The organism is Pontibacillus marinus BH030004 = DSM 16465 (genome assembly GCF_000425225.1).
GTDB lineage: Bacteria > Bacillota > Bacilli > Bacillales > BH030062 > Pontibacillus > Pontibacillus marinus.
This window is the reverse complement of sequence record NZ_KE384335.1, coordinates 11,865-68,744: the sequence shown is the minus strand read 5'-3', so window position 1 is coordinate 68,744 and position 56,880 is coordinate 11,865. Positions and strand designations below refer to the sequence as shown.

The 56,880-nt window shown below is 38.3% G+C and carries 64 protein-coding genes (1 of these 64 cut by a window edge); 19 read left to right on the top strand and 45 right to left on the bottom strand.

Annotation, left to right across the window (positions count from 1 at the left end; genetic code table 11):
* On the top strand, positions 1 to 116 hold the 3' end of the coding sequence (locus H514_RS0120675) for a cupin domain-containing protein (RefSeq protein ID WP_027448678.1). 391 nt of this gene lie to the left of the window's left edge; the window shows 116 of its 507 coding nt (coding positions 392–507); its start codon lies beyond the left edge, outside the window; it ends in the stop codon at positions 114 to 116.
* A gap of 74 nt (positions 117 to 190) precedes the next feature.
* Here the strand turns inward: H514_RS0120675 and H514_RS23645 are convergent, their stop codons facing one another.
* Entirely contained in the window at positions 191 to 1,210 is a 1,020-nt protein-coding gene (locus H514_RS23645) for a class I SAM-dependent methyltransferase (protein WP_036841944.1), read from the bottom strand.
* A gap of 184 nt (positions 1,211 to 1,394) precedes the next feature.
* On the opposite strand from H514_RS23645, the gene H514_RS0120665 reads away from it, so the two are divergent.
* Complete coding sequence (locus tag H514_RS0120665; RefSeq protein ID WP_027448677.1) at positions 1,395 to 1,946, top strand: GNAT family N-acetyltransferase; 552 nt, start codon at positions 1,395 to 1,397, stop codon at positions 1,944 to 1,946.
* Between the two features lie 28 nt (positions 1,947 to 1,974).
* On the opposite strand, the gene mbcS is transcribed toward H514_RS0120665, so the two are convergent.
* Positions 1,975 to 3,558 (bottom strand): acyl-CoA synthetase MbcS, encoded by a 1,584-nt coding sequence (gene mbcS, locus H514_RS0120660; protein WP_027448676.1) that lies wholly within the window; start codon positions 3,556 to 3,558, stop codon positions 1,975 to 1,977.
* Between the two features lie 135 nt (positions 3,559 to 3,693).
* Positions 3,694 to 4,329, bottom strand: coding sequence for a YczE/YyaS/YitT family protein (locus tag H514_RS0120655; protein ID WP_027448675.1), 636 nt, complete (start codon positions 4,327 to 4,329; stop codon positions 3,694 to 3,696).
* 310 nt (positions 4,330 to 4,639) lie between these two features.
* Here H514_RS0120655 and H514_RS0120650 point away from each other — a divergent pair, with 310 nt between their 5' ends.
* Entirely contained in the window at positions 4,640 to 4,930 is a 291-nt protein-coding gene (locus tag H514_RS0120650) for a hypothetical protein (RefSeq protein ID WP_154657431.1), read from the top strand.
* 66 nt (positions 4,931 to 4,996) lie between these two features.
* On the opposite strand, the gene H514_RS0120645 is transcribed toward H514_RS0120650, so the two are convergent.
* From H514_RS0120645 to H514_RS0120610, 8 genes are all read right to left on the bottom strand, one after another.
* The gene (locus H514_RS0120645; RefSeq protein WP_027448673.1) at positions 4,997 to 5,680 is read right to left on the bottom strand and encodes a GntR family transcriptional regulator; all 684 of its coding nucleotides are present in this window, start codon (positions 5,678 to 5,680) and stop codon (positions 4,997 to 4,999) included.
* A gap of 76 nt (positions 5,681 to 5,756) precedes the next feature.
* A complete protein-coding gene (locus tag H514_RS0120640) occupies positions 5,757 to 6,605 on the bottom strand; it encodes a YitT family protein (RefSeq protein ID WP_027448672.1) in 849 nt (282 codons plus the stop codon).
* A 291-nt stretch (positions 6,606 to 6,896) separates the two neighbouring features.
* Positions 6,897 to 7,418, bottom strand: coding sequence for a hypothetical protein (locus H514_RS0120635; RefSeq protein ID WP_027448671.1), 522 nt, complete (start codon positions 7,416 to 7,418; stop codon positions 6,897 to 6,899).
* Between the two features lies 1 nt (position 7,419).
* The gene (locus tag H514_RS0120630) at positions 7,420 to 7,869 is read right to left on the bottom strand and encodes a VanZ family protein (protein WP_154657430.1); all 450 of its coding nucleotides are present in this window, start codon (positions 7,867 to 7,869) and stop codon (positions 7,420 to 7,422) included.
* Positions 7,870 to 7,872: 3 nt separating this feature from the next.
* Positions 7,873 to 8,064 (bottom strand): hypothetical protein, encoded by a 192-nt coding sequence (locus H514_RS0120625; RefSeq protein WP_027448669.1) that lies wholly within the window; start codon positions 8,062 to 8,064, stop codon positions 7,873 to 7,875.
* Between the two features lie 79 nt (positions 8,065 to 8,143).
* Positions 8,144 to 8,749 (bottom strand): TetR family transcriptional regulator, encoded by a 606-nt coding sequence (locus H514_RS0120620; protein WP_231566560.1) that lies wholly within the window; start codon positions 8,747 to 8,749, stop codon positions 8,144 to 8,146.
* Entirely contained in the window at positions 8,706 to 9,995 is a 1,290-nt protein-coding gene (locus tag H514_RS0120615) for an MFS transporter (RefSeq protein WP_027448667.1), read from the bottom strand. The genes H514_RS0120620 and H514_RS0120615 overlap by 44 nt, the downstream gene beginning before the upstream one ends.
* A 164-nt stretch (positions 9,996 to 10,159) precedes the next feature.
* A complete protein-coding gene (locus H514_RS0120610; RefSeq protein WP_027448666.1) occupies positions 10,160 to 10,603 on the bottom strand; it encodes an SRPBCC family protein in 444 nt (147 codons plus the stop codon).
* Positions 10,604 to 10,810: 207 nt separating this feature from the next.
* Here H514_RS0120610 and H514_RS24120 point away from each other — a divergent pair, with 207 nt between their 5' ends.
* Positions 10,811 to 12,445 carry an Ig-like domain-containing protein gene (locus tag H514_RS24120; protein WP_027448665.1) on the top strand — a complete coding sequence of 545 codons (1,635 nt, stop codon included), beginning with the start codon at positions 10,811 to 10,813 and terminating at the stop codon, positions 12,443 to 12,445.
* A 55-nt stretch (positions 12,446 to 12,500) separates the two neighbouring features.
* Here H514_RS24120 and H514_RS0120600 read toward each other — a convergent pair whose 3' ends face one another.
* The 8 genes from H514_RS0120600 to H514_RS25035 form a co-directional block, all read right to left on the bottom strand.
* The gene (locus H514_RS0120600; protein WP_027448664.1) at positions 12,501 to 13,370 is read right to left on the bottom strand and encodes a DNA-3-methyladenine glycosylase family protein; all 870 of its coding nucleotides are present in this window, start codon (positions 13,368 to 13,370) and stop codon (positions 12,501 to 12,503) included.
* A gap of 23 nt (positions 13,371 to 13,393) precedes the next feature.
* Complete coding sequence (locus H514_RS0120595) at positions 13,394 to 14,176, bottom strand: nucleotidyltransferase domain-containing protein (RefSeq protein WP_051255259.1); 783 nt, start codon at positions 14,174 to 14,176, stop codon at positions 13,394 to 13,396.
* Positions 14,177 to 14,291: 115 nt separating this feature from the next.
* Complete coding sequence (gene pdaA, locus H514_RS0120590) at positions 14,292 to 15,092, bottom strand: delta-lactam-biosynthetic de-N-acetylase (protein WP_154657429.1); 801 nt, start codon at positions 15,090 to 15,092, stop codon at positions 14,292 to 14,294.
* A gap of 283 nt (positions 15,093 to 15,375) precedes the next feature.
* The gene (locus tag H514_RS0120585; protein WP_027448661.1) at positions 15,376 to 16,710 is read right to left on the bottom strand and encodes a Na+/H+ antiporter family protein; all 1,335 of its coding nucleotides are present in this window, start codon (positions 16,708 to 16,710) and stop codon (positions 15,376 to 15,378) included.
* 148 nt (positions 16,711 to 16,858) lie between these two features.
* Positions 16,859 to 17,029: a hypothetical protein gene (locus H514_RS24795; protein ID WP_154657428.1), complete on the bottom strand. Its 171-nt coding sequence runs from the start codon at positions 17,027 to 17,029 to the stop codon at positions 16,859 to 16,861.
* A gap of 60 nt (positions 17,030 to 17,089) precedes the next feature.
* Positions 17,090 to 17,245, bottom strand: a complete 156-nt coding sequence (locus H514_RS24790; RefSeq protein ID WP_154657427.1) for a hypothetical protein — start codon at positions 17,243 to 17,245, stop codon at positions 17,090 to 17,092.
* Between the two features lie 2 nt (positions 17,246 to 17,247).
* Positions 17,248 to 18,312 carry an AimR family lysis-lysogeny pheromone receptor gene (locus H514_RS0120570; RefSeq protein WP_027448660.1) on the bottom strand — a complete coding sequence of 355 codons (1,065 nt, stop codon included), beginning with the start codon at positions 18,310 to 18,312 and terminating at the stop codon, positions 17,248 to 17,250.
* Positions 18,313 to 18,717: 405 nt separating this feature from the next.
* Positions 18,718 to 18,867 (bottom strand): SE1561 family protein, encoded by a 150-nt coding sequence (locus tag H514_RS25035; RefSeq protein WP_169449784.1) that lies wholly within the window; start codon positions 18,865 to 18,867, stop codon positions 18,718 to 18,720.
* A 166-nt stretch (positions 18,868 to 19,033) separates the two neighbouring features.
* Between H514_RS25035 and H514_RS0120560 the strand changes: the two genes are divergently transcribed.
* Positions 19,034 to 19,915 (top strand): mechanosensitive ion channel family protein, encoded by an 882-nt coding sequence (locus H514_RS0120560; RefSeq protein WP_036841949.1) that lies wholly within the window; start codon positions 19,034 to 19,036, stop codon positions 19,913 to 19,915.
* 9 nt (positions 19,916 to 19,924) lie between these two features.
* Here H514_RS0120560 and H514_RS0120555 read toward each other — a convergent pair whose 3' ends face one another.
* The 3 genes from H514_RS0120555 to H514_RS0120545 all read right to left on the bottom strand — a co-directional run bounded on the left by H514_RS0120555 (position 19,925) and on the right by H514_RS0120545 (position 22,033).
* The gene (locus H514_RS0120555) at positions 19,925 to 20,728 is read right to left on the bottom strand and encodes a YfkD family protein (protein WP_027448658.1); all 804 of its coding nucleotides are present in this window, start codon (positions 20,726 to 20,728) and stop codon (positions 19,925 to 19,927) included.
* Positions 20,729 to 20,837: 109 nt separating this feature from the next.
* Positions 20,838 to 21,461: a YczE/YyaS/YitT family protein gene (locus tag H514_RS0120550; RefSeq protein WP_027448657.1), complete on the bottom strand. Its 624-nt coding sequence runs from the start codon at positions 21,459 to 21,461 to the stop codon at positions 20,838 to 20,840.
* Positions 21,462 to 21,631: 170 nt separating this feature from the next.
* The gene (locus H514_RS0120545; protein WP_036841951.1) at positions 21,632 to 22,033 is read right to left on the bottom strand and encodes an OsmC family protein; all 402 of its coding nucleotides are present in this window, start codon (positions 22,031 to 22,033) and stop codon (positions 21,632 to 21,634) included.
* Positions 22,034 to 22,262: 229 nt separating this feature from the next.
* Between H514_RS0120545 and H514_RS0120540 the strand changes: the two genes are divergently transcribed.
* Positions 22,263 to 23,432, top strand: coding sequence for an MFS transporter (locus H514_RS0120540; protein ID WP_027448655.1), 1,170 nt, complete (start codon positions 22,263 to 22,265; stop codon positions 23,430 to 23,432).
* On the opposite strand, the gene H514_RS0120535 is transcribed toward H514_RS0120540, so the two are convergent.
* On the bottom strand, positions 23,429 to 24,313 hold the full coding sequence (locus H514_RS0120535) for a serine hydrolase (RefSeq protein ID WP_027448654.1): 885 nt from the start codon (positions 24,311 to 24,313) through the stop codon (positions 23,429 to 23,431). The genes H514_RS0120540 and H514_RS0120535 overlap by 4 nt on opposite strands.
* Positions 24,314 to 24,516: 203 nt before the next feature.
* Here H514_RS0120535 and H514_RS0120530 point away from each other — a divergent pair, with 203 nt between their 5' ends.
* Entirely contained in the window at positions 24,517 to 25,437 is a 921-nt protein-coding gene (locus tag H514_RS0120530; RefSeq protein ID WP_027448653.1) for a S8 family peptidase, read from the top strand.
* A gap of 42 nt (positions 25,438 to 25,479) precedes the next feature.
* On the opposite strand, the gene H514_RS0120525 is transcribed toward H514_RS0120530, so the two are convergent.
* Together H514_RS0120525 and H514_RS0120520 are read right to left on the bottom strand one after the other, a co-directional pair.
* Positions 25,480 to 26,190 (bottom strand): amino acid ABC transporter permease, encoded by a 711-nt coding sequence (locus H514_RS0120525; protein ID WP_027448652.1) that lies wholly within the window; start codon positions 26,188 to 26,190, stop codon positions 25,480 to 25,482.
* A 254-nt stretch (positions 26,191 to 26,444) separates the two neighbouring features.
* Entirely contained in the window at positions 26,445 to 27,317 is an 873-nt protein-coding gene (locus H514_RS0120520) for a transporter substrate-binding domain-containing protein (RefSeq protein ID WP_027448651.1), read from the bottom strand.
* A 286-nt stretch (positions 27,318 to 27,603) separates the two neighbouring features.
* On the opposite strand from H514_RS0120520, the gene H514_RS0120515 reads away from it, so the two are divergent.
* A complete protein-coding gene (locus H514_RS0120515; protein ID WP_027448650.1) occupies positions 27,604 to 29,535 on the top strand; it encodes a heavy metal translocating P-type ATPase in 1,932 nt (643 codons plus the stop codon).
* A gap of 138 nt (positions 29,536 to 29,673) precedes the next feature.
* Complete coding sequence (locus tag H514_RS24115) at positions 29,674 to 30,474, top strand: CPBP family intramembrane glutamic endopeptidase (RefSeq protein WP_051255258.1); 801 nt, start codon at positions 29,674 to 29,676, stop codon at positions 30,472 to 30,474.
* A 242-nt stretch (positions 30,475 to 30,716) separates the two neighbouring features.
* Here H514_RS24115 and H514_RS0120500 read toward each other — a convergent pair whose 3' ends face one another.
* Genes H514_RS0120500 through H514_RS0120490 form a run of 3 tightly spaced genes read right to left on the bottom strand, consistent with a single transcriptional unit; the run spans position 30,717 to position 32,364 of the window.
* A complete protein-coding gene (locus H514_RS0120500) occupies positions 30,717 to 31,529 on the bottom strand; it encodes a YihY/virulence factor BrkB family protein (protein ID WP_027448649.1) in 813 nt (270 codons plus the stop codon).
* Between the two features lie 21 nt (positions 31,530 to 31,550).
* Positions 31,551 to 31,877 (bottom strand): hypothetical protein, encoded by a 327-nt coding sequence (locus H514_RS23630; protein WP_036841954.1) that lies wholly within the window; start codon positions 31,875 to 31,877, stop codon positions 31,551 to 31,553.
* Between the two features lie 13 nt (positions 31,878 to 31,890).
* Positions 31,891 to 32,364, bottom strand: coding sequence for a low molecular weight protein-tyrosine-phosphatase (locus H514_RS0120490; protein WP_027448648.1), 474 nt, complete (start codon positions 32,362 to 32,364; stop codon positions 31,891 to 31,893).
* A 292-nt stretch (positions 32,365 to 32,656) separates the two neighbouring features.
* Between H514_RS0120490 and H514_RS0120485 the strand changes: the two genes are divergently transcribed.
* The 4 genes from H514_RS0120485 (at position 32,657) to H514_RS0120465 (ending at position 36,030) form a co-directional block, all read left to right on the top strand.
* Positions 32,657 to 33,496: an amino acid ABC transporter substrate-binding protein gene (locus H514_RS0120485; RefSeq protein WP_027448647.1), complete on the top strand. Its 840-nt coding sequence runs from the start codon at positions 32,657 to 32,659 to the stop codon at positions 33,494 to 33,496.
* The gene (locus tag H514_RS0120480; protein WP_036841956.1) at positions 33,480 to 34,187 is read left to right on the top strand and encodes an amino acid ABC transporter permease; all 708 of its coding nucleotides are present in this window, start codon (positions 33,480 to 33,482) and stop codon (positions 34,185 to 34,187) included. The genes H514_RS0120485 and H514_RS0120480 overlap by 17 nt, the downstream gene beginning before the upstream one ends.
* A gap of 11 nt (positions 34,188 to 34,198) precedes the next feature.
* Positions 34,199 to 34,936 (top strand): amino acid ABC transporter ATP-binding protein, encoded by a 738-nt coding sequence (locus H514_RS0120475; RefSeq protein WP_027448645.1) that lies wholly within the window; start codon positions 34,199 to 34,201, stop codon positions 34,934 to 34,936.
* A gap of 587 nt (positions 34,937 to 35,523) precedes the next feature.
* Positions 35,524 to 36,030: a hypothetical protein gene (locus H514_RS0120465; RefSeq protein ID WP_027448643.1), complete on the top strand. Its 507-nt coding sequence runs from the start codon at positions 35,524 to 35,526 to the stop codon at positions 36,028 to 36,030.
* A 13-nt stretch (positions 36,031 to 36,043) separates the two neighbouring features.
* On the opposite strand, the gene H514_RS23625 is transcribed toward H514_RS0120465, so the two are convergent.
* The 7 genes from H514_RS23625 to H514_RS0120430 all read right to left on the bottom strand — a co-directional run bounded on the left by H514_RS23625 (position 36,044) and on the right by H514_RS0120430 (position 43,392).
* Positions 36,044 to 36,967: a hypothetical protein gene (locus H514_RS23625; RefSeq protein ID WP_051255257.1), complete on the bottom strand. Its 924-nt coding sequence runs from the start codon at positions 36,965 to 36,967 to the stop codon at positions 36,044 to 36,046.
* The gene (locus H514_RS0120455; protein ID WP_027448642.1) at positions 36,964 to 38,064 is read right to left on the bottom strand and encodes a DUF6677 family protein; all 1,101 of its coding nucleotides are present in this window, start codon (positions 38,062 to 38,064) and stop codon (positions 36,964 to 36,966) included. Before H514_RS0120455 ends, H514_RS23625 begins: the two co-directional genes overlap by 4 nt.
* A complete protein-coding gene (locus H514_RS0120450; RefSeq protein ID WP_027448641.1) occupies positions 38,057 to 38,509 on the bottom strand; it encodes a zf-HC2 domain-containing protein in 453 nt (150 codons plus the stop codon). The genes H514_RS0120455 and H514_RS0120450 overlap by 8 nt, the downstream gene beginning before the upstream one ends.
* Positions 38,509 to 39,027, bottom strand: coding sequence for an RNA polymerase sigma factor (locus tag H514_RS0120445; protein WP_267879779.1), 519 nt, complete (start codon positions 39,025 to 39,027; stop codon positions 38,509 to 38,511). Before H514_RS0120445 ends, H514_RS0120450 begins: the two co-directional genes overlap by 1 nt.
* Positions 39,028 to 39,199: 172 nt before the next feature.
* Positions 39,200 to 39,868, bottom strand: coding sequence for an SOS response-associated peptidase (locus tag H514_RS0120440; protein WP_027448639.1), 669 nt, complete (start codon positions 39,866 to 39,868; stop codon positions 39,200 to 39,202).
* Between the two features lie 38 nt (positions 39,869 to 39,906).
* Positions 39,907 to 40,689: a lysophospholipid acyltransferase family protein gene (locus H514_RS23620; RefSeq protein ID WP_051255255.1), complete on the bottom strand. Its 783-nt coding sequence runs from the start codon at positions 40,687 to 40,689 to the stop codon at positions 39,907 to 39,909.
* A gap of 834 nt (positions 40,690 to 41,523) precedes the next feature.
* Complete coding sequence (locus H514_RS0120430) at positions 41,524 to 43,392, bottom strand: CAP domain-containing protein (protein ID WP_027448638.1); 1,869 nt, start codon at positions 43,390 to 43,392, stop codon at positions 41,524 to 41,526.
* Between the two features lie 185 nt (positions 43,393 to 43,577).
* Between H514_RS0120430 and H514_RS0120425 the strand changes: the two genes are divergently transcribed.
* Positions 43,578 to 44,435, top strand: coding sequence for an HAD family hydrolase (locus H514_RS0120425; protein WP_027448637.1), 858 nt, complete (start codon positions 43,578 to 43,580; stop codon positions 44,433 to 44,435).
* A 51-nt stretch (positions 44,436 to 44,486) separates the two neighbouring features.
* Here the strand turns inward: H514_RS0120425 and H514_RS0120420 are convergent, their stop codons facing one another.
* Positions 44,487 to 44,678, bottom strand: coding sequence for a hypothetical protein (locus tag H514_RS0120420; RefSeq protein WP_027448636.1), 192 nt, complete (start codon positions 44,676 to 44,678; stop codon positions 44,487 to 44,489).
* Between the two features lie 111 nt (positions 44,679 to 44,789).
* Between H514_RS0120420 and H514_RS0120415 the strand changes: the two genes are divergently transcribed.
* Positions 44,790 to 45,119, top strand: coding sequence for a hypothetical protein (locus tag H514_RS0120415; protein ID WP_036849504.1), 330 nt, complete (start codon positions 44,790 to 44,792; stop codon positions 45,117 to 45,119).
* Positions 45,120 to 45,156: 37 nt separating this feature from the next.
* Here the strand turns inward: H514_RS0120415 and H514_RS0120410 are convergent, their stop codons facing one another.
* The 4 genes from H514_RS0120410 to H514_RS0120395 all read right to left on the bottom strand — a co-directional run bounded on the left by H514_RS0120410 (position 45,157) and on the right by H514_RS0120395 (position 48,100).
* Positions 45,157 to 45,810, bottom strand: a complete 654-nt coding sequence (locus H514_RS0120410) for a TetR/AcrR family transcriptional regulator (RefSeq protein WP_027448634.1) — start codon at positions 45,808 to 45,810, stop codon at positions 45,157 to 45,159.
* 30 nt (positions 45,811 to 45,840) lie between these two features.
* A complete protein-coding gene (locus tag H514_RS0120405; RefSeq protein ID WP_027448633.1) occupies positions 45,841 to 46,866 on the bottom strand; it encodes an ABC transporter permease in 1,026 nt (341 codons plus the stop codon).
* On the bottom strand, positions 46,863 to 47,582 hold the full coding sequence (locus H514_RS0120400) for an ABC transporter ATP-binding protein (protein WP_027448632.1): 720 nt from the start codon (positions 47,580 to 47,582) through the stop codon (positions 46,863 to 46,865). The genes H514_RS0120405 and H514_RS0120400 overlap by 4 nt, the downstream gene beginning before the upstream one ends.
* 143 nt (positions 47,583 to 47,725) lie before the next feature.
* A complete protein-coding gene (locus H514_RS0120395; RefSeq protein ID WP_027448631.1) occupies positions 47,726 to 48,100 on the bottom strand; it encodes a DnaJ family domain-containing protein in 375 nt (124 codons plus the stop codon).
* A gap of 153 nt (positions 48,101 to 48,253) precedes the next feature.
* Between H514_RS0120395 and glsA the strand changes: the two genes are divergently transcribed.
* On the top strand, positions 48,254 to 49,222 hold the full coding sequence (gene glsA / locus H514_RS0120390) for a glutaminase A (RefSeq protein WP_027448630.1): 969 nt from the start codon (positions 48,254 to 48,256) through the stop codon (positions 49,220 to 49,222).
* Between the two features lie 18 nt (positions 49,223 to 49,240).
* On the opposite strand, the gene H514_RS0120385 is transcribed toward glsA, so the two are convergent.
* The 5 genes from H514_RS0120385 to H514_RS24485 form a co-directional block, all read right to left on the bottom strand.
* Positions 49,241 to 49,744: a PTS sugar transporter subunit IIA gene (locus H514_RS0120385; RefSeq protein ID WP_027448629.1), complete on the bottom strand. Its 504-nt coding sequence runs from the start codon at positions 49,742 to 49,744 to the stop codon at positions 49,241 to 49,243.
* A 401-nt stretch (positions 49,745 to 50,145) separates the two neighbouring features.
* A complete protein-coding gene (locus H514_RS0120375) occupies positions 50,146 to 50,907 on the bottom strand; it encodes a CAP domain-containing protein (protein ID WP_027448628.1) in 762 nt (253 codons plus the stop codon).
* Between the two features lie 292 nt (positions 50,908 to 51,199).
* The gene (locus H514_RS0120370) at positions 51,200 to 51,853 is read right to left on the bottom strand and encodes an MOSC domain-containing protein (RefSeq protein WP_027448627.1); all 654 of its coding nucleotides are present in this window, start codon (positions 51,851 to 51,853) and stop codon (positions 51,200 to 51,202) included.
* A 33-nt stretch (positions 51,854 to 51,886) separates the two neighbouring features.
* Positions 51,887 to 52,636, bottom strand: coding sequence for a YkgJ family cysteine cluster protein (locus H514_RS0120365; RefSeq protein WP_036841959.1), 750 nt, complete (start codon positions 52,634 to 52,636; stop codon positions 51,887 to 51,889).
* A gap of 122 nt (positions 52,637 to 52,758) precedes the next feature.
* Positions 52,759 to 52,890 carry a YflJ family protein gene (locus H514_RS24485; RefSeq protein ID WP_081673104.1) on the bottom strand — a complete coding sequence of 44 codons (132 nt, stop codon included), beginning with the start codon at positions 52,888 to 52,890 and terminating at the stop codon, positions 52,759 to 52,761.
* A gap of 287 nt (positions 52,891 to 53,177) precedes the next feature.
* On the opposite strand from H514_RS24485, the gene mreBH reads away from it, so the two are divergent.
* The 3 genes from mreBH to nhaC all read left to right on the top strand — a co-directional run bounded on the left by mreBH (position 53,178) and on the right by nhaC (position 56,651).
* Positions 53,178 to 54,185 carry a rod-share determining protein MreBH gene (gene mreBH, locus H514_RS0120355; protein WP_027448625.1) on the top strand — a complete coding sequence of 336 codons (1,008 nt, stop codon included), beginning with the start codon at positions 53,178 to 53,180 and terminating at the stop codon, positions 54,183 to 54,185.
* 105 nt (positions 54,186 to 54,290) lie between these two features.
* Entirely contained in the window at positions 54,291 to 55,124 is an 834-nt protein-coding gene (locus H514_RS0120350; RefSeq protein WP_027448624.1) for a VanW family protein, read from the top strand.
* Between the two features lie 120 nt (positions 55,125 to 55,244).
* On the top strand, positions 55,245 to 56,651 hold the full coding sequence (gene nhaC / locus H514_RS0120345) for a Na+/H+ antiporter NhaC (RefSeq protein ID WP_027448623.1): 1,407 nt from the start codon (positions 55,245 to 55,247) through the stop codon (positions 56,649 to 56,651).
* Positions 56,652 to 56,880 lie beyond the last annotated feature (229 nt).

Genomic DNA, 56,880 nt, shown 5'->3' with positions numbered 1-56,880 from the left:
GAAATCCATCTGAGCGACCTGAAGTATTACACAATATCCGAGCAGTTCCACTCCCCACCACTGATCCTGTATTTGGTGAGGAAGGAAAATTACTTGATTTGTGGGCAATTAGATAAGAGATAGTCCTAAACTTGCGTTAGGGCTATTTTTTATGGATTAGGAATGAAAAGAAGCCTAATCTCAAATGAGGTTAGGCTTCTGGATTTCTAATCGTATATTCAACTTGTGGGGATAACCAGAAAGCATACCAGCCACCTTCTTTAACTATAGGATCCCAAGCAGTTAAGGAGAGGCCAGCAGATGTCGCCATATCATGTATTTCTACTTCACTTGGAAGGGGATGAAGGTTAGAGTGAGCTGTAAAGAAGCTATTGAATGCCGAAGAAAAAGCCTGACCTTCCTCCGCTTCATCAATTGGTGTAATAACTGATATCATACCTTCCCCTTCTAATAAAGCAGATAAATGGTTTAATAGATCAAGACGTTCTGACTGTTCAAGGTAATGAAATAGATTATGGAGAAGAATCAAATCAGCCTTATCACCGTCAGGTTCCCAAGATGATGCATCCCCAACGATAAATTGAATATTTTCATAGTCTGCTGATTCTTCTTTAGCACGTTGGATTACACGTTCATTTACATCTACCCCTACCATTTGAATGTTTGGAAATGCTTCAGCAAGCTTACGAAGATAACCTCCATGGCCACACCCCAGGTCTATAATTCTCGAAACATTTTTCTCTCTAACCATCTTTTTTATTCGGCGAATCGAAAATTGTTCTAATAGAGTCGAGGTTTCAGCAACCACTCCTCCAAATTTCTCGTGATTAAACTGTGCACGATCTCCTGATTTCATATATTGAGGATAGGATAATAGAGTTGGAATGTGAAGCTCCATCATTTCTTTCAAAAGAGCTCCAATCCCATTTTGTCCTTCTTCTAAAAATTCTCCACAGTGTTTTTTTGATGTACGATACCTACCACCCGTTCGTTTACGTAAATGGTTAATGGACGAACCTACATCAACCCAACGTTGAAGCAAGTCTTCTTTTACACCTAGTTCTTTAGAGACTTCCATAACCGTTTTAGGTTTTTCAAAGCTCTTAAATAACCCTAATTCATCACCTACATATGCATGCCAGGTTTGTAGGAATGCCTCGTTGTTTTTCATCCAATTCCTTGCACGCCATGCTTTTTGTAAATCTTTCATGCCATCACTCCTCTTTGTACTGTGCCTCCGATAAGAGCTATATTCTCTTTTATGTAGTATTTTAAGACTATTCCACCCCTTCATTCGCACGAAACTTATGCATGTTTTAGGTAGTACAAAAATCTGTACCATATTTCCATTTATTTTGATAAAATACGAAATAATCACAAAAGGGGGAGATGGGATGTTTGTACATAAGTTAGATGATGAAACCTACTTAAAATTAGTTGATTATAATGATGCTGAAGATTTATTTCAGTTAGTTGATCGAAATCGTGACTACTTACGTGCTTGGATGCCTTGGATTGATATGACACAAAAAGTAGAGGATACAAAATCATTTATTGAGAGCGTCATGAAGAAGTACGCAAATAATGATGGGTTCGATGCTGTGATTTACCATAAAGGAGAGGTCGCGGGAACAATTGGGTTACATCAGTTAAACCAATCTCATAAATTCACTAGTATTGGCTATTGGATCGGAGAAGAGTTTCAAGGAAAAGGAATTGTTACACGTGCCGTAAACGCCCTCTTAGAATATGTGTTTGACACTTTAGAATTTCATCGCGTCGAGATTAGATGTGCAACTGAAAATGTAAAAAGCCAAGCAATCCCTGAACGACTAGGTTTTACAAAAGAAGGAATCATACGAGATTGTGAATGGCTTTATGACCATTATGTAAGTCATGTTGTGTATGGCATGTTAAAGAATGAGTGGGATGAAAAGGTGCAGTAAAAAAAGACGGCCAAGAGCCGTCTTTTTCTTATACATCCCCATATTCTTTTTCTCTTTTACGCAATTCAACTCTTCGAATTTTCCCTGATGTTGTCTTTGGTAATTCTTCAAGGAATTCAATCTTTCTAGGGTATTTATAAGGAGCCGTTAAATCTTTTACATGATCTTGTAATTCTTGTTTAAGTTCTGGATCTTCTCCATTAACACCTGGTTTTAAAACGATGAAAGCCTTAACTACACTTCCACGAACTTCATCGGGACTGGCTACAACGGCACACTCTTGAACAGATGGGTGTTTGACTAACGCATCTTCTACTTCAAAAGGACCAATTGTATAACCAGAACTTATAATGATGTCATCACTTCTGCCCTCAAACCAGAAATACCCGTCTTTATCTTTACTTGCCTGATCTCCCGTTACATAATAATTGCCGCGATAAGACATGTTTGTACGTTCCGGATCTTTATAATAATGTTTAAATAATGCCGGTGTATCCAAATGCACCGCAATATCTCCAACTTCACCTTCTCCTACAGGTGAACCTTCTTCATCAATAATCTCTACTCGATTACCTGGTGTTGGTTTACCCATGGAGCCTGGTTTCACGTCCATTCCTTTCATAACACCAACTAATAGTGTATTCTCTGTCTGACCATATCCATCTCGGACCGTTATATCAAAGTATTTTTTGAACGTGTCGATCACTTCACGGTTTAATGGTTCACCTGCAGAAACAGCACTATGAAGCTGTGAAAGGTCATATTTGTCCAGATCATCTTCTTTAGCCATAAGGCGATACTCCGTTGGTGTACAGCACAATACATTGACTTGATGATTCTGTAACAAGGTTAAATATTTTTTTGCATCAAATTTTCCGTGGTAGATAAACCCTGTAGCTCCAGACCCAAGTACAGATAAGAATGGACTCCAGATCCATTTTTGCCAACCAGGACCTGCTGTTGCCCACACGGTATCCCCTTCTTCAATAGCTAGCCAGTTTTTCGCTGCTGTACGCAAATGAGCATATCCCCATCCATGTGTATGAACAACACCTTTTGGATTCCCAGTTGTACCGGATGTATAAGAGAGAAACGCCATATCCTCACGTGTTGTTGAGGCAAGTTCCATTTCTGCATCTTCTTGATCCATTAGATAATCAAGGTTTAACCAGCCGCGCTCATCATGACCAACTACGAACTTTTTCATTTCATCCAAATGTTCAATACTACTAAATTGCTCAACAAACGGATAATAGCTTACCACGGCTTTTACCTCACCGTGGTTGATACGGTATTGTAAATCTTTTGTTCGTAGCATTTCAGAGCTTGGAATCACGACTAGTCCAGCTTTCAAAGCCCCAAGGTACACTTCATATGCCTCAATAACGCGTGGCACCATCACTAAAACCTTGTCGCCTTTCTCTAGACCTTGCGACAAGAAAGCGTTGCCAATTTTATTGGCGCGTTTTAGAAGCTTTCGATATGTAATTTCTCGGGAGTTTCCTGCATCATCCTCCCAATAAAGCGCCATATGATTCGGATCATTAGCATATCGTTCTACTTCACTTACTAGATTGTAATGCTGTGGAGCAATTAAGTCTTCTCGTTTCATCCCAACACCTCTCCTTTATGAAATCCTTATAATGTAATGGCTAGCTTATGGATAGTATATCAATTTTTCTAAAAAGTTTGAATTATTTTCCCATACAAAAAGCTGACTCTTAAGATCGAGTCAGCTTTTAAAAGTTTATATGATTTCTGTTTCATCCTGATACTGAGGATGAAATTGATAATACATTGGATAAACTCGAGTGTAGCAAAATTGAATTGCTGGCCCAAGGAATAAAATCCCTGCAAGCGTCCCAATTCCGACAGGTCCCCCGATCAAAAATGCTACGGATGCAACAATTGCTGCTACAACTGTTTGGCCCATTCTTAGACTTAGGTTAAAACGATGACTCACAGCTAAGAACAGTTGATCGACAGGCGCACGTGGGAATTGAGGTAAAATATAAACAGCTACGCCTAAACCAACAATCAATACGCCAGAAAGCAATGTGAACAATTGTAATAAGAATGGCGCATTCGCTAAGCTTATATTGGCAAATACAATTTCTAGCCAAAAGTCTAAAATAAGACTTTCCAGTATCACTGGAATGACAGCTCTTATTTCAGGAGCCTGTTTGACTAGCCACCCATTCACGAAAATAAACAGAAACTGAAATACTCCATACCAAAAACCAACCGTATAGCCGAATTTATCAGAGAGCCCTACGAAAAAAGATGTCCAAAAGCCAGCACCGAGCATAGCATTAATGATCAAAGCTACTCCGAAAAAGTTCGTTACCATACCAAGAAGGTAAACCGTAACTCTATACATCATTACGATCTCCTCCTTTCTCCATGAAGAGTGAAGTATTGAGGGAGACAAAGTGTTTCTCTCAAAATTCCTGAAAACATTCTATCTCCCACTAAAGGTGCCGTCAATATGTATGTTTGAATCGTTATAATCCATTTTTTTGAAATGTGTCAGTGACGGTATTTAGAGATATTTGGAGTATATAAAAATATTTTTTAGCATTTTATCGTTATTTTCGATTTATTCCATTAAATAAGATTTATTGATTGTATATAACTATATTTAAATCAATTGGATGGCAGTATTGTTGAATAATAGCTGAGGGATGGTGTCGTTGGCAATGAGCAGCGGGCTAAGTCTCTCGAGAGGGGGGACTGATTTTTCTCTGGTTGGTGCTGCTTTCGCTCGGGTCGGCGCTGCTTTCACTCGGGTTGGTGCTCTTTTCGCTCGGGTCGACGCTCTTTTCGCTCGGTTCCGCGCTGCTTTCGCTCGGGTCGACGCTCCTTTCCCTCGGGTCGGCGCTCCTTTCCCTCGGGTCAACGCTCTTTTCGCTCGGGTCGGCGCTCCTTTCCCTCGGGTTCGCGCTCGATTCCCGCATGATCTCGTTTCCAAGTCTTCCAGATAAAGCCATAATAAAATAATCGACAACATAAAAAGCCTGATCACTTTCCAACAATTAAGCTGGAAGTGATCAGACTTCTAATACACTTTCTAATGATTGATAAGTTGTCTTTTCTAATTTCATATACTCTAAGCTAAATTCCATATGGCGATCAATCAGATGAATTAAGCGATCCATATCCTGATTAGCCAAAGCATCCACAATATATTCGTGCTCAACAAAGCGGGTGCTATCTTTCATGTTTGAATCATAAAACACATCATACAACATCAAATAAACATTAATCTGATCGAGAATTCGTTCCATATATTCCATCAAGAATACGTTACCGCTTTTCTTTGCCAGGTACATATGAAAGGCTTTGTTGACGCCTGTATAATTCAAGATATCATGACTTAAATACGTATCGCGTTCTTGCTGAATCAAATCTTTCATATTCTCAAGATCTTGCTCTGTAATGGATGATATCGCTAATCGAGCAGCCATAGATTCAAGTTCTCTACGCATAACAAAGGCTTGTTGAATCTCTTCCGTCGTTGGTTGAACGACAAAAGCTCCTCTGTTTGGGACAACATTTACAAGTCCTTCATGCTCAAGACGAGTCAGCGCATGGCGTATCGGTGTTCTAGATACGTTAAGCTGCTCTGAAATGGTCTTTTCTATCAACTGTGTCCCAGGAGCAACTTTTCGAAACAAAATTGCTTCTTTCAGAGACTGATAGACTCGCTCAATCATCGATTTCTTTTCACTCATGATTGGACGTTCATCCTCTTCCTCTTTATATTCTTTTTCTATCATACCATAATTGAAAGCGCTACAACATACATGACTAAGCCAAACGTTTAAAGTTTTGTCCTAGAATTTCATTTGTGGCGTGTACCGTTATAAAGGCTGTTTGATCAATCTCTGAAATGTATTTTCGTAAACGTGAATAGTCTTTACGCTTCAAGATGGTCGTAATCACTTCTTTTGAATCCTGGGTGAATGCACCTTTGGCAGAATGAATGGTAGCCCCTTTACCCAGCTCTCTTACGATAAATTCACGGACAAGGTCGCTTTCACGGCTAATAATAACGATTTCTTTATTATCATTGAACTGTTGTAATGTGTAGTCAATCACAATACCATTCAGGATAACTCCGAAGAATGCATATAATCCAGTTTGTGGACCGAACACAAAGATGGATGACGCCGCGATGGCGATATCAGAAAATAATACGCCTTTACCCATTTCGATAGAGAAGTATTTATTCAAAATCATAGCCAGGATGTCTGTGCCACCTGTCGATGCTCCCTGGTGGAAAACCATAGCAATACCAGCGGCAGCAATCGCCTGTCCAATGATTAATTGAATTAAAATATCGTCACTTAATGGAGAGCTCATAGGAGCAAATCGCTCTAATCCCCAAACCATAAATGAAACGGCAAAACTTGTATAGATCGTCTTGGCACCAAAGTTAAACCCAATGAAGATAAAGCCAAGTATAAAGCATACAATATTTGCGATTAACATAAATAAACCCAGGGATAGACCTGGAAATAGATCGTGGAGAACGATAGAAAGACCACTAACTCCACCTGTTGCTAGATTGTTTGGGGATAGGAAGAAGTGGACGTTTACAGCCACACAAAAAACCCCTAGATTAATAATGAAAAAAGATAGTAGCTTTCTTAACATACGCATCTTCCTTTTCTGAAAATGTTTTCTTTTTGTCGTTCAAAATTGTAGTACAATCTGAAATTATAGAGGGGTTTTACATGTATGTAAACCGTATTTGGAGGATTTTTATAGAAATTTTTTAATATGAATGGAGAGTCCCATATCTCGCGCAAAAATGAGTATTCATTCGTATATTTAATCTTACTTCCTTATCCGGAAGTTATTTTAGTGAAATCACTTAATATGGGTGTTCAACTTAATCAGACACAAAAAAATCTGCCTCCTGATTAAGAAGACAGATCCTCTTTCTTATTGATATTTAACCGAATACTCTTCTGGATTTTCAATAGAAGCGTCGAATTGTTTCATTAGCAAGTAAGGAGATTCACCTGGGTGATCAAATGAATATTCTTTATCGTTTTCTGAGAATGATACATTTGCAATTTTCCAGTTTGAATCATCTGTTCCATATAAAACCCCATAGATATTTTCATCTGTTTCAATTACATTGAACGCATGAGATGTAGCACCAAAATCGGTCCGTCTATATTCTACCCTACCCTCTTCCATTTCTTCGAATAAGGAGTAACCCAACTTCTCCTTATCATTTTGTTTAAGGTGATAGGTTGCTATAAACAATTCCGAATCTCCTAACCTCTTTAATCGATCCAATTGTACATTGTCCCCTACATTATTTTGCAGAAACGTTTGAATCGTCGACTCATCCGCATTGATCCAATCTTTATCTTCATCGTTTGTAAAATAAGAGATGACTAAGACAATTGGAACAGCTATGACAAGTGTAAGAAATATTCGTTTTACACGACTCATACTAACTCCCCCTGATCTGAACTGACTGTTGTTTTTCTTTTTTGATAGAACTTATCTTTTGAATGATATAATACGCAGCGATCCCTAACAGACCACCTAAAGTATTTAATAGAACATCATCTATATCTGTGGACCTACCGCCAGATATAAAAATCGACTTGATAAATTGTAAGCATTCAATGCCCATAGTAAAGAGAAACACGAAAAGAAAAGCTTTCCATGCACCTTCTACAATTCGCAAACGTAAAACAAAATAACCGAGAGGCGTTAACAGAAGCAAATTCCCTATAAATTGCTTCCAGTACACACCCGGAAGCTCGGTAATGGCATAGACATTCCCTAATGTCTTAAAAGGAATTAAGTTTATTTGATGGAATGATACGTTGAAATAAAAACGTGTAAAATATTGATCAATATACAACCATGTGACCATAACGTGTACAAATATCAAATATCAGAGAAACACTCCCTCTAGAATGCTCCCCCATTTCCCCTCATTATTTGTTTTTCTCAGTAACCAAAAGAATAAAAGAGTCACCATGGATAGATTAATTATTAAATCAAACCACTCTTGCCAATTATATTGTTCAATAATGCCGACTGCCATAAATAAAAGAGCCGGTAAAAGCAGGATCCATCGCTTCATGTATTGGTCTCCTTATTGTTTAACTCTCTAAATTTTATCAAAAAAACAAGGGACTGTCCCCTATATTAGAGAAAGTCCCTTACCCTTGTATTTGTAGCACTTGTTTCAAGTAAATTTTTAAATTATCATTTTGCCCAACGATTTTTCCGGTATCAAAGCCTAAGACAAGCTTATAAAGTACCATGCCATCTGTTAGGTTAATCGTAAACATCACGATGGACTCTAGATCTGTTAAAGGCTTAAATTCTCCACGATCCACACCAGCTTGGAGGAATTCCGTGAAAATGGCCTTATTTCGCTTCAATCTTTCTTGAATATATGGTGATCGATCTGTCTCACGCGAACTCATAACAAAATATTCAAAAGCAACTGCGGCAAAACCTAGATTCGGATTCTTCATCGCCTCAACACGCTCATCCAAATAAGTCTCTAGTGCATCCCACGCTGTTTTATGTTCGTCGAGAAGTCTCTCAAAATAATCTTTAAGATTCTGGTCGTTCTGATCGTTAATCGCACGAAACACCTGTTCAGTAGAAGAAAAATATTGATAAACACCACCCCTACTCATATCGGAAGCAGCTACAATATCAGACATGGTTGTAGCTGCATATCCTTTTTGTTCAAACACTTTCTTCGCTGTATCAATTAGCTGCTGACGGCGCTTCTCCTTGTATTCGTTCGTCACTTTCGGCAAGTGGATCCCTACTTTCTAAAAACTTCTTTGCTCCAAATGTAGATAATCCCACAACCAATAATAATGCTCCTGATATGATAAATGTAACCGTAACCCCTAAGAGTTGAGACAAGACTCCACCTAGAAGCATTCCTATAATCGTTGCAAGCATTGTCATACTATTAATTGTTCCGAAAACCCTTCCACTGTATTGTACAGGAGTCGCTTTTTGAACACCAACATTAAACGGTACGATGATCGAACCTAAACCAGCTCCCACTATAAAAAATAAAGTCGGAAAAGCAAGATTAATCATCCACATTGGTAACCCAATCAGAAAAGGTGTAATGGCTATAGATGCTCCAACCAAAGACAATCCCAAAGCCAAAACAAAAGCAAGTGATGACGGTTGTTTCTTGCTCCATATCGCTGACATAACGAAGACCCCAGCACCACTCGCTGCCATCGCATAACCTGCTACATCCACTGGGTCCCCTTCAATTAACCTAAGCAAAATCATAATTTGACTATCCGCGATTTGAATGGCAAGCATGGCTAAACTTAAGATGAACAATCCATAAAACAAAACTGGTAATCCTTTTAAAACATTTAACCCTCCATTCATACGTTGAAGCATCGTTTCTTTTTTCCCATCAGGTTGTTCTGTTTCTTCCTTTTCATATAGACTTTTTGGTACACCTATTAAGAGGAGAGCAGAAAGAATGAATGTAAAAGAATCAATGTAAAAAGCTGTAGTAACCCCGATCGTAGATACCAACACACCGCTTAGCATAGGACCTACAATTTTTGATCCATTGTTAATCATTGCGCTAATCCCCATCGCCTGCTGCATACGATCATCGGACACAATCTCTTTTAACTTCCCATTTTTAGCAGGAACAAATAGTGCCCCGAAAATCCCTTTCAATATAAGTAATACGTAGATATGCCATAAGGATGTTGCAAACACGAACCCAATGACAACCAATGCTCGAATAATATCTGACCATATCATCAGCTTTTTACGATCGAACTTATCTGCATAAACACCAGCAATTGGCCCAAATAAAATCATGGGGCCAGCCATACAAAGCATGACTCCTGACATTTCCATTGGGGATGCGTTCCACTTAAAAGCAACCAACGACATTAGAGCTAGCATATCTAGCCAATCCCCTAAGTTTGAGACAATTTGTGACGCTATGAGATACAGATAAGGCTTATTTTTAAACAACCCTTCCTTTGCTTCTGCTTCCATTTAAAACTCCTCCTCTATAATAAATGACACTCACGTCGTTAACCGACAACCTTGTCACTTATTATAAACGACACCATTGTCACTTTCAAGTGGTGAACAAGCCTAATTTAGAAAAATTTTCTTTAAACAGAGAAAACGCTTGGTTTCCCAAGCGTTTTCAGCATTTACGTATTTGATTGTTCAATCGCCTTTTTCATATGTTGCAGATGATCTCCATCTTCCTTTTTCATAATTCGTTTAAATACCGGTTTAACTAGCTTCATTTTTAATGTTGATGCGTTGATCTCACATTCAAATCGAATCTTAGTTTCTCCATCTCTTTCAGTAAACGTATAATGATAAATGGTTGTTAAACCTTCCAGCGAACTTTCTACAGAATACTTTTCATTTAGTTTATACTCTACAACCTCAATAACAGATGAGGCTTCTTTTCCTCTGATTTCACGCGTTTCCCTGTATTGAGTGCCCACTCCTACTGGACCTTCTGTAAGCTTCTCTATCTTTGCTACATTGGGCATCACATCTGTTGAGTTATCCATATTAGCAGCGAAAGCAAATACTTCTTCTTTTGGTTTTTCAATTATGACTTCATCTGAAAATGCCGGCATGTAAATTCCTCCTTCAAGTTGGTGTCTATTTGGTAGGTCACCTTCTCAGACATCCACTCTCCTTTATATATTCTTGATGTTCCCGTCTTTTCCTTTTAATCAACTCCATAAACAGCTATTTCTTGTAATGAATAGTTTCATAGATTTATAATTAAAGAAGGAAAAATATAGAAGAGTTCGGACTTACTATAGAGGAGGTTACATAACATGAAATGGACAATGAGCCTGATTTTTACCCTGATGATTATGACTTTAGGCTTTGCCGGAAATGTTCATGCAGCTGAAGGGGATTATGAAGAGCTATCCTGGGAGAAAAAGCACAAAGTATTAACAAACATTGCAATGGAATACAATATTCCACCTGAGATTTTGAAGGCAATCGCTACAGCTGAAAGTGATATGATGCAATTTGAGGACGGTGAAATCAGAGTAAGTGATGATGGTGGCATTGGGATGATGCAAATCACAAATTCAGACTTTGATTTTGATGAAGAGAAGTTGAAAACTGATACAGCTTATAATATTGAGGCTGGCGCTAAGATTTTAGATGCTAAGTGGAATTTGATGGATTCAGGGAACCTTCCTGAAATTAACGGAGCAGACAATCGGCATATAATTGAACAGTGGTACTTTCCTATAATGGCTTATAACGGTTTCTCTAATCGTAATAACCCTAACAACGAAAACGTTGAGATAACTTATCAAAGAAAAGTCTTTAACATCATTGAAAATAAAAGTTTTGTTGATGTAGCCGAAACACCTGTAACATTTGATTTAGACACAAATGATAACGGTGAACTACAATTTGACAACTCTCCTTACGATTGGGATGAAGCAGACGCCTATACAACGCAGATGTATAAAAAAGGCGATAAAGTTTTTGTTATGAACAATGTCGACCTTAATGTAAATGATCTTGATTATGGAAACTTACGCTCTCAATTAGATTTCTCTAGTGATGTCACAATGCGTGTTCCTTACTACACGGAACTAGAAATCACTGGTGGTCCTTATTTCGAAAACAGTACATTCGACAATCAATTCATCACTTATAAAGTTGAGGGTAGTAACATCAGTGGTTATATGTCTTCTTCTAACCTCCATCCAATGGACAGTTTACAGGGTGAAATCAATTGGGAAGAATCAAAAAACGATGTAGCCATTGATAAAACGTGGAATATTAAAATGAATACTCAAATTGACCCTGCATCTGTTAATGAACGAAATGTCTACATGGTTCGAGAAGATGGTGTAGGAATCCGCGCTGATGTTTCCGTAACAGATGATGGTAATCACATTTTAGTTGAACCACAGTATGACTACATGCCGGGCCAGAAATATACGCTGCACATTAAGGATATAATATCTGATCAAGGTAAGAAAATGAACACAACAACTGCAATGAATTTTGTGGTAGAAAAAGCTTACACAGATCAATTAGAAGAAGACAACGTTACATTCGAAGCTTCTTTAAACCAAAAAACATTCTATGAAGATGATCGTATTCGTGCTACAGCAACGATTGAAAACAATGGAGATGAAGCATATATCCATCAAGGTTCTTCGACGTGTGATGATAAAATCTTTTTCTTCATCCAACAAGATGGAGAAAGAACACAATTTGTAGGTACAGGAGATGTTGCGCCAAGAAACTGTACTGCAGATATGGTAAACATTGAGTTAGAAGCAGGAGAAAAAAGAACAGCTTATGCAACATTTGATTTAGAAACCGAAGAACTCGGCACACTTAATCCAGAGCTTGAAGCAGCCAAAAGTGGTGAGTACACATTAATTGCTCGTTATGGAGATAAATTAATTGAGATGCCATTTGTGATTCAATAACTTCACGTAAAAAGACGCTTGGTCCGTTCCAAGCGTCTTCTTTATGCGATAAACTTTATCCTTCTATACTCCTCCACAAAGTAAGGGAAGCATAACTTCGATAAGGCTCCCACCCCTGGCTCATTTCAGTTATTTCTGGGATAGAAGGTTTGGAATCTCGTTCAAAGTAAAATTTCAATGCATTTTGAATACCAATATCAGCTTTTGGCAGTAGATCTGCTCGTCCAACTCCAAACAACAGCCAATTTTCAACAGTCCAAGGTCCAAGACCACGAACCTTGGTTAAACGCTTCATGACCTCTTCATCATCTTTTTCAGCCAACTCTTCTAAATCCAATTCACCATTCACAATCAACTTTGACGTATCAATAACATACTCTGCTTTTCGTTGACTAAATTGCAGTTCACGGAGTTCATTATAATCAATCTTCGCCACTCGCTCAGGAGTTGGGTAGAACCAAACGCCATTGATCTGCTCTCCATACTGTTGAACAAACCGTGTACTAAGCGTAAATGCAAACTTCATGTTCAACTGCTGATGAATAATCGTCTTCATTAAACAATCATACAGGTGAAAGTCTTTTACAATGGGTGTGCCAGGATGTGCATTGAAAAGCTGATCTAAATTTGTATCAAGAAAATGCTCATGAATCTTCTCTAAATCACGATCCCATTGAAATAAGTTGTGAATGTGAGCTAGTAGTTCTTCTTTTCGCTCTATGGATTCACTGTAGATTCGAAACTTAGGTTCACTCGTTGTTCCATGAGCTTCCACGCGAACCACATGACGCTCATTCCCCAATGTAACAGGAATGTCCACCCAACGCTCATCTCTATCTAATTTACATAAAGGATCTAGACTGAATCGAAGTAAAGTATAATCAAAATCATAAAAACTCTCAGCTGTTACGTCTTCCTTCCACATAACCTCTCCTCCACTTCAACATCTTATTGCTTAGAAGTTGCAAAATAAGGTTCACAAGCCGAACGAATATAATCTGTGAAATTCACAACCGTTTGAGCACGCATTAGCATAGATGAGAAATAAGACTCTTCCTCATTCCCGAATCTTATTCTTAACGCTTCATCTAAAACAGGGTGCCAATCTTCACCGATCCAATCCTTCGCTTCTTGCATCGCTTTTGTTTTCGGAATGATCTCACCTTTTTTCATGGTACATAAGATACGGACATTTGTTTCAACACAAGATAACACCCAGTCATCCTCTAAAAATTGTTGGAGTTTTTTCTCTTTCCAATAGTGTTCAATATTGTAACGCATTGCTTTTTGAACATCGCTCCACTCCACATGTAGTGAAAGCTCTTCTACAGGTGTTCCTTTTACCGTAATCCCATGGTGCTTCATAATCCACCACGTTACAGCATTGATATCCCAATGTCCTTTTTCAAGACTTCCCTCTGAAATATAAAAATAAGGATCCAGTTCGTAGTTGGACTTTCCGAGGTTTTCCTCTTTTATATAAACGCCATCAAAACGGTTACCATAAGGATGCTGACGCAGATTCTCATGAATATTTTCTAGTGTTTTTACTTCATCCTCTTGAATAGGACGATTGAATACAACAACAAAGTCAATGTCACTTCTTTCTTTTTCAAAAGAACCTAAAGCAATCGAACCATATAAATAAACACCTTTAATCAAATCAGTAGGCAATTGTTCTAATTCAGATGAGAATTGATTTATTAAAGGTTTTACGTTTTCTGGGATCATCATGTCACCTCCACGCTATTCCACTTGTTAACGTTAGGTTAAATGATAAAGAACCCAATGTAAATGAATGTCCCTTGTGGTATTAAAAAACTAGAGCCTTCAATAATGAAGAACTCTAGTTCATGAAACCTGCTATAGGATCTGGGAGCATTTGTTTCAAAACAAGATCGTCTAGACTTTTAAATGTGTAACCCTGTTTCTGCAAATCCTCTATGATACGTTCCAAAGCTTTAGCATTATCTTCAGAAACGGTATGCAACAACATAATAGCACCTGGATGGACCTGTTTCATCACACTATCGTAAGCGTACTTCCAACCTTTTTGGCCTTTTGTATGCCAATCCACAAAAGCTAGTGACCAAAACATATTAATATAACCTAGCTCTTCAGATATGGCTAGACTTCGTTCACTAAATGTTCCACGTGGGGGACGTAAGTATTTCATCGAATCCTGATCGGTAATGTTTGCAACAGACTGTTCAACCTTCACTAACTCATTTTTAATACGATCTTTACTCATTTTTGAAAAATCAGGATGACTCCATGAGTGATTTCCAACAATATGCCCTTCATTTACCATACGCTGAACAAGCTCTTCAGCACTCTTTATATAATGACCCGTTACAAAAAAAGTGGCTGGCACTTCCTTCTCTTTCAAAACATCTAAAATATCATCTGTGTATCCCTGTTCGTAGCCATTATCAAACGTTAGATAAAGAACCTTTTCTCCTGATGGATCTATATGATATCCCCCATACTTGTTCAAAAGATCTCCATAAAATCCAGTTTTGGGTGGCTTATGATTTCCTCTCTTTTCATATCCCCATCCGTAACTATTATCTCCGTACGCATGCATATTAGAAAAAGGCATAACACTAAGGAGGACAGCAGCTAATATTACATATAAAAACCTCATCGAGTTCACCCACTTTTTTATTTAGTGTTCGATTCAAGAGGGATTTTATGCATAAGATAGGCGCAGGCACCCGTTTAGCACAACGAAGGGACTGGACTGAGCCCGTAGTGAGATAAAGGAAACACAAATTGTAAAGCAATTTGATATTGACTTATCGAACGGAGGCCAGGGAAGTCCATTCGTTGCTGGGCGTTGGAGCTAGACAGCTAAGAGCTACAACTTATACTTTCTTTTTGCATAAAAAAGCCTACTCTCTCTAGGAGAAAGCAGGCTTTCACTTCATTTACAGGATAACAGCTGCCAACCAGCCGAATAAGAATAATGGAATGTTATAGTGTATGAAAGTTGGTACACAAGTATCCCAAATGTGATTGTGTTTTCCATCTGCGTTTAATCCTGATGTTGGACCAAGTGTACTATCAGAAGCTGGAGAACCAGCATCACCTAGTGCTCCTGCCGTACCAATTAATGCTGCAGTTGCTAATGGTGAAAAGCCTACTGCCGTACAAATTGGCACATATAGAGCTGCAAGGATCGGAACCGTAGCAAACGAGGATCCGATTCCCATTGTAATAACTAAACCAACAACTAATAGAACGAAGGAAATAACGATTTGGTTATCACCCAATGCTCCAGATGTTTGATTAACTAACGCTTCAACGGAACCAGTTGACTGAAGAACATTTGCATAACCAGAAGCAACAAGCATTACAAAAGCAATCGATCCCATCATTCCAATACCTTGTGACATGACTGCGTTTCCTCTTTCAAGGGGAACAACATTCATTACTCGTGTTAAGCCTTGGAATAGATACATAAATACAAGGCCTGTAAGTGCTCCGATAATCATGTTTCCAAAATATAATTGTGCAATGAGAGCAAATAGAATAGCTACAAGAGTTAATGCGTGACGTAGACCAAACTTCTCTCCACTAAGATCTTCTTCAGCTTCTTCTTGAAGCTCTTCAACCTCATTAATGGTGTGCTCACGAGATTTACGGTAAGAGAAGAAGACCGCAATGAGAAGACCAAGAATCATTCCTGATCCAGGTAAAAGTAGAGATTGCGCGATTTCACCAAGTGAAATATCAGCACCACTTTGCTTCATAGCACTTTGAATGGTTTCATGAAAGATTAGTCCAAAACCAGCTGGAATCATGACATAAGGTGCTTTTAAACCAAATGTTAATGCTGTGGCTACCCCGCGTCGGTCAACCTTCATCTCATCGAATAATTTTAATAATGGCGGAATTAATATAGGAATAAATGCAATATGCACCGGAATTACGTTTTGAGATAAAGATGCCACTCCAGCAATAACTAGAAGTAGGGTAGCACGCTTCCCTCTTAATACAGAAACTAGATTTCGAACTAATATCCTTGTGATTCCGGAATAAGAAATCGTTACGGCAAAAGCTCCAAGCAAGATATAACTTAAAGCGGTTTTAGCTGTCCCGCCCATTCCTTCTACTAATGCTTTAACTGATTCTGTAATGGATAAATCAGCCATCAAACCTCCCGTTAATGCAGCTGCAATAATTGCAAAAATCACATTAACACGGAGCAAACTTAAAATTGTCATAACCAATACAGATACGACAACAGCCCATGCTAGCATATGTTGTACCTCCTCTGATGAATAATCTATAAATACATAATTTTTATTACGTTATCTCTCTAACGATTTAATATAATAAAGCACGGTAACAAAAAAATCAACCCACAATAATAAAAAAAGTGGGAGGTTCAAAAACTTCCGTCATTGGTTAACTTACCCAGATGATGATAAAAGCTAGCGATAGTGAAGATGCTGCCAGCGCTACTTTTTCTGCGGATGTAAGAGGTTTCTTTGCTCGAAATTTATAGTAAAACCTCATAATCATAAACATAAACCAGAAACCAATGACTGGTGATAGTATGTAGATCCATTCATTCATTAATTTTCCCTCCGCTAATTCAGTAAAATATAAAAAAGTGCCTTATAAGGCACTTTTTTATTATCCGATACCAGGATTAATATCTGGATCATAATACATGTAAGAAATTTGAGAGTCTTGCTCTGATACAGCTTTTTCTGTTGAATAATCAGAAGATAGACCAATAGTCAGTGTTAATGCTATAGCACTGAATGCCAAAAGAATCTTTTTCTTCATAATTATCCCTCCTTTGCTAAATTATTTAATTCTTGATAAGGAAGAAGAGCAAAAAACTGATCTTTCCTCTCTGTTAGGAATCTATAATATGACTTTTGCAATAAGTCCTTATCTTTTTTTGCAAGTCCTAAATAGTATTCTTGAAAAGGTGTGGGGTTTTGAATTTTATTTAATATTTGCAAGGCATCTTCCCACCTTTTTGCAGCTAAATATAAATGAGCACGTTCTACCTCATCTGTGGTTTCAACGCCTTCATAAATACCATTTATAGCAGCAATAAATGGAATGACCTTATTATTTGCATCCTTAATAAATTGAACTAAATTATAATATTCAGCAATTTCCAATGCCTTGTTCGCATGTTCCATAGCCTTATTATAATCTTCCAACACATATGTTTCCGCTAAAATTAGATGTGTATAACACTTTTTTCTAGGGTTAAATACATTTTCTAACATATTATGACCATAGTTTCTCGCAATTTGAACTTCATTTCTCTTCCAATGATAATGGAGGTACAGTTCATTTTCTCTTAATTGAAAATACACCCTAATAATTGTATTGTCTATATCTAACAAATATTTAGTCAACACATCCTGGTAGATTTCTAACTTTTCATATTCATACATTTCATAGTAACCATATATTTTAAGAAAAGTTAATAAACTTAATAGGGTTGCATCTTCTCTTACCTCTACATCTTCTAAAAGCTTAAGAAAGTCTTGACCAATAATATTATGAACCTTACGTTTTATTTGAAGTTCGTAAAGTAAACTCCACTCATTATTAAGAGAATTTGATGACTCTTTATGAAATTTAATCATCTTTTCTAAATCATCAAAAAAGCTATTCTGATACAAAAACTCCATCCCAACAAGTTGGTTTTCATGAGTTTGGCAATTTACACAGAATTCTTTTGTAAGATAGATCGTCGTTTTTTCATCATATTTCTTCGATAATTCCTGTAGTACTGAAAACAGTGAGGGTTCGTTTTCCCCTATCATGTCTTGAACCGTTTTCAGTTGCTCAGAAGAAAAGACCTGTGTACTGTTTTCTTCATTTCGCATAGTTTTGGTCCCCTTATATGTATAAGATTAGTTTTCAAGCATCTTTTTTAAGACGTTAAGCCCATTTACAACAAACTACCTATACGGGTATTTACTCATAGTTATGAAAACGTCAATGCCTCTGAAATCCTATCTTAGTATTTATCTTAATATAAAATAGGATATTTCGCTATCCAAAATATTATATATTGCTCAAAATATATCATTTATACCAAAAAAGAACTAACCTAACAAAAGTTAAGATAGGTCTTTATACTTATGTGGAGTTAAATTAATTTAATAAGATTTTAAAGCTATTTTATATTTAAGCGTTTACACTTAGCATTATACTTGTTTCTTCACCATAGTTGAAGTAAGAAGGAATAAAAATAAAGCCAGTTCGAATTTGAACTGGCTTATAACCCTTTATTTACACTGTTCTTCAAGGTCTTCTAACATCGAAATGAGCTTATCAACATCTTCAACGGAAGTCGTCTCTGGATCCATTTCGTCGATGCGGCTCATGAATGTAGAAAGACGTAATTTTAACTCTTCAATTTTCGCTTCGTTATTCATGATAGACTCCTTTATCTATAAAATAAAATTCGGTTGTGAGTGACTCTGCCTTCTATATCGTAGTAGAAATCCCCTCATTTGTCTAACCCACCTAGTCACGTTTATAGAGCAATTTTTTCGCCCATGCTATAATGAGTTACATGTGACCGTTTTAGGAGGTTCAATTATGTTTAATTTAGATGAGGTTACTTGGGATGATACAATATCTGCTTTTTTCAGTAACGGCATTGTTCAATTCTTTGGAGTAGCCATCCTAACTTATATTGCTATCTTTATTATCAAGCGATCGGTTCGTTCTTTTTTCAGTAAGACATCCTTCATTGAGGAACGAAAAGAAAAAACACTTGAATCCATGATTAGTTCAACCATTAATTATACCGCTACAATCGGCTTGATTATTTTTGCATTAACCCTACTCGGCTTAAAGGTTGGGTCCGTCCTTGCTGGTGCCGGTGTGTTAGGGATTATTTTGGGCTTTGGTGCACAAAGTATTATTAAAGATTTGCTTGCAGGAATATTCTTTTTATACGAAAAGCAACTACATAAAGGTGACTTCATTGCTGTTAATGATAAGTTTTTTGGTACGGTCGAAGATATTGGGCTCCGTTTTTTAAAGCTTCGTGAATGGAGTGGCAAGCTACTTACCATAAGCAATGGACAAGTGAATTCCATTGAAAACTATAACATTGACCATATGCGAGTTATTGAAAAAGTTACAGTTAGCTTTGAAGAAGATCCTAGAAAGATCTATAAACTTTTAGAAGAAACATGTGAGCAGTTAAATGATGAACTGGCCCATTACTTAAAGACGGACCCTGCCGATCAGCCAGTCCAGCCATTTCAACTATATGGCATGACATCCCTTAATAGTGATCACCGCGGCTATGAATACACAGTGACTGGATTAACAGAAGATTTGGTCTACTGGACAGCTTCAAAAGAAACACGTAGAATCATCGCCGAAAAGATGTTTGATCATAATATCCAAATGTCATTACAACATATCGAACTACCACAAACACAATCCGCTACTCCGCAAGAGGAGTAAGCGGATTTTTTACTGCACACGGAATGTAATCGACAGGCGGTCTTGGATGGGAATCCATGCCCCTACTTCTTTCTTTTCAACACCTTCAATAACGATCTCCTTTTTAGATCCCTTCAGCTTAAGGTATACATCTCCAAATGTAACCTTTCCCTTTTCATGTACTGCTGGAGCATAGGCTTCTACGATTCCGACCTTTTTACGCGGAACACCATAAGAGAGGTTCATATCTGTCCCTTCTCCAATAACAGTGTCAAAAGATAATGGTAGTTCTGCTTGTTTTTGCGCTTCGAATAACATCATTTCTTTAATTTGATTTGGGTAATCAACTTTTTCTGTTAAAGCACCTCTTACCGCCCGCTCCTTCTCTTGGTTATAATGAATGTTTTTCGATTCATATCCATTCTGATTATCCTTTTGGTTCGTATTAATCTTTTGATACTGCCAATTAATATTTTGCTCTTTTGTTTCATAATTCAATGGCCACTTCCCCATATAGATCATGCCTCGATAACCTATTGCAAGAGGGGATGGACGTAAGTCTGTTTCATTCAGCATTTTTATAAGATGCGGATTATTAATTTTGACTTTACCATCCTCTAGGAGTTCTTTGGTCAGCTCATTTGGTTCAACCTGTTCCTTCATAGAGGGTGTGTTAGGGTATGTGTTTTTCTTCGAGATATCTAAGACCGAACTCAGAAAGTTATGCATCTCCTCACGTTTAGTCTTTTCACTCTCTGCGTGAATTATATCAGCCTGGAGAAGCGAGAAACATACAATCAGAGTAAGAAACCCCCACTTCATGAATATTTTCATTTAGCTCCATCCCTTCTAACGTTTTCTTATATGTTTTTCAATAGAAGGAAATATTATGTATTAAAAAAGCATGAGATTGGATTCAATCTCATGCTTTCTTTCTATATTATTAACCTATTTCTTCACCTAGGAGTCGACCTAGCACATTTTTCGCTTTTGGATCAAAAAATTGAATAGTTGGTCCAAGCATAAATAGAATTACGACTGTTCCAATCCCTATTGGACCCCCAAAAAGAAATGCCATTAATAAAGCAAAAGCTTCAGTCAACGTCTTAGCTTTTGTGATTTGTAAATTGAAGCGTTTTTGTACTGAAACCATAAAGTTGTCAATCGGAATCAAAGGAAGCTTAGGCTGAATATAAGTGGCAATTCCGAGTGATACAAATACAATACCAACTAAAAGAACAGCTATCTGAGCAGGGAAACTCGTAAATGCCCAATCGGCCATGAAAAACTCTAACCAAAAGTCTATCATAGGCCCTAAGATCGTTACGGTGATTAATGCTAAGAAATCAGGACGTTCCTTGGCTAATAGAGCATTAGAAAAGATTAAAACCATCCCCACTATAATGACCCACGTTCCAACTGTAAGTCCGACTTCATCTTCTAAACCAACATTTAATGCATCCCAGGCACCCGCACCTAAATCAGCTTTAATGGTAAGGCTTATACCAAACGATAGAATATACAAACCTAATATAAAAAATAACGCACGTATAGTAAACTTTTTCATAATTTCCCCTCTACCTTTTATATGATCTCGTTCATTCGTATTTTCCATTTATATATCTTATCATAAAAAGCTTGAGGGTGGCTTTAGTATTTTTTGTATAAGGGAATGTTTTAATTTTTTGAAATGTTCATAAAAAAAGGACCTTACCTAAAAGATAAGGACCTTTCTGCTTATAAACTTAGTTCGATGCATTCAAGTGTTTCTTCAATTTCAATGCTGTCTTTTACAGATTGAACCATGGAACAGTTTTTATAAGATGTTGCTAGGTTTTTGTACATCTTGTCTTCATCTAAATGATGACCTTTCACAACATAGTGTAGTGAAATTTTTTCGATACGGTTTGCTTCATCAGCGTTTCGCTTCACATCTGCTGTGACTTTAATATCCTCGTATTCAACACGTTGTTTATCTAAAATTTTACGAAATACGGAAAGACTACAGCTTGCTACGGATGAGACCATAAGTTGAAATGGACGAAACCCTTTCTCCTCATCTGGAGAAATATTGAGTTGACCGTATCCTGTAGATGTTCGAATACCATCGTTTTTAAGATAAAAATGTAATTCTGACATGGAATCACTCCTCATTGGAAAGTAGTCTATTACAATACTCTACTTATATTGTAACCGAATATAGAGGGTTCATAACGTCTTTTGCTTTCTTATGTAGGTAGAACCCTTAAATACTTTGCCACAATATAGCTATCTCAGCAATATATCAGCTTCGTTTTTCCTTGCTATTTTCTAGGTTGCTTAGTAGCATAAACAATTGAATGCTGTACTTCATATAAGGATGATTCTCATGTCACAACAACGCTTTCGTTTTCTTGTTTTAATTTTATTAGTCACGATTTCTGGATTTACACAGGGGATGCTCTTACCTTTAATCGCCGTTATATTAGAACAAAACGGGATTTCCTCTTCTATAAATGGTCTTCATGCGACAGGACTTTATATAGGCGTCTTAATTGCGTCACCTTTTATGGAAAAGCCATTACGAAATATTGGATATAAACCTATGATTCTTCTGGGCGGAGCACTAGTTTTTGTATCCATGTCTTTCTTTCCTTTTTGGGAGTCGCTATGGTTTTGGTTCATTTTACGAGTGACAATTGGAATTGGAGACCATATGCTCCACTTTGGTACACAGACGTGGATTACCACGACTGCAGCTGAGGATAAGCGCGGTCGTAACATTGCACTCTATGGCCTTTTCTTTGGAGCAGGATTTGCAATAGGGCCTCTAATGACTCGTCTAGTGTCCATTAATATTGCGGCACCTTTTCTTTTATCAGCTGGATTAAGCATTGTCGTTTGGTCTCTCATGTTTCTTGTTCGTAACCAATTCCCTGAAAATGAAGACAGTTACACGACCTCTTCTAGCTCCATTAAACGCTTTGCAGAAGCCGGGGAGCTTGCCTGGGTAGCCTTTCTCCCTCCATTTGCCTATGGGTTTTTGGAGGCTGCGCTTCATGGGAATTTCCCCGTGTATGGCATGCGTATCGGACATGATGTGGATATCCTATCTCTTATCATTCCTACATTTGCAGCAGGAAGTTTAATTTCTCAACTTCCTCTTGGAATATTAAGTGATCGAATCGGAAGAAAAAAAGTGCTATTGGGCGTTTTGGGAGCTGGAATCATCTGTTTTTTCGCCGCAGCCTATCTAGAGGATTCCGTCGTCTGGCTGTTCATTCTATTTACACTCTCTGGTATATTTGTCGGCTCAATCTTCTCCCTCGGGATTTCTTATATGACAGATATCTTACCCAAAAGACTACTTCCGGCGGGGAATATTATGTGCGGAATATCCTTTAGTATCGGGAGCATCATTGGCCCTTATACAGGCGGGGTATTTATTGAACTTTTCCCAGAGTTATCATTTTTCCATGTAATTACGACCATGTTGGTATTGATCACAATTCCTATTGTCTTTTCTGAAAAAGAAAACCGATCTCTTCCTTCTACCTAAAGAAGGAGAGTTCGGTTTTTTAATACTTCCAATGGCTTGGCTATAATGGGAGGTTTAAATTCACGATGAACTCGATCGATAAGATTTGTCAGTTCACTAATAATCTTCTTCGATTCATAGTAGGAATAGTTCGTAGTTAATATGGTTAATGCATAAGGGCTCTCCCCTAATACAATGGCTGTATCATTTGATATGTTATACATCGGAATCATCCCCACCTTATGTGCTACAGGTTGCTTCACTCCTTGTGGAATACCATGATCATAAGCTGTATTCTGTAACCACTTGAAAACTTCTCCTGCAAATTCACTATTCCCTTTAATCCTATAGAGGTGCTTCAAATAAAGTGTAAGATCATTTGCACTCGTATAGTTCTTCCCGTTTGGATAGGCATAATCCGCTCCGAGTTCTTTCATATAATTAATGAACTTTTGCCTTCCAACATGTTCACGAAGCATAATATAAGCAATGTTATCACTATGTACGAGCATTTTATGAACAAGATCTTCAACAGTGTATGTTGTTCCTTCTTCATTATACTGAATCACCCCACTTCCACCGTAATGGTGATAAGAGCGGTAAGTGAGTTTCTTGCCTAATTCAATTTCTTCACTCTTAACCAGTTCAATGATTAACAATGCCAGTGGTAACTTAATTGTACTAGCAGCGCTTTTAGCAATACTTCCCCCTTTTGAAACAAACTCTCCTGTTTGTAGATTCTCATAACGAAATACGACACGATCAGTATGTTTTCCTAAATATTCTTCTATTTCTTTATTCATTGTGTGTTCTAAAGAATGAGGCGCACCTTCTCCATGTACGATGTGCGGAAACATACCCCCTATCAAACAAATAATCCATACCATGATCACCTTCTTCATATTACACACCCTCTCTCCACTTAATTGAATTTATCAAATAGAGAAAGAGAATGTTGTCAAAATTTGTAACAAAAATTTTTGATACTTCATTTACCCTCACTTATTAAAAAAGACTTTTTACTCTTTTCCAAGCACGAATTACCGCCATTTGAATGTAATAAAAAGAGAACTCTTATTTACATTCAGAAAAAGGGGAATGGGTAATGACGAAATTTCAGCTAATTCCACATCAGATTGACGAGGTCCTTGAAGAAACAAATGAAATACCTGAGGGCGTCGAAATGATAGGAGCTCCTAATCAATGGGAAGAAGATACTTATGGAAGTGATACGGTCATTGCAGTCATTGATACTGGGTGTGATGTGAACCATCCAGATCTAAGAGACTCCATCATTGGAGGTCGTAATTTCTCTGGAGGGAATCCTCGTAATATATTAGACCAAAATGGCCATGGCACACATGTTGCAGGCACTATAGCCGCGTCATTAAATGGGCATGGTGTTGCAGGAGTAGCTCCTAAAGCAAAGTTATTAATCTTAAAGGTAATGGATGATAAAGGAACGACAACCTATCAAAACCTCGTAAAAGCGGTCCGCTATGCGACTCGCTGGAGAGGTCCAAACAAGGAGAAAGTAGGCGTAATCTCCATGTCTCTAGGCGGACAAAAAGATTATGCTTCCTTACACCGTTCGATAAAAAATGCTGTTAAAGAAGATATATTAGTTGTGTGTGCAGCTGGTAATTCCGGAGATGGAAATGCCAGAACACCCGAGAGACTCTATCCGGGTTATTATGATGAAGTGGTACAGGTGGGCGCAGTGGATTTCGATGCAAAGATGGCTGAATTCACCAACACAAATGATGAGATTGACCTTGTAGCACCAGGGGTAGGCATTCGTTCCACTTATTTAGGTGGGAAATATGCTACACTCTCAGGCACGTCTATGGCCACACCTCATGTTACAGGGGCAGCAGCTTTACTAATCGACCAACATCGTCAGGAAGGGATTGAGCTTTCAGAGAATGACCTCTTTGAAGCATTAACTGAGAATACGAAAGACCTTGGTTATTCACGTGAGGTTGAAGGGAATGGCATGATTTACTTCAAGGATATATTTGAATAAATTTCACCAAGTATTAATCATTAAAAAACTCTTCTAGTCTCACTAGAAGAGTCGATTTTTTTTCGTGCTATGAAAGTCGAAACGGTTCTCTAAATATTCCTGAAAGAACGCAATAATGACGCAGATTGGCCAGTAGATTAATGCAACCAATATATACATGGTCATGGAGTCCGCAGTACGACCCACTACGATTTGAGCTTTTTGTAACATCTCAGGAACGGAAATTACAGCTGCTAGCGAAGTAGCTTTAACAAGATCTAAAAACACATTGGTCAATGGTGGCAGAGATACACGTGTTGCTTGGGGGACAATAATTGACGTCAATGTTTGCCAAAAGGAAAGCCCAAGCGCACGCGCTGACTCCCACTGTCCTCTTGAAACACTATTGATCGACCCACGAATCACTTCTGCAATATAAGCTGCTGAATTCAAACCGAATCCTAACACGGCAGCTGTGAAGGCTGATAAAGTCCATCCCATAAATGGTAGACCGAAATATAAAATAAATAAAAACACTAGAATCGGCGTCCCTCGCATAAAGGAAATATATAATCTAGAAGGCCAACGAATGAAAAACTTAGAGGAACTACGCCCCAATGCTAGGAAAAATCCAATTAAGAGTCCCATACCCATTCCTAAAAAGGAAATGGCAATCGTCATGGGAAGTCCTTCTAACACTGTAGGAAGGCTCTCCCATGCTAGTTGCGGGTTAAACAGTCGATCAAATTGAAGTTCACCGAAAAATTCAAACATTATTATCAATGCCCCTTCTTAAGAAAAGCGCAAGCGCCCGTTTAGCAACGAAGGGACTGGACTGAGCCCGTAGTACGATAAAGGAAACACGATGAACATAGTGAATCGATGTTGACTTATCGTACGGAGGCGAGGGAAGTCCATTCGTTGCTGGGCGCTGGAGCTAGACACCTAAGCGCTACAACTTATACTTTTTTAACTCCTTAGAAAAAACATCTACCATTGCCCACGCAACAGTAGATGTCTATAATTTCTTACTTATCGAAGCCCTCAAGTTTCTTAATGTCACCTTCTGGTTTCGTAGATGCATCTTCACCTAAGAAGAACTTCTTGGAGATCTTAGTAAGTGTCCCATCTTCACGAAGTTCAGCTAGTGCTCCGTTAATTTTCTTTTGTAACTCAGAATCTTCTTTACCTAACAGAATAGCTTGTTCAGTTGGGTGCATTCTTAAGTCTGGGTGTAGAACTAAATCAAACTGTGGGAATGCGTTTAGGCCTAATTTTGATAGGTAATAGTCATTAATAATAACATCCGTACGACCGTTGTCTACATCACGAAGATACACATCATTATTCGCATTTCCGTAAGTTACAACTTCAGCACCAAAATGACGGGCAATGTCACTAAATACTGTTGTCGCGCCTCCACCAGCTTTTTTACCTTCAAGGTCTTCTAGAGTCTCAATACCACTGTGGTCTTCAGCACGAACGACCATTGTTGTGAAGGAATACTTATAAGGCTCACTGAATTTGTAGTTTTTCTTACGCTCTTCCGTTACTTCGATATCGTTAATCGCTGCATCAATACGACCGCTTTTGACAGCTGCGAATAATCCATCAACACCGATTTCCTGGAACTTGATGTCAACGCCAAGTTTTTCTCCAACTTTGCGCATCACTTCTACGTCATAGCCTGATAGTTTGTCAGAGTCTTTTGGATAATAAGACGTAGCTACTAATGTTCCAGATGTTCCAACGACCATTTCACCTTCTTCTTTTACTTCATCCCAAGTCGTTTGTTTATCTTCTGTTTGCCCATTCCCTTCTGCTTCTTCACTTGAACCGCAAGCAGTTAAGACAAGAGCAAACACTACTGTAAGTATGGATAACCATAAACGTTTAGCCATGTATGTTCTCTCCTTTGTAGTTATAAATCCAAACACCTTCAATAATATAGCAATCTCACAGCTTCTTTTCAACCTATCTACTCAATTAATATGTGAATTGATTTAAAAAGCCCATTCCTGCTTAAGAACTTGACTTCAAGCAACAATCTGTTAATATAAAATATATACTAAATTAAAATCATTCTAATTAATAACGATTATCACTGAAATGACACCATTCATATATCGAGAATGTTCTAAATGAAACTTATTATCATTCTCAATTAAAAAGAAGGAGTTGAGAATATTGTCATCGGAAGCGAAGCTAGTAAGCTCTCAGCCAAACCAAAACATAACCGAGTCCAAGCAACGCCATTCATCCCTTTTTTCAAAGATAAAGGAACATGGTGAGTTAATCGCTGCGATTATTAGCGGAATCATCATACTTACCGCATGGCTCACCGAAGATATTGTTAGTGAACCTGCTAAAATTGGATTATACATTCTTGGCTTTGTAATTGGTGGATTTGCGAAAGCAAAAGAAGGTATTGAAGAAACTATTGAAGACCGTGATTTAAATGTTGAAATGCTCATGATTTTTGCAGCAATAGGAGCAGCATCGATCGGCTATTGGACTGAGGGTGCTGTACTTATATTTATCTTTGCAATGAGTGGGGCTTTAGAAACTTATACGATGAACAAAAGCCAACGTGAAATTTCTTCCTTAATGGATATACAACCTGAAGAAGCTCTACGTGTTTCAGGCCAAAAGCAAGAAACCGTTCATGTATCCGAACTATCAGTTGGCGACCACATTCTAGTGAAAGCTGGTGAGCGAGTCCCTTCAGATGGTGTCATCATAAAAGGGCAGACTTCATTAGATGAAGCTGCCATCACAGGAGAATCCGTCCCAGTCTCAAAGGAAAATGGAGAGGAAGTTTTTGCAGGGACAGTGAATATCAACGGTAGTGTTACAGTTGAAATTACAAAGCCTTCAAACGAAACGCTATTCCAAAAAATCATTCAACTTGTACAGTCGGCTCAAAGTGAAAAATCACCTTCTCAGCTTTTTATTGAACGATTTGAAGGAACCTATGTAAAGGTTGTTCTAGTCGTTGTAGCCATCATGATGTTTGTTCCTCACTACGCATTTGGCTGGAGTTGGCAAGACACCATTTATCGCGCCATGATCTTACTCGTTGTAGCTTCTCCTTGTGCTCTCGTTGCATCGATCATGCCTGCAACTTTATCAGCCATATCAAATGGAGCACGAAACGGGATCTTGTTTAAAGGTGGCGTCCATTTAGAAAACCTTTCCCACCTTCAAGCCATTGCGTTCGATAAAACAGGTACCCTTACAAACGGAAAACCTGTCGTTACAGATACATTTTTCCGTACTGATGAAACAGAAACATTAAGCATCGTTACGGCTATTGAACGTGAATCGAACCACCCTCTCGCTCAGGCTATTGTTCGATACGGCCAAGACAAAGTATCACAACATCATGAAGTGTATGATATGACTGACATCTCTGGTCAAGGTGTCACTGCAAAAGTAAACGGTAAACAATATAAAATCGGAAAGCCCGATTTCGTAGGAAAAGAACAAGCTTTTGCTTTCGAGAATGGCTTGGCTGAACAATTAGCTTCAGAAGGGAAAACACTCACCTTTATATCGGATGAACAAGGAATCTTAGGGTTAATTGCCCTGAAAGATACTGTACGAAAAGATACAAAGCGTGCAATCCAAACGCTTAGAAAAGCTGGTATTTATACGGTTATGCTTACAGGTGACCATGAGACCACAGCAAAAGCAATCGCAAAAGAATGCGGGATTGATAATTATGTAGCAGAGTGCCTTCCTGAAGATAAAGTGAAGGAAGTAAAATTGTTACGTGAATCCTTCGATCAAGTTGGTATGGTTGGGGATGGAATCAACGATGCACCAGCACTCGCTACTGCAAATGTCGGTGTAGCTATGGGTGAAGGAACAGATGTGGCGCTTGAAACAGCAGATATTGTTTTAATGAAAAACGACTTACCGAAGATTGCAAATGCCCTAACGTTATCAACAAAAATGAATCGAATTGTTAAGCAGAATGTCATTTTCTCAATCGGTGTCATCATGCTTCTGATCATTTCGTACTTCTTACAAGTACTCAATATGCCACTAGGCGTAGTGGGGCATGAAGGTAGCACGATACTGGTTATTTTAAACGGATTACGATTATTAAGATAAAACGCTTAAAAGCGGCCTGACCTTGAATCAGGCTGCTTTTTCTATGAATTCTTTAAAGAGTATGGAAAGTTTACTCCAACCCTTATATAATGAAGAGGTTCCATTTTGTCGGAATTTGTAAGTTAAGGGGGAGAAAAAATGAATGAATCAACACCTCAACACCATAGTACCAACACCCCAGATTCAGAAAACGATATACATACAGAAGAACCAACAGAAACCTACCGTACCAAAGCATTAAAAAAGCGTTCGCTCTTTCTATTCCCACTTTCTTATTTTGGATTTGTTGTGGCTTTAGGTTTAGTATTTGGATTTGTTTATACGATTTCAAAACTCGTCTCAACAGGTGGAGACCCTGCGAATTCATTAGAAAGTGACTTCATGAGTATGACATATCTCATGCTTTATTTAGATACGCTTGGGTTCATTATTGCTTTTATGTTGTTTAAGTCCGTTCGACGTTTCACTCTTGAAAATATGAGCTTTGAACCACTGAAAAAAAGTATGACTTATGTATGGATCTTGATTGGGTTAGGCCTAATCTTAGGGGCTCAATATCTTGTATTCTCCGTTTTGAAACTCGAAACGCCGAGTAACCAAAACCAGCTATTTGGACTTACACCTGATAATTTCACAACTCTCAAATTTATTGCCGTTTTTGTCGTTACAGCCTTGCTCACTCCAATAAAAGAGGAATTCCTTTACAGAGGATTTCTACTTAGGTTTTTCGAAGCAAAATATGCAAAAGCTTGGTTAGGGTTGTTCATATCAAGCACAGTATTCGGACTTATGCATTTGGATTACCCACTTGCTGGGGTCACAATGGGCCTTGTTTTCGGTGCATTATATCTTAAGACTAAATCTGTTATGGTTCCAATTGTAGCTCATATAATCTGGAACTCCTATGTATGCCTAGTTGGGTTAACTTATTTATTATAAAAAGTTATAAAGGTCCAGACGCCATTGTCTGGACCTTTTCTTATTAATGATACTGATTCTTTTTATTCGCTGAACCACTTGTTTTATGCTTGGATTCGTTTTTAGCTTTTTGCTTCTTATCGTGACTATGCTTGTTGTTACGTTTGTTGTTAGCCATTACATAGTGCCTCCCTTTTGGTTGGTACAGGCATATTTTGTCCTCTACCTTCGTTTAATATGAATACCAACCTTTGGATAGCACGCTATGATACGAACACTTTTCGTTCTTTAAGCATCGCATTTACCTCGCCACCCAAAATAATAATCATTCCAGTAAGGTAAAACCAAACCATCAGGATAATGACGCCACCAAGGCTTCCATATGTAGCTGAATAAGTCATTGCACTAATATTGACGTAAAACGAAAAGGAAAACGAAGCAACTTGCCATGCAATCGTTGCAAACAATGATCCAAAAAAAGCTTGCTTCACATTAACATGGCGATTTGGGGCGAGAATGTATAAAGATATTAAGACAAACAAAATGATAACAGAGGATACAACCCACCGTAACGCTGCCCATACAGCTAAAAACTCATCTGATACACCGAACCACGAAAAGATATACAATCCAATGGCCTTACCAAATACAGGTAGGAGTAGTGCCACAATAATTACGATAATCATGGCCACGGTGAGCACAATCGCAATAAGTCGCGTTTTGATAAAAGAACGATCCTCTTCTACCTCATACGCCCGGTTAAACGCTTTAATAATCGCATTGATCCCATTTGAGGCAGACCATATTGTACCAATAAGCCCCACGGACAGGAGCCCTCCACTTTTTGTATTTAGATTTTCATTAAACAACTCTAAAGCTTTTTCAGGCATGTAGCGCGTTAGGGTTATCTGAAAATCATACGGAATTGGAATATATCCCATAAGAGCCACAAGGAAAATCATAAACGGAAAAATAGACAGCAAAAAGAAGTAGGCTAATTGTGCGGACAAGCCTACTACATCATGCTCTGAAAATCGTTTAATAAAATCCTTTCCAAACCTCAATGCTTTTCGCAAAGTACTCCCACCTGTCGATACTTATCCTTGCAATTGCTTTGGTGGTCCTTCTAGCTGTTTAGGAGGCTCTTCATCAGCTTGTTCAACCTTTGATAAGTAACCTTCCATTTGATCCAGCATATCCAGGACATTTTTAATTTGACTATCTAATGTATAGCTCCATTGTTCATATTTTATGCGTAAATCTTCAATTGCATGTGATGGATTTTTGGCATACCCTTTCGCATGACTTCCGGATTGTTTTAAACAATGAACGGTTTTCTTTCGAGTTGGACCATCAATTAATGATAAAGCCATTCCCGCAAAAGCACCAATTGCTAGCCCTTTCAGCATCTTACTTTCTCCCATGGTTGTTCCCCTCCTATTGTAATTGATTCACTTGTTTGATTTCGGATAGTAAATTGTCACAGCCTTCAGTTAATAAGTTGTACACATAATCAAAGTTCCCTGTGTAATAAGGATCCGGAACATCCTCTTCTTCTACGGATTCTACGTAATCCATAATTTTAACAACCGTAATATCATCATGCGCCGCTCGAAAACCTTTTAGGTCCTTCATGTTCTCTCGGTCCATCGCCACAATGTAATCAAACTCATTCCAATCACTTTCCTGAACTTGACGGGCACGCATCCCTTCTGATGATATTTCAGCTTTTCCTAAGATACCACGTGTTTCTGCATGAGGTGGTTTTCCTAAGTGATAATCTCCCGTTCCAGCCGAATCTACATTGATCTGATCTGACAATCCTGCTTTCTCAACACGGTCACGGAAAATCCCTTCTGCCATTGGGGAACGACAAATGTTACCTAAACATACAAAAAGAACGTTTATCATTTTATCACCTACCACTTTTATCTACTTTTCATCTCTATTATATAAAACATTCCCTATTCCATCATGGAAAACACATCAAATCCTATGTATTCCTTTCCCATTCAATATAGTCTTAAACCTTCAACATTTTAGCAATCCCTTTTCTCATTATAGTTTTTGTGAAAAATCCTCATAATACAATTAACATATTTAAATTGACATTGAGATTCAATGCAAGGTAAGATAAAACAAGTTGACCATAATTCCCATGAGTTTAGTTGGGATTAAAATAAACTATATGGAGGAATCATACATGAAAAAATTATTTACGATTTTCACGTTTGCACTTTTCGCTCTAGTTCTCGCAGCATGCGGAAGCAGTGAAGAGAATCAAACCGAAAACAACACAAACGGAGAAGGTTCGGAACAAACATCTTCTGACAAGAGCTTATACGAACAAATTAAAGAAGAAGGTGTTATTCAAGTAGGGACTGAAGGGACTTACGCTCCGTACACGTTCCATAATGATGAGGACAAACTTACAGGATATGATGTTGAGGTTGCTCGTGAAGTAGCTAAACGTCTTGATCTAGAGATTGAATTTGTTGAGACCAAATGGGATTCCATGTTTGCTGGTCTAAACTCAAAACGCTTCGACATGATTGCAAACCAGGTTGGAATTAAACCAGACCGTAAAGAGAAATATGACTTCTCAGAGCCATACACGATATCCACTGCAGTACTAGTAACACATAAAGACAACGAAGAAATTAAGTCTTTCGAAGATCTTGAGGGAAAGGTAGCCGCTCAATCTCTAACAAGTAACTTTAAGAAGATTGCTGAAAAACATGGAGCTGAAATTCAAGGTGTCGAAGGCTTTAACCCTGCCATGCAACTTCTCGCATCTAAGCGTGCTGACGCTACTGTAAACGATCGCCTTTCCGTATTAGACTTTCTACAGAAAAAAGGTGACAACGTACCAGTTGAAATTGTAGATCGTAAAGATGAAGCATCTGAGAGTGCGATGATGTTCCGTCAAGGAAACGAAGAACTTGTAAAAGCTGTTAGCGGTGCTATTAAAGAAATGAAAGAAGACGGTACACTATCTGAAATCTCCCAAAAATGGTTTAGCGAAGATGTTTCTACTAAATAATCTCATATTATCTGCTGCGCCCAATTGGGATCGGTATATAAATATTGCTGAGAGCTCCTTTCTCCCATTGCTGAAGGGAGCTCTCGTTTATTCCATACCGATGGCCATTATCTCTTTCATTATCGGGATTACAATAGCCGTCTTAACAGCTCTCTTCCGCATTTCAGGAATAAAAATCCTAAGCGGTATTGCTAGAGTGTACATTTCCATTATTCGTGGTACACCTTTACTTGTTCAGCTTTTCATTATATTTTTCGGACTTCCAAGGGTGGGAATAAACCTCGACCCCTTAACAGCAGGAATCATAGGATTTTCATTAAATACCGGGGCATATGCTTCGGAGATTATACGCGCTGCCATCCTTTCTATTCCGAAAGGTCAGTGGGAATCCTCCTATTCGATCGGAATGTCTTATGTCCAATCCTTGCGACGTATTATCCTTCCTCAAGCAACACGAGTTTCGATTCCACCATTATCAAACTCATTTATTAGTCTTGTGAAGGATACATCTCTAGCGTCGACGATCACAGTAGCTGAAATGTTTCGTAAGTCACAAGAAATAGTAGCGAATACGTATGAGCCTCTTCTTTTATACTCTGAAGCAGCGCTTATTTACTGGATCATTTGCTTTATTTTATCTCTAGGGCAAGATCAAATTGAAAATCGTTTAAATCGCTACGTTAAAACGTAAGGAGCTTGTGTATGCTATCTATCCAACAATTACACAAAAGTTTTGGAGATCTAGAAGTATTAAATGGAATTGATCTTAAAGTAGAACAAGGTAAAGTGGTCGTTGTTGTAGGACCTTCTGGTTCAGGCAAAACCACTCTACTTCGTTGTTTAAATATATTGGAGACCCCTACTAAGGGATCCGTTTCCATTGAAGGTCAAACATTAGACTTTGACCAAAAGGTATCTAAAAAAGATATTCGCACATTACGTCGCAAAACAGGAATGGTGTTTCAGACCTATAACCTATTCCCTCACAAGACAGCTTTAGAAAATGTGATCGAAGGACCTATTACTGTACAAAAAGTAGATAAATCAGAGGCGAAAGAAAAAGGAATTCATTTACTTGAAAAAGTAGGTCTTGGGGACAAAGTGGATTATTATCCTTTTCAACTATCAGGAGGTCAACAACAGCGTGTTGGTATAGCACGTGCGCTGGCAATGGATCCCGAAGTCATGTTATTCGACGAACCCACATCAGCATTAGACCCTGAGCTTGTAGGCGAAGTATTAAGAGTTATGAAGGAACTTGCTCAAGAAGGGATGACCATGGTGGTTGTGACCCATGAAATGGGCTTTGCTAAAGATGTCGCGGATGAAGTGATCTTTATGGACAATGGCTCTATTGTTGAACGGGGGAAACCGGGTCACATATTCTCTAATCCTAAAAACGAACGAACTAGAAAGTTTTTAAACCTTATTAATGAATAATAGCCTAAAAAACCGGTCAATTCATCGATCGGTTTTTTTATACATCATAGGATAAATTCATTACAAACGTTCATACTACATAATGAATTCTATTCATTAAATTGCGTCTTATAAAAAAGGATGAGCATGATTGATCTTAACTTTTTATCTTAGTCTTTTTCTTATTTTGATTCTTTCTTTCATCTTCACAACGAAATCATTAAATAAAAAAGAACTTTCCTTATTTTTAATAATAGGAATCTTCTTAAACTCGCACGCATTTACAATTCTAATGGAAATTAAATGGTTCTTTCCTTCTTATAATCCCTATCACTATGTCATTTTCTTATTTTATAGAACTTGTTTCATTCCGTTTGTTCTACTATACCTTTTGAATCTTACTGTCTTAACAAAATCCTTAATTGCAAAAGGAACAATCATAATAGGAGCTACGATTGCCCTCCTTATATTTGAAAGGCTCAATGTGATTAATCACTTATATACTTATAAAACATGGTCAGTTGTTACTTCTATCGGTTTTTATGGCTGTATTTTTCTGTTCATATCTTTAATACGCCGCTTTATCATGAATAGGGATGGGTTCAATCATGACACCAATTCTCCTGGTTGAGGAAAAGTTTAATACAAATGATATTTATATTATTTGCTTAATTTTGATCTCTTACTTGGGTTTATTTCTAAGTCCAAACCTCTTTAACAATAAATTGGATACAGTTTTAGTCATCTTTTATGGGATTTTTAGCGCAACGATTACAGACAATACCATTGGTGCTCATATCTTTGATTTTTACGATATTATGGATGGGAAACATTATACAATCATGGATACAGTTGTGTATTTGCTATACGGACCTTTTGGTTACTTTTTCATTTATGGCTATAAAAAACTACATATTAAAGGCATATACACAGTTATCTATATAGTAGCTTGGACTTTATTCAGTTTAGGATTCGATCAGATTAATATCCAAATGGGGGTATTCACCTTTAAAAACGGTTTCAATTCCTTCTTCTCCTTTGCCATCTACCTATATGTTCAATCATCTTTACTGCTGTTTTATAAATACATTATTAAAAATAGCCACGTTACATAACGTGGCTATTTCTTTAAGATCGTGAACCTACACTCTTTATTGTAAATTCATCCACTAAATTAAATTGTAGGGTGTTGGAGCCTTCACCATATTGTTTCTCCTTGTAATAAAGCTTTTGATGCTCTACTTCCCCTTGTATAACCTCTGTACTATCCCAAGCTACATCCCAGCCCAAACGATTATCTCTACCTTCCACTTTGACAACAACATCCGCTTCTTCGTCAATTTGTACAACGGCATTATGAGTCTGATCGATCATCCAATCCGCTTGAATGGTTCCAATATTGATGTTAAGACTACCTGCACCTTCTCGTATTTCTACTTTAACGTTTTCAGGTAAAGATAATGTACGTTTATAGTGTGTAGATCCATAACGAAATCCTTCCTGTTTAGGAGGCTCCATCAATTGAATAAACAACGTGTCTCCTGTTCTTGTGAAATTCACAACATCCTCTTGGTTTAATGCCTCTTTTTCAAGAAAGTTTGATTGAAATGTTCCAAAAAGATGAACTTGTCGCTCATTATTTGTTTCAATTGTCAATTCACTATATGTAGGTTGAACGACAATCTTATTTACCGATTCCTTTACCTCCTCTTCAACATGAGGCAAGGCTCCTTCGATACGATCAGCATTCATGGATGCTTTCACTTCTTCTACAATCCCAAATGAAGAGACAATATAAAAGCCAATAGCAACTGTACCAATGACCCCTATAAATATAATCGATAAAAAATCGTACTGAATCATAGGCTTTTCTTGTTTTGAAAAGAACAGATACAAGAGAATTTCTATCCCTAACACAATCAATATTGCTGGCCACCATGAGAGAGCTAGATTCATGACATCCCATCCACTAATCTGAGATACCATAAGCATAATACCTAACATAATAAGGGAAAGTCCCATTGAGACAGTCCCTACACGCCATTTTCTCATACTTCTTCCTCCTCTTTTTTCGATTTAGATCCCATAAGCAGCTTGATTCCGCCCCCTATGAGTAAAAAGCAAACGACAAACATCTGGAAGAAGCGAGTATAAAAGTAATAGAGATCAATCTGGAATGCTGCTTTAATTTTAGGAGCAAGAGCTGGCATTAAAATATCATCCATGAGATAAAAGCATCCTAACAAGATAAGCGCAATCCCCAACCATCGCTGATGATTTGCAAAATATTTAATTACGGGGACGTCCTCCACAAAGCCTTCTTCAGCTCGACTTGCTTGTTGTAAAGTATCGAAGAAGCTAAAGAACCAAATAACAGGTATTAAGAACAAGAAAACAGATAAGCGTAATACATCAAGCACATAAATGGATAACAGGAACCCTACCATAAGCTGCAGTCCTCTACGCTGCAAGCCGAGATACATATGTCCAGCTCCAGGGAAAATACCGAGTACAGTCGCTACTACCTTGCTCTTCTTCCCACTCTGCCTTTGGCGGTCCAAATCCTCCAAAATCGTTCTGTCTTCAAGTGTCTCTCCATTATCTTTTAAATTTAATAATTGAATACAGTCGAACATTCCATAGATCCATATAACGGGTAGAGCTAAAAGGAAAATAAGCAAACCACCAATGTTCAGTACCATTGAGACAAATACGATCATAATACCTGAACCTAGAAAGGCTGAAAGTAAAGTGAGTCCTCTCTGAGGTAAACCTAAGTGAAAATGGCCTACGCCTGGAACAAATGATAATAGAATCGTGAAAAAGCGTTCGTTTTCTTTATGATTCAACGAAATAGATTGTTGAGTATCACCATCACTTTGCGTTTTTTGTGAATTTAAATGGGTATTCATTAAAAGAGTGATAATCATATCAAGCATATTCACTCCCCAAATAAGAACTGATAAGAATAAAGGAATCAGAGCTGCTTCACCTGTACCATGACTGACAATCGTAATGAGCATAGCTAAGCCTATAAACCCAAAGAAAAACAAAGCATAAAGAAACCCTCGAATTTTCCTTCCTAAATACATATGCCCAAACCCAGGGATCAGGGCTAAGAAAAACGCTAATATTGGTGATTTATTCATTCGTATCTTCCCCCTTCAATTTAATTCCTTGATCGAGCCATTTGCTCGTTTGTTTGACGATTTGATCTGATATAGATGGTTGCTGCCTTAAGCTGTCTTCATCAAACACTTGCATCATTTGTTGAAAGACCCCAGAAAACATCAAGAAAAGCGTTAGCCCAGCAGCTATAGAGTAGTGCAAGAGTGTAGATTTCTTCCTGGAAGAAGGTGATGAAACTCTTTCAGACGTTGGCATAACTTGCTTCTTCAGAATTTGATCAAACGTTTGATCAGTAAAGTCTTCCGATAAAGAAGGTGCTTCTAATGACCACTGATCGACCACATCGAAATAGTTATCGAGACATCGATCACAAGTAGCTAAATGCTCCTCAATACGTTCTCGATCAACTTCTGACAGAATATCTCCTATATAAGCTTGTAACGTATCATCATTTATGTGTTCCATTAGAACTCATCCTCCTTCCAATTCTTTTTCATCCACTTCCTAGCACGGTAAAGTCGCATTTCCACTGTTTTTTCTTCAATATGATGATCTTTTGCAATTTCTTGATAAGACTTCCCATGTATGTAATACGCCTTGACTACACCTTGATATGTTTCAGGTAATTGTTCGATTGATTTTGCTACAGAAGTGATCTTCTCTTGCTGAAGCCATTCATGCTCTGCACTCCCCCTAGTTTGAGAGTCTTTTTGTTCATCATGTCCGACTACCTCTTTTTGTCTTTGCTTTTTCCGCTTAGCATCTATGGCTTTATTAAAAGCAATTCGACTTATCCAGGTTTTAAAACCTTGTGACTGATAAGAGGGGAGAGCATCCATCATTTTTATAAATGTTTCCTGTGTGATATCTTCTGCTTCTTGTTCATCACGAACGACACCATATATCACTTTAAACAAGTGACTTTTGTATCGTTCAATAAGTACACGCAGGGCTTGTTGATTCCCTTCACGCACTTTCTCAATTAGTCGATCCTCATGAATGATACTCTCCCCCCTTCTTCCCTATATCACCCTTATAGACGATTGAGTCTCTCTATCCCCTACAAGTTTTACAAAAAAAATCATAATTCTTTATTTCTACCTATTTATAAAAGAGAATCTACCCATAAAAAATCCCACCTCGTGAGGTAGGATTTTAGCGTGTAATGGGTTCTATACATGCTTCATCTTCATTTCGAGCATTGTTCACATGAGTGCTTACAGGGTAAGCCTTTAAACCATCAATTGATAAGGAGCGAAGATAGTCATGCAGCTCATTGGGGTCTCGATCCCCTTGTTGCATCCACCATGCCTCATCTTCTTTAGGTAAAATCACTGGCATACGTTTATGAATCGGCTCCATAAAGTCATTTGCTTCTTTCGTGAGTATCGTACAAGTTACAAGTTCCTTGTCATCTTGTTTCCATCGATCCCATAGACCAGCAAATGCAAAAAAAGAACGATCATCTTTTTTAATTCGCATAGGCTGCTTACCACTCTCTTCTTTTTTCCACTCATAAAAACTATCTGCTAATATTAAGCATCTTTTCCGTTGAAGCAGACGCTTGAAGCTCGGCTTTTCATGAGCTGTTTCAGAGCGGGCATTAATCATTTTATAACCGATGCTTGGATCCTTCGCCCAAAATGGAACGAGCCCCCATTTCAGATAGCCTGCCCTATTATTTTCACCATCTGAAATCACCGTTAAAACATTTTGTCCTGGTGCGATATTGTATCGTGGTGCAAATTCTTCAAGCTTATGGTCAATTCCATACTCTTTTAAAATTTCAACTTCATCAGCTAGTAATGTATAACGACCACACATTCAATATCCGCTCCTTTTTGATTTATTATGACCTACTGTTACCCTTGGATCTCTCTTGATTCTGAAGCGATGAAAGTCTTCTTTGGAAGTGGCTGTACATTACCCTCCATCATTTCAAGAGCTTCCGTAATTCGTTTCTTAACGAATTCAGCAACTTCATTTGCAGGCAAGTCTTTGTACTCTTCCGGAAAAATCGGATCACATACTTGAATCTCAACTTTTGCTGGCTTGACTTTCCCATCATTATCTTCCATGACACGGTATGTACCCTCTAATGCTACAGGAACGATAGGCACATTCGCTTGAGAAGCCATACTTAGACCTCCAGATTTGAATGGTTTTAATCCTTTCCCAAAATTACGTGTCCCTTCAGGGAAAATAAGAAGAGAATGCCCTTCTTCAAGGTAGTGAATGCCCTTTTGAACAGCTGCTAATGCTTGTTTTCGGTTCTTTCGATCAATAAACACACAGTGCATAGCCTCCATCCAGGATCGCACAACCGGAATGTTTTTCACCTCTATTTTGGAGATGAATCCAAATGGTTTCTCAAGGTAACCTAATAGCGCCATAATATCAAAATTTCCTTGGTGATTTGAGGCAATGAGAACAGGCCCTTCAGGAAACTTCTCATTCCCTTTAATAGAAACCTTGGTTCCAGCTAATCTCATTGTTTGCCGCGCCCATTGTCTAGCTTGTGAATAAACCCGTCGATCTTTTTCTTCTATGGGACGGCCTTTATATGTACGATTAATCTGCTTGATCGTGATGGAATGTCTCATTAAGTATAAAACTTCAAAAATATAAATAATAACAGTACGCAAAAGCCCCTCCCCCTTCTTGGGCTCTATTATACTACGACGAAACATAAAATGGAAAATGCATTGTAAGTTCTTCTGCTTTATGGCAATTATGTGGAATAAGGCCTAGCCCGAAAGATAGGGGGCATTCGGAATATATCTAACCCTTGGATGGATTATTTTTCCGAATAGAGACTTCATTCGGAATAAGTCTACCCCTTGGATGGATTATTTTTCCGAATATAGGCTTCCTTCGGAATAAGTCTACCCCTTGGATGGATTATTTTTCCGAATAGAGGCTTCATTCGGAATAAGTCTACCCCTTGGATGGATTATTTTTCCGAATAAAGGCTTCATTCGGAATATATCTAACCCTTGAATGGATTATTTTTCCGAATAGAGGCTTCATTCGGAATAAGTCTATCCCTGAATGAGATTATTGTTCCGAATAGAGGCTTCATTCGGAATAAGTCTATCCCTGAATGAGATTATTGTTCCGAATAGAGGCTTCATTCGGAATAAATCTATCCCTGAATGAGATTAATTTCCGAATAGAGTCCGTTATTTTCCATATGAGCAAGGGGGGAAGGAAACGTCGAACTCCAGTGGTAGAAAGGGCGGCCGAGATCCCGCAAGGAGCGCAGCGGATGAGGAAGCTCGGACGGTCTTCCACAGGAGTATCGACGTTTCACTGACCCCCTTACTCTTTTTCCAGCAATGGACCTCCACCTCACTAGTTATCTAGATACCAAGTCTTCAACAAACGGAGGCTATTCTAGAAGACGTTTTAATCATCCTTTTTAATTTTTCACCCAAATAATAAAGCCCCCACTCCAACTAAGGAGCAAGGACTCGAGTTTACTGGACTTTAAACGGCATTTGAATTCCATTATCCATGATCTTATCAGCTTTGTTCTTCAATGGTTGAATCACTAATGTATAATCTCCATTTGAATAGTTACCAGATGGTGGTGTAACCACAATTTCTGTTCCATCCCTTTCAAGCATGAGATTAACATCGACTTTTTCATTCTGATTATTAACCACATAAACATTACTACTATTTACTTGGCTAGGAAGCATCGAACTATTAAATCGAATATTCCATACTTTATCATTACTGAAACTCGATTGGTTTACATCCCATTCCTGATAGTTAGCGAAAATAGGTGTTTCTTTACCATCAGCCCCATCCGTATCCTCCATCATCACGCCATCCTCAAATACCTTAGTGACATTCAAAGGACTATCATAATCAAAATACAAGTCTTCTTTTGATTGAATCATAATTTGATAGGTTTTCACTTCATTGAAATACGGACTATCAATACTCATCGTATAAAGGCCAGGAGTCAGATCCTTATAGGTTGTTTGCTGCTGTCCTTCTCTTCGTAAATAACGCTCACCATTCATTTCAAGTGTAATAGTGGCATCTGGATCCTTTCCTGATGCCCATTCTAACGTTAAGAAGTTTGTACCATTATGCTTTTCAAAATATACACGATCTAGTGCAATTTCGTCAGCTGTTTTAAAGCTCCAAGTACGGGATACATCCTTGGTGCTTCCAGATTTCTTTTCAATATAAGCATTAACTTGTACTTGGTAGGTTTCACCTGGTTTAAGGAACTTTTTCGGGATTAAGAATAGATGGTGCTTTCCCTGATCCTCCACCTCAGGTGTAACGGTATAAGTAGAGACTTGTTGTCCTGAGCTATCAACCAAACTTGAACTTTGCACAACTAAGCGATCACTTTGTCCTCCAAAGTAGGCAAAGGATATCGGGTAACCAGTCCATATCTTATTTTTCCCGAAAAATCGTAATGGGTTGGGCTCTTCAAAAGCTAACCAGGATACCTTAGCTTGTTCTTGTCCTTCATAAGGATAAAGAACAACCTTCTCCTCCCCTTGGTTCCCTAAGCCTCCAAAATTAATCACGAAATCACCATCACCATTGTAGCCTGTTCCTGCTTCAGAATAGAAAGGGTTCATTAGACTTAAACGGTGATACGGTGCATCATACAAGTGGTCAATGGAAGTAGGGCCACCTGGTTCTTCATACGTGATCCCTTCGCCAACAAAATAGCTACCATAGCCAAAATATGCTGAGCGATCTTGTGGTGTTCTACCTGTAAATAACGTTTCATTCGTACTTACTTCTGTATGGCCTGTTTCATTTACTTCAATATAATTCGCATGAGCTTGAGCTGTTTCTTGTAATGTTTCATTGCTTGTTAAAGGAGCTACACCAATAACACTTCGATATTCATTCGCACGTTCTAAAGCATTATTTTGGACACGTTCAAGGAGGCTCATGTCTTTTCCGGCTAAAGGTGATATCGTACGATCATCAACTTTAAAATTCCAAGAACGACTTAAATTTTCTTTCCCATAAGTAGATAAAGTCACTTTAACTCTATTTTCTCCAGACAGACCTGAAGCTTGGTAAGAAACGATTCCAGTACCCTCATTATAATCAGCATTCACTTCTCTTCCGTTCAAATACATACGTATCTCATAAGGAAGGTCATAGGACGATAACTTTATGTAATACGTGATGTTAGGTGAACTACTCTGAACAATACCAGAAGGACGTCCTTCTGGAAGATACTCAATGGTAGCATCTACTTGTGTAAGGGGTTCTTTTGTAACAGTCGTTTCTGCTTCAACCGTTGGAATCCATAAGAAAAATGCAATCAATAGCATAAACCCTATTTGTTTATATCTCACTTTTGCCACCTCTTCCAATCATTTTCCACTATTCTATTAAATGTAACAGAGCAAACAAAGAATTCAAGAATGAATAAGTGCCTAGATTCTTTACCCAATTACTTGAAGTACTAAGCATAATTGAGCATACTATGAACAAAAAGGTGCGACATCTTGGTCATTTACCCTCGAAAGGAAGTTTAGATATGCTCCCTACACACTCATTTATAGAAGATAGTAAAGTTCTCATTTTCGATTTAGACGGAACACTTTACGAAGATACCGCTCATTTTGACTTATTTGCAGAAAAGCTACAAAAACTGGTCCCCCATGATCAACAAGAAAACTTTCAACAGGACTTTCAAAAAGTGAAAAACGGTACGCATCCATTAGCTATTGGGAAAGTATATGATGCCCAAGAAGATTTGATATGGACGTGGGACCCTTTCATCGAAACGCTAACTATGCCTGAAACATGGTCAGGTGAACTACATAATCAACAAGACAAACATCTAAAATTCCCTGCTTCATCATTTGATTTTGATAGATGGATTGCGATCGGTGATGGTTGGTGGCCCCCATATGTCTTAGCTAGACATTATGGAGTGCCAATGAAAACATGTCACAACGCGTATAATGAAACGAAGGTAGATATGGCTAAAGGGGATGGCTGGATCACAGAGACACCTGGTTTACGTGACTTTCTTCATAAGCTAAAAGATGATATGAAGATCGTTCTGATGACCAATAGTGATGCAGTAGATGTAGAGCGCTTGTTGGAGCACTTATCATTGCAACATGCTTTTGAAACGAAAATCACTTCAGCTGTAAAACCTGTTCGCACTAAGGAACACTTTGAACAAATCGTTAACCAGTATAATGTCCCGCCTGAAAAAGTGATCTCTATAGGGGATAATTTTATGAATGAAATTGCTCCTGCTCTTCAAATGGGGATGAAAGCAGTCTGGCTAACACCAGACCAACCTCAACAAGCACACGAGAACCTTTGGCCGGTCACATCATTGGTGGATATTATTCCAAAATGCAGCGGGAAAGAAGAATAACCATCTTTGGAGAGGATGAAGTGAAAAGAAAAACTCAGACAGATGTCTGAGCTATAACTTCCTTCTTCCTATTAAGGACATGATACCGTTAAAAATAATAATACATGAAAATAACAGTACAGCAATAACACCGATTAGATCACACAATGGTTCCAATGGAGATAATGCCCCACTTAATGGAATTCGAATCAGTGCAAACCCAGCAATAATACATGATAAATATAAAAAAGTAGTTCCATTCATTCTTATCACTCCTCCTTCTCTTCATGTCTATTCGAAAGGAAGGAGAACATGCCCTGGAAGTCGGACAAGGAGTGATCACACAAATCTATGAAATAAGAGAGGAACATGAATATGTTAACGTATGAAATTACGGATTCTAAATTAAAAAACGTAAAGCCTCTAGATGAAGAATTGGTATGTGAGGAAATTGAACAAACGTTTGATCAATATGGATTAACCATGACCCAACGCACTACACTAAGCACAAAAAAGGGGTGCTATCATTGGCATTTTAAAAAAGGGAAGGAAAAAGGGGTCTTAGAAATCACGTACTGGCCGAAGAAGCATCAACTTTCACTTGAAATTCACGAGAATCGTAGAGCTCCTTGGAATGAGGAGGCAATTGAATATTTAGCTAACGATTTTTGTAAACAATTTGGCGGTCAAGTAATCCAAAAATAGATAAATCCCTCCTCCCAGTTGGGAAGAGGGATTTTGTCTATTTTTCTAGACCATTCATGATAAAATCGATGGTACGATCAATTTCTTTTTCATCATCCCAGTCATAGTCAGGCATAATAATAAAGCGCGTCACCAAAAACCCTATTATCGTTGATATCGTTAACCGAATCACACTATGAACAGGATAGTCTTTGATCTGCCCTTTTTCCTGAAAATGCTTCACCGTTTCCTCAAAGCTCTCAAGCACATTTTCTCTAAAGATAGATTTATATCGTTCTTGTAGCTCCTCGTGAAAAGCCACCTCTTGCAAAACGATTTTTAAGAGTGTCACATTCTCTTTTACAAATTCAAATCGGTTATGAATTAGATTTCTGAGCAGCTCTTCATATCCAGATACTTCTCGATCAAACACCTGCTTCACAAAGTGTTGAGCAAAGAAAGGGACAGCGAACTTTGTGATCATCGGAGATACTATGGCAAAAAGCAGTTCTTTTTTGGTTTTATAATGCCGAAAAATGGTTCCCTCAGCGACACCAGCCCTCTTAGCTATTTCACTGGTGGAAGTCGATGCATAACCTTTTTCCGCAAACATCTCGACAGCCGCTTGAAGGATTTGGCGTTGTTTTGGGGTGAGCTGATCTTCCAGTTCTCCTGCTTGTAATAGATCGTTCACTATATCGTTATCGCTCATTCTAGATCCCCCTTTATTTCATACTTTTCATTATAGCTTGCGGTGCTTCTTTAATGCCACTATGTTTAAAAAGAAAAATAGAAAAGCAAAACCAATCAAGATTAAGATATCCGATTGAAACGATTCAATTCCTTTTCCACGAATCATGATATTTCTTAACGCATTAGCTCCATAGGTAAGGGGCATGACTTTCCCGATTGCCTGGACCCAACCAGCTAATGCATCTAGATTAAATAAGCCAGAGAAAAAGACCTGGGGTACAATGACAAGAGGAATAAATTGAATCATTTGAAACTCGTTGTTGGCATAAGCCGAGAGTAACGTTCCTAGTGTTAACGCCGTCATAGCAAGCAGAAAAGTAATCAGAAGAACATACCAGAACGATCCGTCCATCCACATACCAAGAACATAAATAGAATACGCAGCAATAATAAAGGACTGAATTAAAGTAAATAGGCCAAATCCCAGCACATACCCCGTGACAATTTCCCAACGTCTTAATGGTGTTGAGAGCAACCTCTCAAGCGTCCCCTGCGTTCGTTCTCTCAGAAATGATACCCCTCCAATAATAAACACGAAAAAGAATACAAAAAATCCGATTAATACGGGACCTACATTATCAAACAAACCAAGATCCTCTGAACCATGAATATATGTGAATGCTGGTTCCAATTGTGATTTCTGAGGGCCTAGCTCCTTCATCGCTTGTTGTATAGTCATTTTCACTGCACTATTTGTAGAAGGGTCACTCCCCTCCAATGCAACCTGCATACTTTGCTGATCCATCTTAATCATTGCATCCACTTCAACACCTTGCAGAGCATTCATAGCTTCAACTTCAGACATTTCTTTAATAACAGCGTCCTGCTTTTCTAAAACTTGAACATATGGGCTAGGTACATCCACCACTGCAATTTCTGGTTCATAGCGATCACCATCAAATACTAACCACATTAAGGTTAAAACGAGTAATGGAGCAACAATCATCAATGCCATTGATCGTTTATCTCTTCGGAACTGTCGTAAAATACGGATAATCAGTGCACGGATATTCATCCTTTTTCACCTCCATAGGCTAAAAACGCTTCTTCGATTGTTTCGGTATGGCTTTTCTCCCTTAATTCTTTTGGCGATCCTGTAGCGATCACATATCCATCTCGAAGCATAGCTAGACGATCACATTTACCCGCTTCATCCATGACATGAGTCGTTACAATAATGGTTGTTCCATTTTGCTGCCATCGCTTTAATTCGTTCCATATGGACTGACGAAGAATAGGATCAATTCCTACAGTGGGTTCATCTAAAATGAGAAGGTCCGGCTCGTGTAATAAAGCTGCCGCCAACGAGAGGCGTCGCTTCATCCCTCCTGAATACTTCTGCACTGGTTTGTCCAAATGATCATAAAGGTCCACAATATTCATTACTTCTTCGATTCTTTGTTTACGCTTTTTTGTTCTCAAACCATAAATGGAACCAAAAAAGTCTAGGTTTTCTCTAGCAGATAATTCGTTGTATAAGGCATCAGATTGAGCCATATATCCTAAAACCTTCATCTGTTCAAGAGAAGGCATCTTAACATCCTTCACCCAGGCCTCCCCCTGATCTGCTTCTAAAATTCCAACAATCATTTTTACAAGTGTAGTTTTACCTGCACCTGAAGGCCCTAATAAACCAAAGATTTCCCCTTCCTGAATAGAGAGATTAACTTCTTTCAATACTTCTTCTCTACCAAAAGAATGAGCGACATCCTTTACGTGTACCATATCCATCTTGTTTCACCCTCCTCAAACTAATGTGAGTGATTACTCACTTTTTATTCTATCAAAAATCTACAGGTTGTAAAGTGAGTAATCACTCACTATGGAAATAAAGAAAAAGCTGATCTTCTTAAAAGAGTCAGCTTTCGTTGTATTTAAAGTCCTATTTTTCGATTAATTTTGCCTCTATACTGACGAAACGCACCAGATTGCTTCATTTTACGTTTGTCCATCAGAGTTTGGAAGCGCAACTGCTTTTCATTAATTTCTTTTCGTAAAGACGCTTTCTCTTCCGGATCTTCACAAAATTGAAGTAAGTCCTCGAGCTTAACAATGTCTTTTTTAATTTGCATTTCTTCAGGAATCATGTTGGCATTTTTCATAATGGTATATCCCATACGCAAATCTTCTGGGACAGCGTTAATCTCACTTAAGTCTAAGGGCTTCCCTTTTCCGGGTAAATCTTTAAATTCACCATTTCTATCTGCTTGCTTAATTCGCTCCTCAGCCATTCGAAACGCAAAATCCATCCAGCCCAACTCCTTCATAAAGGGATTTCAAAAGACTTCTTTACATTAATTGTATCACACCTCTCTCCCCTGTGTATTTAGGCACTGAAGGTTTCATATCTTCATCTTTAGGTTACATATCTATGACCACATGATGGTCGAAAGGAGATGCTTATGGTCCGGCTTAGTAATGATTATTTAAAAGAGTTAATCACTGAATATAAACCTTACACAACCAAAGGTGAAGTCATGACAGGTATTCCAGGTCTAGACGAATTGAACCAAAATGACCTTGGTGTTGCTGTGATGGACCTTAATCACAACATCTATTCTGCAGGAGCAACAGATGTTTCGTTTTCCTTACAGAGCGCATCAAAAGTTATTAGTCTATTGATCGCATTAGAAGACCTTGGAAAGGAAAAAGTGTTTCAATCTGTTGGAATGGAGCCAATGGGTGACTTTTTCAATACAATAAGTCACTTGGAATCTGGCGATGTCCACCGCCCCTTTAATCCCATGGTAAATGCAGGAGCCATAGCAATATGCTCCCTCATTAAAGGAGATACAGTGGAAGAGCGTTTCGATCGTATTCTCATGATGCTGAAAACAATAACAGGAAATGAAAACATTGACATGGACCCAGACGTATATGAAGCTGAAAAAGTAAAAGGTGATCGAAATCGCGCTCTTGCTTATTACATGAGCAGTTCAGGAGCAGTAGCCTTAAACCCTCAGGATGCACTTGATCTATACTTCCGCATAAACTCTATTCGATTACAAGTGCATGATTTAGCCAAAATAGGCCTATTTATAGCGAATGGTGGAAGGTTAATTGAACAAAATAAACAATTGGTGTCACCAGATCATTTAAATACCATCCAAGCCATTATGATGACTTCTGGCATGTATAATGAGTCAGGTACTTTTGCCGTCGAGGTTGGTTTCCCATGTAAGAGTGGAATTAGTGGCGGGATTTTCAGTGCAGTTCCAGGCCGATATGGCATTGGTGTCTTTGGTCCAGCTATTAATCAAAAAGGAAATAGCGTGGGTGGAGCAAAGATTTTACAGCGTATCTCGGCAGATTTAAATCTAAATATTTTTAACCAAACACATACACATGACATAAAAAAGTCAGCCGAGTAGAGGCTGACTTTTCATGTGTTATTTTAAGTTTACTTTTAATAATTCTGTTTCACCTTTTGTAGCTTCCCCTGTGTTAAGCACTTCTTGAGATTCTACTACATCGTCACCATTTGTTAAGATAACTGGTGTGATGGTGCTTTTAGCTTTTTCTTTCACAAGGTCCATATCGAAAGTGATTAGCTCATCACCTTGCTTCACTTTATCGCCCACTTCTACATGACCTTCAAAGCCTTCCCCTTCCATACTTACGGTTTCAAGACCGATATGGATCAGTACTTCAAGACCGGAGTCTGTTTTCAGGCCAACCGCATGCTTCGTTGGGAAAAGTTGAACGATTTCAGCCTCTACCGGACTTACTACCTTCCCTTCAGATGGTTCAATCGCTAAACCATCACCCATCATTTTTTGTGAGAAAACTGGGTCTGGTACTTCACTAAGTTCAAGAATTTTACCGTTCAATGGAGAAACTAAAACTTCTTCCGTATTTTGATCATTCTTCTTACCAAATAGTTTTTTTAACATGGGGACCACCTTTAATATATTTTATAAATTGAATACGTAATCCTGTATATACAAGTTGATACTGTAAGAGTAAAACGGTTGCATGGCTTTGTCAAGAAAAACCCTTTCACATCAAGGATTTGGAAAAACTTCCCATCCTTCATACTGAGCTAAAGCATCTAAGTCTTCATCATCAACCGGTACATAGATCATATCCATTTCACGTTGCTCGTTCTGACCTCCTCATAACCTTCGAGACTGTAGGACTCATATTTATTTATTAAGCTCATTCCCTTTAATCGAAATCCGAAACTAATGCACGGTTTCGTTAGTATATGTTATTCATATTTTTTCTATTATATATTTGAATAAGCTCGTTAAACAGAAAAAGCTGGCTCTATATAGCCAGCTTTTTCTTCACCTTATTTACCAATAAACTGCTGCGTCCATACATTGCCGTTTTCTTCAAAACCTACACCGATGTGGGTGAAGTTTTCATTAAGAATATTTTTACGGTGACCTGCACTATTCATCCATGCATCTACTACTTCTTGGGGGCTGCGTTGTCCTTTTGCGATATTCTCTCCAGCTGTACGGTACTCGATGCCGAATTGCTTCATCATATCAAAAGGAGAGCCGTAGGTTGGGCTATTGTGTGAGAAATAATTGTTCTGTGCCATATCTTGAGACTTCTTAAGCGCTACCTTGCTTAGTTCTTTATCTATTTTTAAAGGGGAGAGTCCTTGTTCTGCACGTTTTTCATTTGTTAGTTCAATGACTTTTTGTTCATATTGACTTAACTCGTAGCTTTGTTTTTGTTTTTGTTCTTGTTCAGTTGGTTGTTGTTGTGTTGTTGCTTCGTTTTGCTGTGATGGTGTGGTTGGTGTTGCTTGTGCTTCATCTTGTTCATTTTGTTCAGGTTGTTGTTGTGTTGGTTGTTGTTTCTCTGTTTCTTTTTGTGTTGGTTGTTCAGTTTTCTCTTGCTTGTCCCATTGAGTTTCATAGTTTGATAGAATCTGGTTCATCCATTGGTTGATTTGTTCTTGATCTACTTGTTGATTGGATTGAATGTTTGTGAACAATTGGAAGTCCTTATTAGATTGAGCACTTGCCTCTGATTGAAATGGGCTCCCCAATAATACTCCGGTTGCCAACGCAGTAGTGATGGTGATTTTTTTGAACATTTTCCATCTCCTCTCGTGTTGTTTTTTGGGACAACTCCACTATAGCACCGGTTTTGATGTAATAATTTTGGTGCTCGTTTCCAATATTCAAAATCACCGTATTCTATCACCTTTTAAAATTTGTCCAAATTATTGTTAGAAATATCGTTGAGCAAGGTCTAGTAGATCTAAAGTGAATGAGGAATTAAAATCCATATAATCTATAAATTTCATTCAAATCACTATTGACAGGCATAAAAAAAGAACCCTTTTGTTACAACAAGAGGGTTCTGTGTAATAGAGCTGATATATTTTATTGTTCTGTTAACTTATTTAACCGTTCTGTAAAAGACGCCTTCAGTTCGGGTTCGAGTGCTTCAACCTGAATAGCTCTCTCTAAGCCTTCCTGGTCGTTTCGAACTTGATACTTTAACCGGTTAATCTCAGATACTGATACAAGATGAGGCTCTTGATGTGTCCGTACAAAGGAATCATGGAGTGAGGCACTTCCCTCTTTTATGACTTTTGCATAAAAGCCAGTCAGGCCTGTCTGTGTCACTTGTTTCGTAAATGTTTTAACGTCATGGACAAAAGAAATATGCTGACATGGTGTGCGGGGATGAGTTACCTGAAGCTCTGCATCTCCCCACTGAAAAACATCACCGATATACACCTTATCTTCACTAACACCGTCAATGGTTAAGTTCTCGCCAAACGCAGATGCCTCCATCTTCACACCCGTTTGCTCTTCCCAATAAGGGAAGTGCTCATAAGGATAGACACATACTGCTTTTTGTTCACCACCATGGTGCTTTTTGTCCGCCTGTTCATCGCCTTCTAACCCAAACTTGGTTACAGCTATACGATTTTTCGTTGGGGTCTTAATAAAGCTCGTGTAAAGTTCTTCTCCATTTCGCTTAACCACCTGGGGCTTACCAACATTAACAGATTTCAATTCATACGCCATGTTCCATCACCTCTAACCCCATTATACATGGAATTAACTGTTTTGTTCGGTTGAAACCCAATCTTTAACCCAATTGGCAAGATAATCATATTGCCACACATCAGTTGGATAATCTACGAAGTTCGGTTCCCCATCTTCATATAATTCTTGAAGGATTTCATTTAAAGCGCCCATGTAAAATTCATATAGAAACTCATAACTGAACGTTTCTTTAGGAAGGTAATTTTCTGCACATACCTTTGGATCCGAATAATTCACATAGGTACGGCAAGGAATTGGTCGAATCTCATAGGCCATACACATATTCGTTTCCGTATCCAACATCGGACAAGGAACTTGAGACGCAATATACTTACGCTTGAAGTCGGGATCATTTTCACGGTCTAATGAAGTCACATGCTCTATTTCATCTTTATAGGTTGATAGATACTGCTCAAGATGATTCATAATACGCTGTCTGCGTTCCTCTGGCCAATGATCAATAATACGTTTCATCGTCTTGGCTTCAAGTTCAGTAATGATAATAGGGAAATAACAACAGAACGCGCACCCCATAAAACATGAAGCTTTCGCATCCATAAACCCTTCCATCTTCGTCATTTCTTCACTTACCTGCTGTAACAGCTGTTGAAATCCATCCATAATGACTTCATTTGCAGAACGATCACTTGCAAGTAACTGGTCTACAATATTCCCAAAATACTCATCATTCAGTTCATATTGTTCATTCAACAACTCACACTTACGCAAAATTTCCTGATAAGACAAATACTCAGAACTCATAAATCTCTCCTCCTTTCTTCTCGTTTATTGTCGAAAAAATATATATCAAAATCATTAAGTCTAAGTTCCATATAAAAAGAAAAAAGCAGGAAGCTTATGCTCCCTGCTCTACATGACATATCTTACTTTGTGCGATCAAAGTATAGGTTTGCAAGAATGTGCTTTTTGTAGCTCTCAAGCTTGCGACCTTCATAACGGCTCATGCCTAGCTTTTTCAGTTCGTTAACGTACCAACCTTTGCTTCCGATATGCATCCCTATCATCCTTTCATATATAGTTCATGTAGAATTACAGTGCAATAATCATCGATAGTCATTGTACCATCATTTCCAAACAAGTGAAAGTCATTCATCAAAAATTTTTTTACAGCCAACTTTTTCTTGCGAATAAAACCAACAAAAACTGACAAAATCCGAGTTTAACCGACGAGAAAATTCCGAATTCGACCTTCACCATCATTTACCATGTTCGTGACCCCCAAAAATCACTTACAATGGAAGAAGAAATATAGGAGACTTAACATCTATGGGGGAGCTATATCATGTTAGCAAATGCAGAAATTGGTATCGACTTGGGTACCGCAAATGTTCTGATATATTCAAAAAATAAAGGTATTGTATTAAACGAGCCTTCAGTCGTAGCGATCGATACGGATTCGAAAAACGTATTGGCTGTTGGAACGGAAGCAAAGCGTATGGTCGGTAAAACACCAAAAAACGTAATTCCAATTCGTCCTCTACGTGAAGGGGTTATTGCGGATTATGATATTACGGCGCAAATGCTAAAAGCCATGCTGAAGAAAGTTAGTAAGAAAATGGGACTTTCCATGCGAAAGCCTACAGTTGTGATTTGCACACCTTCTGGGTCTACTTCTGTTGAACGTCGCGCTATACATAATGCTGTTAAAAGCTATGGTGCAAAGCATGTTCATTTAATTGAAGAGCCAGTTGCAGCAGCAATTGGTGCCGATTTACCAGTAGAAGAACCTGTCGCAAACGTTATTTTAGATATTGGTGGCGGTACAAGTGAAGTAGCGATTATCTCTTTTGGCGGTGTTGTATCCTGCCGCTCTATTCGTAATGGTGGCGACAAAATGGATGAGGAGATCATCCAACATGTACGAAAACATTACAATATCTTAATTGGTGAAAGAACCGCCGAACAAATTAAAATGCAAATCGGTTACGCACTCATTGAGCATGAGGAAGAATCAATGGATGTTCGCGGTCGCGATATGGTAACAGGTTTGCCAAAAACGATTGAGTTAACATCTACAGAAATCCAATCTGCTCTTCGCGAATCTCTAGAACACATTCTTGAGACAGTACGTGCTACCTTAGAAGACTGCCCACCTGAACTTAGTGGTGATATCGTAGATCATGGTGTTGTCATTACCGGCGGTGGCGCCTTGCTAAAAGGTATGCAAGACTGGTTAAGTAAAGAGATCTATGTACCTGTTCATCTAGCACCTAACCCACTAGAGTCTGTAGCAATCGGAACAGGCCGTTCATTGAAGATGATTACCAAATTGCAAAAGGCAGCCAAATAAAACTAGTAGAAGACTATCTCCTATCGCAGGGATAGTCTTTTTTATGGACTCTTCCCTCACCTTTATATGGTAAAATAATCTAAAAGGTACTAAGGGGGCCTCCTAATGAACGCCTTACAATCATTAGCATTAAAGCCGAAAAAACGTCACCCTATTCGAGCTCATGCAGGAAAGCTATACTACCGATCCAAAAAACATTTAGAATGGATAAAAAACAACCAGTCCTACGCTCATACACTGCATCCTGAGCCACTACAGCACCAAGTTTTCACTCATAAATCTAAGTTATATCGCCAATTACGAGATGTCGACATGTGGTATCAAGATAATAAAGTTCACAATCTCTCCATAGCAATCAAGCAACTAAATGGGCTTATTCTCAAACCAGGTGAAACATTCTCTTATTGGAAGGTGATAGGAAACCCATCAAAACGTAAAGGCTATATACCAGGCATGATTCTTTTTCACGGCTCGTTTAAACCAGGGGTTGGCGGTGGACTCTGTCAATTATCTAACCTCATTTACTGGATGACATTACACACCCCACTAACCGTCTTAGAACGCCACCGACATAGTTATGACGTGTTTCCAGATACCAATCGAAAGCAACCATTTGGTAGCGGGGCTACATGTGCCTATAATTTTCTCGATTTGCAACTACAAAATATGACAGACGTTTCTTATCAATTAAATCTTTGGTTAACAGATGAGCACCTTGTTGGTGAATGGCGATCAACCCATGCCCCTTTAACAAGCTATCAAGTATATGAAAAAGAACATGCTATCACACACGAACATTGGGGTGCATATGTACGCCACAACAAGATTCACCGAAGGGTCTATAACTATCAACAAGAAGAAATCGATGACGAGTATGTAACTGAAAACCATGCTCTTATGATGTATGACCCTCTGTTAGAAAATAATTTTAACCAATAAGAGGAAGTCTTCTCTAGGTTGACATCCTCTTTTTCTTTCTTCATAATATTTTAGTAGATAAAAGCACAAAAGCATAAAAGTGTTAAAAGGTTTAATTGGAACAACGAGAGGATGTCATCAATGAAGAAAGAACCGAGCTTTTTATTAGCCTTGATCCCTATACTTGCTTTAATTATATCTGCTACTTCTTCCATCGTTGTATGGGAAGCAGGAATGTTTATGCCGCTCATCATCGGCATTATAGCAACAGCAGCTATTGGATTTACATTAGACCACTCTTGGGATGATCTTCAGGGGTTTATGAAGGAAGGAGTTACCCGTGCATTACCTGCTGTCTTTATTCTATTGATCATTGGAACGATTGTTGGTGCATGGATTTTGAGCGGAACAATTCCAACAATCATTTATTACGGGTTAACGTTCATTAATCCAAACGTTTTTCTACCAACTGTTGCCCTAATTACAGGAATTGTTGCAGTTACGTTAGGAAGTTCTTTTACTGCAATCGCTACAGTAGGTTTAGCCTTTATGGCAATCGGTACAAGCATGGGCTTTCCGGCAGCTCATATCGTTGGTGCAACCGTTTCGGGTGCCTTTTTCGGTGATAAACTTTCACCTCTATCAGATACTACAAACGTAGCACCTGCAATGGTCGGCGTGAACCTATTCGATCACGTACGTCACATGCTGTGGGATACAATTCCAGCATTTATTTTAACGATTCTTCTATTCTGGTTCTTGGGGATGAAAACACCTCAATCATCAGTAAATGCCGATCAGATTCAAGAGGTGTTAACAGGATTAAGTGAATCCTTTGTTATTCACCCATTATTGTTACTCTTACCGCTTATCACAATTATTCTCATGGCGAAACGATACCCAGCTGTACCATCACTTGTGATCGTAAGTGCACTTGGTGGATTCATTGCGGTTTTTGTACAGGGAAGTGGAGTAAGCGAAGTCATTAACGCAATGACCGATGGATACAAGTCTCAAGCAGAAAATGAAACCATTAAAGAGCTCCTAAGCCGCGGTGGTTTAACTTCAATGCTCAATACCATTGGACTTATTGTTGTAGCAACAGCACTGGGTGGCATGCTTGAAGGTGTTCAAGTATTCAAAGTTCTTCTTGAACAAGCTATTGAAAAAATTCAAAGTACAGGGTCTCTTATTCTTTCAACCCTTTTATCCACTCTAGTTGTAAGCTTTGCTAGTGGTTCACAGTTTCTTGCGCTCATTTTACCGACTCGTGCTTTCTTAGATGGCTACGAAAAAAGAGGCATAGATCCGAAAAACTTATCACGATCTGTAGAAGCTGCGGGTACAGTTGGGATCAATCTAGTGCCATGGGGTGTTCCGGCTGTATTCGTTAGTAACCTGATGAACGTTAGTCCTTACAGCTTTATTCCGTTTATTTTCTTCTCTTACTTGGTCATTCTTATTAATATGATTTACGGATTCACTGGTTGGACGATTGAAAAGAAACAAGGAGTTTCGCAGTCTTATGACCTTCGGAAAACAGGTTAATTTTAATCAACAGTTCTTTAATTAAATAACCATTGAAATAAGCACTCTACTTTTCAGTATAAGTAGAGTGCTTATTTGTTTATTATTAAACAATCTGGCAGTTATGTTGAAGACTTGAAACTGAGAGGAGTCCGTTGCATTTATGCAGTGCTGGGGCTATGTTCTCGTGGGAAGGAATAGTATTCCCTTGGGTAAGCGACGGAATCGCTCGGGTAGGCGATGGATTCGC

Excerpts from the sequence above, each read along its gene's own strand:
- H514_RS23645 (WP_036841944.1), bottom strand. The coding sequence starts at position 1,210 with ATGAAAGATTTACAAAAAGCATGGCGTGCAAGGAATTGGATGAAAAAC.
- H514_RS0120665 (WP_027448677.1), top strand. The coding sequence starts at position 1,395 with ATGTTTGTACATAAGTTAGATGATGAAACCTACTTAAAATTAGTTGAT.
- mbcS (WP_027448676.1), bottom strand. The coding sequence starts at position 3,558 with ATGAAACGAGAAGACTTAATTGCTCCACAGCATTACAATCTAGTAAGT.
- H514_RS0120655 (WP_027448675.1), bottom strand. The coding sequence starts at position 4,329 with ATGATGTATAGAGTTACGGTTTACCTTCTTGGTATGGTAACGAACTTT.
- H514_RS0120645 (WP_027448673.1), bottom strand. The coding sequence starts at position 5,680 with ATGAGTGAAAAGAAATCGATGATTGAGCGAGTCTATCAGTCTCTGAAA.
- H514_RS0120640 (WP_027448672.1), bottom strand. The coding sequence starts at position 6,605 with ATGTTAAGAAAGCTACTATCTTTTTTCATTATTAATCTAGGGGTTTTT.
- H514_RS0120635 (WP_027448671.1), bottom strand. The coding sequence starts at position 7,418 with ATGAGTCGTGTAAAACGAATATTTCTTACACTTGTCATAGCTGTTCCA.
- H514_RS0120625 (WP_027448669.1), bottom strand. The coding sequence starts at position 8,064 with ATGAAGCGATGGATCCTGCTTTTACCGGCTCTTTTATTTATGGCAGTC.
- H514_RS0120615 (WP_027448667.1), bottom strand. The coding sequence starts at position 9,995 with ATGGAAGCAGAAGCAAAGGAAGGGTTGTTTAAAAATAAGCCTTATCTG.
- H514_RS0120610 (WP_027448666.1), bottom strand. The coding sequence starts at position 10,603 with ATGCCGGCATTTTCAGATGAAGTCATAATTGAAAAACCAAAAGAAGAA.
- H514_RS24120 (WP_027448665.1), top strand. The coding sequence starts at position 10,811 with ATGAAATGGACAATGAGCCTGATTTTTACCCTGATGATTATGACTTTA.
- H514_RS0120600 (WP_027448664.1), bottom strand. The coding sequence starts at position 13,370 with ATGTGGAAGGAAGACGTAACAGCTGAGAGTTTTTATGATTTTGATTAT.
- H514_RS0120595 (WP_051255259.1), bottom strand. The coding sequence starts at position 14,176 with ATGATCCCAGAAAACGTAAAACCTTTAATAAATCAATTCTCATCTGAA.
- pdaA (WP_154657429.1), bottom strand. The coding sequence starts at position 15,092 with ATGAGGTTTTTATATGTAATATTAGCTGCTGTCCTCCTTAGTGTTATG.
- H514_RS0120585 (WP_027448661.1), bottom strand. The coding sequence starts at position 16,710 with ATGCTAGCATGGGCTGTTGTCGTATCTGTATTGGTTATGACAATTTTA.
- H514_RS24795 (WP_154657428.1), bottom strand. The coding sequence starts at position 17,029 with ATGAATGAATGGATCTACATACTATCACCAGTCATTGGTTTCTGGTTT.
- H514_RS24790 (WP_154657427.1), bottom strand. The coding sequence starts at position 17,245 with ATGAAGAAAAAGATTCTTTTGGCATTCAGTGCTATAGCATTAACACTG.
- H514_RS0120570 (WP_027448660.1), bottom strand. The coding sequence starts at position 18,312 with ATGCGAAATGAAGAAAACAGTACACAGGTCTTTTCTTCTGAGCAACTG.
- H514_RS25035 (WP_169449784.1), bottom strand. The coding sequence starts at position 18,867 with ATGAATAACGAAGCGAAAATTGAAGAGTTAAAATTACGTCTTTCTACA.
- H514_RS0120560 (WP_036841949.1), top strand. The coding sequence starts at position 19,034 with ATGTTTAATTTAGATGAGGTTACTTGGGATGATACAATATCTGCTTTT.
- H514_RS0120555 (WP_027448658.1), bottom strand. The coding sequence starts at position 20,728 with ATGAAAATATTCATGAAGTGGGGGTTTCTTACTCTGATTGTATGTTTC.
- H514_RS0120550 (WP_027448657.1), bottom strand. The coding sequence starts at position 21,461 with ATGAAAAAGTTTACTATACGTGCGTTATTTTTTATATTAGGTTTGTAT.
- H514_RS0120545 (WP_036841951.1), bottom strand. The coding sequence starts at position 22,033 with ATGTCAGAATTACATTTTTATCTTAAAAACGATGGTATTCGAACATCT.
- H514_RS0120540 (WP_027448655.1), top strand. The coding sequence starts at position 22,263 with ATGTCACAACAACGCTTTCGTTTTCTTGTTTTAATTTTATTAGTCACG.
- H514_RS0120535 (WP_027448654.1), bottom strand. The coding sequence starts at position 24,313 with ATGAAGAAGGTGATCATGGTATGGATTATTTGTTTGATAGGGGGTATG.
- H514_RS0120530 (WP_027448653.1), top strand. The coding sequence starts at position 24,517 with ATGACGAAATTTCAGCTAATTCCACATCAGATTGACGAGGTCCTTGAA.
- H514_RS0120525 (WP_027448652.1), bottom strand. The coding sequence starts at position 26,190 with ATGTTTGAATTTTTCGGTGAACTTCAATTTGATCGACTGTTTAACCCG.
- H514_RS0120520 (WP_027448651.1), bottom strand. The coding sequence starts at position 27,317 with ATGGCTAAACGTTTATGGTTATCCATACTTACAGTAGTGTTTGCTCTT.
- H514_RS24115 (WP_051255258.1), top strand. The coding sequence starts at position 29,674 with ATGAATGAATCAACACCTCAACACCATAGTACCAACACCCCAGATTCA.
- H514_RS23630 (WP_036841954.1), bottom strand. The coding sequence starts at position 31,877 with ATGGGAGAAAGTAAGATGCTGAAAGGGCTAGCAATTGGTGCTTTTGCG.
- H514_RS0120490 (WP_027448648.1), bottom strand. The coding sequence starts at position 32,364 with ATGATAAACGTTCTTTTTGTATGTTTAGGTAACATTTGTCGTTCCCCA.
- H514_RS0120485 (WP_027448647.1), top strand. The coding sequence starts at position 32,657 with ATGAAAAAATTATTTACGATTTTCACGTTTGCACTTTTCGCTCTAGTT.
- H514_RS0120480 (WP_036841956.1), top strand. The coding sequence starts at position 33,480 with ATGTTTCTACTAAATAATCTCATATTATCTGCTGCGCCCAATTGGGAT.
- H514_RS0120475 (WP_027448645.1), top strand. The coding sequence starts at position 34,199 with ATGCTATCTATCCAACAATTACACAAAAGTTTTGGAGATCTAGAAGTA.
- H514_RS0120465 (WP_027448643.1), top strand. The coding sequence starts at position 35,524 with ATGACACCAATTCTCCTGGTTGAGGAAAAGTTTAATACAAATGATATT.
- H514_RS23625 (WP_051255257.1), bottom strand. The coding sequence starts at position 36,967 with ATGAGAAAATGGCGTGTAGGGACTGTCTCAATGGGACTTTCCCTTATT.
- H514_RS0120455 (WP_027448642.1), bottom strand. The coding sequence starts at position 38,064 with ATGAATAAATCACCAATATTAGCGTTTTTCTTAGCCCTGATCCCTGGG.
- H514_RS0120450 (WP_027448641.1), bottom strand. The coding sequence starts at position 38,509 with ATGGAACACATAAATGATGATACGTTACAAGCTTATATAGGAGATATT.
- H514_RS0120440 (WP_027448639.1), bottom strand. The coding sequence starts at position 39,868 with ATGTGTGGTCGTTATACATTACTAGCTGATGAAGTTGAAATTTTAAAA.
- H514_RS0120425 (WP_027448637.1), top strand. The coding sequence starts at position 43,578 with ATGCTCCCTACACACTCATTTATAGAAGATAGTAAAGTTCTCATTTTC.
- H514_RS0120420 (WP_027448636.1), bottom strand. The coding sequence starts at position 44,678 with ATGAATGGAACTACTTTTTTATATTTATCATGTATTATTGCTGGGTTT.
- H514_RS0120415 (WP_036849504.1), top strand. The coding sequence starts at position 44,790 with ATGTTAACGTATGAAATTACGGATTCTAAATTAAAAAACGTAAAGCCT.
- H514_RS0120410 (WP_027448634.1), bottom strand. The coding sequence starts at position 45,810 with ATGAGCGATAACGATATAGTGAACGATCTATTACAAGCAGGAGAACTG.
- H514_RS0120405 (WP_027448633.1), bottom strand. The coding sequence starts at position 46,866 with ATGAATATCCGTGCACTGATTATCCGTATTTTACGACAGTTCCGAAGA.
- H514_RS0120400 (WP_027448632.1), bottom strand. The coding sequence starts at position 47,582 with ATGGATATGGTACACGTAAAGGATGTCGCTCATTCTTTTGGTAGAGAA.
- H514_RS0120395 (WP_027448631.1), bottom strand. The coding sequence starts at position 48,100 with ATGGATTTTGCGTTTCGAATGGCTGAGGAGCGAATTAAGCAAGCAGAT.
- glsA (WP_027448630.1), top strand. The coding sequence starts at position 48,254 with ATGGTCCGGCTTAGTAATGATTATTTAAAAGAGTTAATCACTGAATAT.
- H514_RS0120385 (WP_027448629.1), bottom strand. The coding sequence starts at position 49,744 with ATGTTAAAAAAACTATTTGGTAAGAAGAATGATCAAAATACGGAAGAA.
- H514_RS0120375 (WP_027448628.1), bottom strand. The coding sequence starts at position 50,907 with ATGTTCAAAAAAATCACCATCACTACTGCGTTGGCAACCGGAGTATTA.
- H514_RS0120370 (WP_027448627.1), bottom strand. The coding sequence starts at position 51,853 with ATGGCGTATGAATTGAAATCTGTTAATGTTGGTAAGCCCCAGGTGGTT.
- H514_RS0120365 (WP_036841959.1), bottom strand. The coding sequence starts at position 52,636 with ATGAGTTCTGAGTATTTGTCTTATCAGGAAATTTTGCGTAAGTGTGAG.
- H514_RS24485 (WP_081673104.1), bottom strand. The coding sequence starts at position 52,890 with ATGCATATCGGAAGCAAAGGTTGGTACGTTAACGAACTGAAAAAGCTA.
- mreBH (WP_027448625.1), top strand. The coding sequence starts at position 53,178 with ATGTTAGCAAATGCAGAAATTGGTATCGACTTGGGTACCGCAAATGTT.
- H514_RS0120350 (WP_027448624.1), top strand. The coding sequence starts at position 54,291 with ATGAACGCCTTACAATCATTAGCATTAAAGCCGAAAAAACGTCACCCT.
- nhaC (WP_027448623.1), top strand. The coding sequence starts at position 55,245 with ATGAAGAAAGAACCGAGCTTTTTATTAGCCTTGATCCCTATACTTGCT.